This is a genomic window from Mycobacterium sp. IS-1590, from assembly GCF_001500025.1.
Lineage (GTDB): Bacteria > Actinomycetota > Actinomycetes > Mycobacteriales > Mycobacteriaceae > Mycobacterium.
Genome location: NZ_LQIW01000023.1, coordinates 114,564 through 171,182 on the forward strand (window position 1 = coordinate 114,564; position 56,619 = coordinate 171,182).

Consider the following 56,619-nt stretch of genomic DNA (forward strand, 5'->3'; position numbering starts at 1 on the left):
GTGGCCAACGCTTCGCTCCCGACGAACGGCCACGGCAGGTCGGTCATGCTCGTACGGTGCATGCGGGGACCGACGGATCACGGCTGGGGTCGCGAGTCATCCACAGGGTCGCCACCGTTTGTGAACCTGACGACGCTCAGAGCGTCCAAACCGTCGTCAGATGCACAACCCAGCGACACAGTGGTGGCCCGTCGAGCCGTCACACCACGCCGGTAGCCTGCTGACCGTGGCGCTCTACCGCAAGTACCGGCCCGCGACCTTCGCCGAAGTCGTCGGCCAGGAACATGTCACCGAGCCCCTGTCGACGGCGCTGACGTCGGGCCGGATCAACCACGCGTACCTGTTCTCCGGTCCGCGCGGATGCGGCAAGACCTCATCGGCACGCATCCTGGCGCGGTCGCTGAACTGTGAACAGGGTCCGACGGCCACCCCGTGCGGAACGTGCGATTCGTGTGTGGCGCTCGCCCCGAACGGGCCGGGCAGCGTCGACGTCGTCGAACTCGACGCCGCGAGCCACGGCGGTGTGGACGACACCCGTGAGTTGCGTGACCGCGCGTTCTACGCCCCTGCGCAGTCGCGGTACCGGATCTTCATCGTCGACGAAGCGCACATGGTCACCACGGCGGGCTTCAACGCGCTGCTCAAAATCGTCGAGGAACCGCCCGAACACCTCATCTTCGTGTTCGCGACCACCGAGCCGGAGAAGGTGCTGCCGACCATCCGCTCGCGCACACACCACTATCCGTTCCGGCTGCTCGCGCCGCGGACCATGCGCACGCTGTTGGAGGGCATCTGCCAGCAGGAGAACGTCACCGTCGACGATGCGGTGTACCCGCTGGTGATCCGCGCGGGCGGTGGGTCGCCCCGCGACACCCTGTCCGTGCTCGACCAATTGCTCGCCGGCGCCGAGGGCAACCACGTCAACTACACGCGGGCGCTGGCGCTGCTGGGCGCGACGGACGTGGCGCTCATCGACGACGCGATCGACGCGCTGGCCGCCGGCGACGGCGCGGCACTGTTCGGGGTCGTCGAGGCGGTGATCGACGCCGGCCACGACCCGCGCCGGTTCGCGACCGACCTGTTGGAGAGGTTCCGCGACCTGATCATCCTGCAGTCGGTACCCGACGCCGCGGCGCGCGGAGTCGTCGACGGACCCGAGGACGTGCTCGACCGGATGCGTGAGCAGGCGACCCGCATCGGCATCGCGACGCTGACCCGCTACGCCGAAGTGGTGCACGCCGGCCTCGGCGAGATGCGTGGCGCCACGGCGCCCCGGCTGCTGCTGGAGGTGGTGTGCGCGCGGCTGCTGCTCCCGTCGGCCAGTGACACGGAATCGGCTCTGCTGCAACGTATCGAGCGCATCGAGACCCGACTGGAGATGTCGATCCCGGCGGGCGAGGCCCCGTCGGCTCAGGCGGGTGGGCCGCCGCGGCAGTACGCCCGCAGGAGTAAGGCCGAACCGCAGGCGACCGAGTCGTCGCCGCAGCCGCGCAGCCAGCCCCAGGCCCCACCCAAGCCCGAACCGAAGCCAGAGCCCCGGCCTGAACCGGCGCCTGAACCCAAGCCCGACCCGGCACCGCCCGCGGCCGAGACCAAACCGCCGTCGCCGCCGCCGGTGCGGCCGCCATCCGATCCGGTGGTGGAAGCGCCGCCCCCAGCCGCGGTGACCGGTGAGCCGAACGCCGCGGCCGTGCGCAGCATGTGGTCGACGGTGCGGGACAAGGTGCGCGAGCGCAGCCGCACCACCGAGGTGATGTTGTCGGGCGCGATCGTCCGGGCGGTCGAGGGCGACACGCTGGTGCTCAGCCATGACTCGGCACCGCTGGCCAAGCGGTTGACCGAACAACGCAACGCCGACGTCATCCGCGAAGCGTTGAAGGACGCCCTCGGGGTGAACTGGAAGATCCGCTGCGAGGCCGGTCCGGCGAACGCCGCGCCGCCGACGGAACCGGCTCCGGCCGGCCCCCCGCCGCCTCGCAACGACGATGACGACGAGGAAGCCATGCTGGCCGAAGCGGGCAGCGATACCTCGGACACGCCGCGCCGCGATCCCGAGGAAGCGGCGCTCGAGCTACTGCAGAACGAGTTGGGCGCCCGGCGTATCGACGGCTGAGGCTGGGGCGTCCGCTAGGGCGTCCACCACGGCCGCAGCGGGAGCCCGCCGTCGTAGCCGTCGCCATCCAGCTTGACTGCCAGAACCTGGTGCAGCTGAACAACATTCGTCTCGAAGCCCAGGCGCGAGCCGGCCATGTAGAGGCCCCACACCTTGGCCGTCGCGAGGCCGACCTCGGCGACTGCCTCGTCCCAGTGCTCCACCAGGTTGCGGCACCAGTCACGCAGCGTCAGCGCGTAGTGATGGCGCAGGTTCTCTTCGTGGACCACCTCCAGGCCGACATCCTGCGCCTCGGTGATGATGCGACCGGAACCGGTGAGTTCCCCGTCGGGGAAGACGTAGCGGTCGATGAAGCCGCCCGCGGTGGAGCCGGTTCTGTTGTCCGGCCGGGTGATGCAGTGGTTGAGCAGCAGTGCGCCGTGACGCATCTTCGACTGGAGGAAACCGAAGTAGGCGGGGTAGTTGTGCACGCCGATGTGCTCGGTCAGCCCGATCGAGGACACCGCGTCGAAATCGGACTCGCGCACATCGCGGTAGTCGCCGTGGCGTACCTCGGCGAGGTCTTCGAGCCCGTCGCGCGCGATGGCCTCTCGCGCCCAGGACGCCTGCTCCTTCGACAGCGTGACCCCGAGCGCCTTGACCCCGTGCCGCGCGGCGTAGCGCACCATGCCGCCCCAGCCGCAACCCACATCGAGCAGGCGGTCGCCGGGCTTGAGACGCAGTTTCTCGAACACCAGCCGGTACTTGTTGTCCTGCGCCTCCTCCAGCGTCGACCCGCTGTGCGGATAGCACGCGCACGTGTAGGTCATCGACGGGCCGAGCACCCATTCGTAGAACCTGTTGGAGACGTCGTAGTGGTGGTGGATCGCCTCGGCATCACGAGTCTTGCTGTGGCGCAGTCCTTCCGCGATCCGACGCCACCGCGGCAGCGCCTCCTGCGGGGGCGGCGCGATCGGCTTGAGGTGCTCCACGCCGATGGAACGCACGATCTGTGCGAGCACCCGCGCGGGCGGACGTTTGAAGTCCATCTTGTCGGCGAGCGCTTTGAGCAACTCGTAGGGATCGCCGGGATGCACGCCGTGCGTCTCCAGATCGCCCGACACGTAGGCACGCGCCAGCCCAAGATCCCCCGGCGCCGTGGCCAGATACGTCGTACCTCGCGGTGTGAGCAGCTCCAGGCCGATCGGGGCGTCCTCGGGTCCGGCCGTGCTCCCGTCGTAGGCGCTGAAGCGCAGCGGCAGGTTTCCGCCCGCGAGGATCTCCAGAATCTCGGCCAGCGTGAGCTTCCCCGTCTGCGCCTGTGGCGTGTGTTCCTTGAAAGTCGTCATCGTCTCTGCACCGCCTTCGCATAGAGATCGAGCAGCCGTGAGTCTGGATCGTATGCCTTTTTCACTATCTTGTACGTTTCGCCTCCGTACAGATCGTCGAACTCTTCACGGCTGTAATACGAATCCGAGTACAACGACTTGTGTCCGGCGAGTTCGCTGACCTTGCGTTCGATCAACCTGTTGGTGTGCCCTTCGCTGGGGCCGACCGGCACCGACGACCAGAACCCGACGTTGACGTAGGTGTGGTTCGGCCGAAGCGGGTACAGCGGCCACGCGCCGTCTGTCCCGCCGTCGTCGCGAAGTCGTAACGGGCACAGCCAGATCGGCTCGATCGGTACGGCCTCGAGGAACCAGTGCAGGAACTCCGCGACTCGTCCGATCGGCACCTCGACGTCCTGCACCACGCGTTCGCGCGGTGGTCGCTTGTTGTGCTGCTCGATCCTGTCGGCGATGTCGAACCGCCGGTCGAGCGCGACCAGCTTCCAGTAGAAACTGCTGCGCCGGCACCGACGGGGCCACCACCGGCGGATCCGCGGATTCTGGACGCCGAACGCCCGTGAGCACCAGAACCAGTCGGTGTCCCACCGCCACAGGTAGTCGTGGACCGTCAGCCGGTCGTGCTTCTCGGCGCCGTTGCCCCCCGGGTGCTGAATCGAGCGGTAGTAGATGTGCTGACCCGTGTAGTCGCTGACGGGTCCGGGTGCGGTGGTCTTGAATCCGAGTGTCAGGTAGGCCTCGTCGGCGGAGAACACCACACCGTCGAGATAGTCGACCGGTTTCCCGTCGTAGGTGCGAGTTTCGACGACGCGGTCCATCGCGGTGACGAGGTCCTCGATGGTGTTGAACCGCAGATGGCGCAGCGTGACGAAGGGCGCAACGGCTTCCAGCTCGATCCTCAGCCGAACCGAATAGCCCAGCGTGCCATACGAATTCGGGAAGGCGCGGAACAGGTCGGTGTTCTGGTCCGACGACGCGGTGACGACATCGCCGGTGCCGGTGAGGATGTCCATCTCCAACACCGACTCGTGGGGTAGGCCGTTGCGGAACGACGTGGACTCGATACCGAGCCCGGTGACCGCTCCGCCGAGCGTGATCGTCTTGAGCTGCGGTACCACCAACGGCGCCAAACCGTAAGGCAGCGTCGCGGCGACAAGATCTTCGTACGTGCACATGCCGGCCACGTCGGCGGTACGCGCCTCGGGGTCCACGGCGATGACCCCGGTCAACCCCGAGACGTCCAGGCCCTTCGCGGTGGTTTTGGCCCGCGCGCGGAACAGGTTCGACGTGGGCTTGGCCAGGCGAACGGTGGCATCGGGCGGAATCGCACGATAGCTGCTCAGTAGCCGCTGCACGCCCGCGGCATGACGAGCACGTGCGTCGGTTCGGGCAACAGACACGGATATACGCTAGTCCGCGGTCGCAGGCGATGCGACCGCATGGAATTTCTATCGAGGAGCATGCACCGATGGGACAGGTCAGCGCATCGAGCACCGTCTTGATCGACGCTGCGCCGGAGACGGTGTTGTCGGCCATCGCGGACTACGCGAACGTGCGACCGAAGATCCTGTCGCCGCACTACAGCGACTACCGGGTGCTCGAGGGCGGACAGGGCGCGGGCACGGTGGCCACCTGGAAGCTGCAGGCGACCAAGTCACGGGTGCGCGACGTCAAGGCCGAGATCGACGTCGCGGGTCACACGGTCATCGAGAAGGACGCCAACTCCTCGATGATCACCAACTGGACCGTCGCGCCGGCGGGTTCGGGGTCCTCGGTGACCGTCAAGACGTCCTGGCAGGGCGCAGGCGGGATCGGCGGGTTCTTCGAGAAGACGTTCGCGCCGCTTGGACTTCGCAAAATCCAGTCCGAGGTGCTGGAGAACCTGAAGAAGCACCTCGAGGGATGACCTCGCTAAGCGGCTGATCGCAAGCACCTGGTGCGTGCGATCAACCCGTTAAGCGGCTCGAGGCTAGGTCGACCCCAGGAAGCCCGCGATACCGCGTACGACGGCATCGGCGTACTTCTGCCGCCCCTCCGGTGTCTTCATCAACGCCGAGTCGACCGGGTTCTTCATGTTGCCCAGCTCCACCAGGATCGACGGGTACTGGGCGAGGTTCAGGCCCGCGATGTCCGACCGCGGGTTGAGGCCGCCCGAGCCGATGTAGGTCGACGGCACGAAGCCGGAGGCCTGCAACTGGTCGCGCATGATCCCCGCGAACCGGGGAGACGGCCCCGCCTGCGCGTCGTTGAGCGGCGGGGACGAGTACAGGACGTGGAATCCGCGCCCGGTCGGCGGGCCGCCGTCGGCGTGGATGCTCACGATCGCGTTGGGCTTGATCGAATTGGCCAGGGCGGCGCGCTCGTCGACGCACGGACCCAACCCGGTGTCGTCGCCGCGCGACATGGCGGTACGCACGCCCAGCGCGTGCAGGGCCTGGCGGACCCGCAGCGTGGTTTCCCAGGCGAACGTGTGCTCGGCGTAACCGTCGTCGGTGGAAGTGCCGCTGGCCTGGCAGTCCTTGGTCCCGCCGCGGCCGGTGGGCACCTGCCTGCTGATCGAGGCGTCGTTGGCGCCGTTGTGGCCAGGGTCGAGGAACACGATCTTGCCCGCGATGTTGGCGGGCGCGGCTTCGGCTTCGAAGGCGGGGCTGACGAGCGTCGATGCGGCGACGAGTAGTCCGGTCGCCACCGCGGCACAGCCGCGCAATGCTCCGGTGGCGCCGACACGCAGGCGGGCAGGCACGGCCGTCACCGTAACCGCAACGACGACTACGCTGAAAGCTCAAACGGCCGCGAGCCGAGGACAGAAACCAAGTCGAGACCGGACCGCAACCAAGACGCAAGGGGACCACTCATGCAACCGCAAGGCCAACCGGATATGTCCGCGCTGCTCGCGCAGGCCCAGCAGGTTCAGCAGCAGCTGATGGAGGCGCAGGAGGCGCTGGCCAACGCCCAGGTGCACGGTCAGGCCGGCGGCGGCCTGGTGCAGGTCACGATGAGGGGCAGCGGCGAGGTGGTGGCCGTGTCGATCGATCCGAAGGTCGTGGACCCCGAGGACATCGAAACCCTGCAGGATCTCGTGGTCGGCGCCATCTCCGACGCCTCCAAGCAGGTCACCATCCTCGCCCACGACCGGCTCGGGCCGCTCGCGGGCGGGATGGGCAACCTCGGTATACCGGGAATGTAATTGTTCGAGGGACCCGTTCAGGATCTGATCGACGAGCTCGGCAAGCTGCCCGGCATCGGGCCCAAGAGCGCGCAGCGGATCGCGTTTCATCTGCTGTCGGTGGAGCCGCCCGACATCGACCGGTTGACCGCCGTGCTCAACAAGGTGCGCGACGGTGTGAAGTTCTGCGCGGTGTGCGGCAATGTCTCCGACGACGACCGCTGCCGCATCTGCAGCGATCCCCGGCGCGACGCCTCTCTGGTGTGCGTGGTCGAGGAGCCGAAGGACGTGCAGGCCGTCGAGCGCACGCGCGAGTTCCGCGGGCGCTACCACGTGCTGGGCGGCGCGCTCGATCCGCTGTCGGGGGTGGGTCCCGAACAACTGCGAATCCGCGAGCTGCTCAACAGGATCGGCGAGCGGGTGGACGGGGTGGACGTCACCGAGGTGATCATCGCGACCGACCCCAACACCGAGGGTGAGGCCACGGCGACCTACCTGGTGCGCATGCTGCGCGACATCCCGGGGCTGACCGTGACACGGATCGCGTCCGGTCTGCCGATGGGCGGCGACCTGGAGTTCGCCGATGAGCTGACGCTGGGCCGCGCGCTGGCCGGCCGACGCGCGATGGCATAGCCGAGAAAGGAAGTTCATGCCGGACGAGTTCAAGGTCGAGGTGGAACTCGGCAGCGCCGAGCACCAGCTCTCGTTCTGGGACAGATTGCGAACCCTGGATCTGGACGACAACGCGCGCCAGCGGCTGGGATCGCGGGTGACGGTGACCCGCGACGGCGAACGCATCCAGCTCTACACCGCGACCTTGGCCGACGCGCAGGAGGCCGAGCGCACGATGCGCACGTTGGTGGCCGATGACGGCGTCGACGCGCAGTACACGGTCAGCCGTTGGGACGCCGCGAGCCAGGAATGGGTGGATCCCGTCAGCGGGCAGGAGGTGCCCGACGACGCGCCGGAGGTGCCACCCCCGGATCCTGGCTACGTGATCCTCGAGGCGTACAAGCCCGAGTTCCTGCGCGACCTCGGCCTGTAACCGCGCGACTCGTCGGAGCCCGCGGGCCGCGGCGGCCAAGCTAGACCCGTCGGGGCGCGGCCAGGCGTTCGCGTCGCAACTGCTCCACTTCGTCGAGGTGCAGCGGCGCCAGCTCACCGACCACCCGACGCAGTAGATGGTCGGCCAGCTCCGGATTGCGGGCCAGGCACGGCCCGTGCAGATAGGTGGCGATGACGCCGCCCTGCACCGCCCCGTCGAAACCGTCACCGTCGCGATTCCCCGCACCCTTGATCACCTTGGCCAGGGGTTGCGCGGCCGCGCCGAGAACCGTTCCACCGCGGTGGTTTTCGAACCCCGTCAGCCGCTGAGTCAGGCCGTCCAGCAGCGGCTGGGACACCACCTCGCCGATCGTGCGCTTGTCCTGCGGTGAGGTCGTGACATCGAGCAGGCCGACGCCCTCGACGCGTTCCCCTGACGAGGTCTCGTACCAGTGCCCGAGCACCTGGATGGCCGCGCAGATGGCCAGCACCGGTGCGCCCCTCGCCGCCGCCTGCTGCAGGCCCGGATACCGCAGCAGGTGCTTGGTGGCCAGGCGCTGGGCATAGTCCTCGGCGCCGCCGAGCGTGTACAGGTCCAACTCCGAAGGCACCGGATCGTCCAAAGTGATCTCCACGATCTCGGCGTCGAACCCCCGCAGCCGCAGGCGTTGTCGCAGCACCACGGAGTTGCCGCCGTCGCCGTAGGTTCCCATCACGTCGGGCAGCACCAACCCGATGCGCACCGCCGACTCACGCATCGGGCAGCCGCCTGTTCAGTTGGAGAAAAGCGGTGTAGTTGGCGATCACCTCGACGTGTCCGGGCGGGCACGACGCGATCGCCGCGAGGGTGTCGTGCACCAGCGTGTGCTCCACACCCGCGTAGCCCAGTCGCACCGCGAGGTCGGTACCCCGCTCGCCGGCGGCCACCACGTGGGTGTCCTCGAAGTGCTCGAAGCGGACGTCCCACAGCCACGACAGGTCTTCGCCGTCGGGTACCTGGCCGTTGACCGAGATCACCACGCCCGCACCGTGTTTGTCGACCATCGACAACGCTTCCTGCCAGCCCGCCGGGTTCTTCGCCAGCAGCACCCGCGCGGTGTGCTCGCCGAGGCGCACGGTGCGGTAGCGCCCGGCGACCTCGTCGACACCCGACACCGCGGCCACCGCCGCCGCCGGGTCGGCGCCCATCGCGACCGCCGCCGCCACCGCCTGGGTGGCGTTGCCGCGGTTGACGGCGCCGGGCAGCGACAGCGTCATCGGTAGTGAAAATCCCTCCGGCCCATAAATGTTGGTGTCGTCGAACCACCAGTTCGGGCTCGGACGCTTGAAATCGGTTCCGGTGGAACGCCAATCGCGGCTCTTGCCGCCGTCGCGCAGGATGATCTCACCGGAGCGGGGGCAGCTGACCGAATCGTTGGCCCAGCTTCCGCCCGCGGCGACCCACATCACGTTCGGGCTGTCGTACGCCGCCGAGGTCATCAGCACGTCGTCACAGTTGGCGACCACGACGGCCGACGGGTGACGGGCCAGCCCGGCGCGCAGGGTGCGCTCGATGTGATTGATCTCGCCGACGCGGTCCAGCTGATCACGCGACAGGTTAAGCAGCACGATCACCTCCGGGTCGACCGCCTCGGCCACATGCGGGACGTGCATCTCGTCGACCTCGAGGGCGGCCAGCGGCGCCTGCCGCGCACCGGCCAGCGCGGCCACCAGCCCGGCGTCCATGTTCGCGCCGGTGTCGTTGGTGGCGACGTCGGCGATCGTGCGCAGCGCGGCGGCGATCATCCGGGTGGTCGTCGATTTGCCGTTGGTTCCGGTGACGACCACGGTGCGACGGCCCGCGCCGAGCTGTCGCAGCAGCGACTTGTCGAGCGCCAGCGCGACCAGCCCGCCGATCATCGCGCCCGCACCGCGCCCGGTGACCCGCGACGCCCAGCGAGCGCCAGAGCCGGCCGCCAGGGCGAGCCTTCCGCGTGTCGTGACCATCCCCGGCAGTTTAGGTAGCCGACACGCTGGCGGGCGATTCGGCGAGGTCCCGTCTTTGTCACAGCACCATGCGATCCTGACGAAGTGGGCCCAACGGACGCCGGAACTCGCCGGCCGAGCGGCTCTGACGCCGAGAATCGGCCGGGCTGGGGCCGGCCGGCGGAACACGCCGGATCGGGCTGGGCCGTCGTCGACGTGGAGACCTCAGGCTTCCGGCCGGGCCAGGCCCGCATCGTCAGCATCGCCGCGCTGGCCCTCGGCGACGACGGCAACGTCGAACAGAGCCTGTACAGCCTGCTCAACCCCGGTGTGGATCCGGGTCCCACGCACGTGCACGGCCTGACGGCAGAGATGCTGGAGGGCCAGCCCACCTTCGGCGACATCGTCGACCCCCTCACCGAGTTGCTCGACGGCCGCACCCTGGTCGCCCACAATGTCGGCTTCGACTATTCGTTCCTGGCCGCCGAGGCCGAGCTGGTCAACCGCGAGCTGCCCACCGACACCGTGATGTGCACGGTCGAACTGGCCCGCAGGCTCGACCTGGGCACCCAGAACCTGCGGCTCGAGACGCTCGCCGCGCACTGGGGGATCAGCCAGATCCGTCCGCACGACGCCCTCGACGACGCCATGGTGCTCGCCCAGATCCTCAAGCCGGTGCTGGTGCGCGCCCGCGAACGCAGGGTCTGGCTACCGGTGCACCCGGTCTCTCGTCGGCGCTGGCCCAACGGCGTCGTCACCCACGACGAGCTGCGCCCGCTCAAAGCCGTCGCGTCCCGCCGTCCGTGCCCCTACGTCAATCCCGGCCGGTACGTCGCCGGGCGACCGCTGGTGCAGGGCATGCGGATCGCGCTGTCCGCCGAGGTCGAACGCACTCACGAAGAGCTGATCGAACGGATCCTGCACGCCGGCCTGGCCTACACCGACACCGTCGACGCCGAAACCTCGGTGGTGGTCTGCAACGACGCCCATCCGGTCCAGGGCAAGGGTTACCACGCCGGGGAGCTGGGGGTCCCGCTGGTCTCCGACGCCGCATTCATGCGCGCGATCGACGGCGTCGTCGGCGGCACCGGCATCGAGGAATTCACCGACACCACCCTGGCCGGCGACCAGTTCGCACTGTTCTGAATGTCGGACCATCGCATCGTCCTGGTGGACGTCGCCACCGCGTCGGCCCTCGCGCAGGTGCTGCCGGTGCTGCTGCTCACGCTCACCGTCGAGCTCAGGCGGACCCAGCTGCACCGAACTCAGCCCCGACTGCTGCTCGGGGGCCTGTTCGTGATCTTCGGCGTCGTCGAGACGGTTCTGGTGATCTCGATCGACGGTTCGCTGATCCCGTTCCAGTGGTTCGATCTGGTGTCCGCGTTGGCGATCCTGGGTCTTCTCGCGGTGATCTTCTGGATGTCGCTCGTCGACTCAGCTCGACGCGAGTGAGTGCCCCGGGTGCGGGTCAGCGCGATGCCCGGTTGACCGCCGAGACCACCGCCCGCAGTGATGCGGTGGTGATCGACGGCGCGATGCCGACACCCCACACGGTGTTGCCGTTGATCGAGGCCTCGACGTAGGCCGCGGCTTGCGCCTCCTCGCCGGCCGACAGCGCGTGCTCGGAGTAGTCGAGCACCGACACGTCGATCCCTATGGCGCCCAACGCATCGACGAACGCGGCCAGCGGACCGTTGCCGGCGCCGACGATCTCGCGCTCGACACCGTCGACCATCACCACCGCCTCGATGGTGTCGGTGCCCCCGTCCACCTCCGCAGCAGTCACCTTCTGGCGGATGCGTTCGAGCGGACGGATCGGCGCCAGATACTCCTCGGCGAAGACGTCCCACATCTCCTTCGGGGACACTTCGCCGCCCTCGCCGTCGGTGATCTTCTGGATCGCCTGGCTGAACTCGATCTGCAGCCGTCGTGGAAGCGCCAGACCGTGATCGGCCTTCATGATGTAGGCGACGCCGCCCTTGCCGGACTGCGAGTTCACCCGGATGACGGCCTCGTAGGTGCGACCGACGTCCTTCGGGTCGATCGGCAGATACGGCACCTGCCAGAGGATGTCGTCGACGTCTTGGTCGGCAGCATCGGCATCCAGCTTCATCTGGTCCAGGCCCTTGTTGATGGCGTCCTGATGGCTGCCCGAGAACGCGGTGTACACCAGATCGCCGCCGTAGGGGTGGCGTTCGTGCACCGGCAGCTGATTGCAGTATTCGACGGTGCGCCGGATCTCGTCGATGTTGGAGAAGTCGATCTGCGGGTCGACGCCGCGCGAGAACATGTTCAACCCCAGTGTCACCAGGCATACGTTCCCGGTGCGCTCACCGTTGCCGAACAGGCAGCCCTCGATCCGGTCGGCGCCGGCCTGATAGCCCAATTCGGCTGCGGCGACGGCGGTTCCGCGATCGTTGTGCGGGTGCAGGCTCAAGATGATGCTGTCACGAGGACTCAGGTGGCGGTGCATCCACTCGATCGAGTCGGCATACACGTTGGGAGTGGCCATCTCGACCGTCGCGGGCAGGTTGACGATCAGCGGAGCATCGGGCGTGGGCTCGATGATCTCGGCGACGGCGTTGCACACCTCGACCGCGTACTCCAGTTCGGTGCCCGTGTAGGACTCCGGCGAGTACTCGAACCGCCATTGGGTGTCCGGATACTTCTTGGCCTCCTCGACGCACATCCGCGCGCCGTCGGTGGCGATCGCCTTGACCGCGTCGCGTTCGGCGCGGAACACCACCCGCCGCTGCAGGATCGACGTCGAGTTGTAGAAGTGCACGATCGCGCGGGGTGCGCCCTCACACGCCTCGAACGTCCGCTCGATCAGTTCCGGGCGGCACTGCGTCAGCACCTGGATCGTGACGTCGTCGGGGATCGCACCCTCGGTGATGATCTCGCGGACGAAGTCGAAGTCGGTCTGGCTGGCCGACGGGAAGCCGACCTCGATCTCCTTGTAGCCCATGCGCACCAACAGGTCGAACATGCGGCGCTTGCGCTGCGGACTCATCGGGTCGATCAGCGCCTGGTTGCCGTCACGCAGATCGACCGCGCACCACATCGGCGCGGAGTCGATGACCTTGTCCGGCCAGGTACGGTCGGACAACCTGATGTCCTCGACCTCATCGGCGAATTTGCGGTAGCGGTTGACCGGCATCGCCGAACCGCGCTGGGTGTTCCACGCCGGCTGGCCGGCATTGGGCGGACCCGACGGCTTGGTGATCTGACGGACCGACGAGAACGCGTCGGGGGAATCGGGTGATGGTTTCGAGAACGTGGTCACGGTGTTGCTCCGGGAGTTTGAAGGGGGACTCGACCGGCGCATCGCGAACACCCGCGACGGGAAGCCGGTCTGATCAGACCCCGTCGCGGCTGCCGAGAAGGAGCACCCGCTGCACGTGGGCCACTGTACTCTCGGCCCGGGCACCTCACAAAATGCAGCTCGCGGACTCTAGACCTGCGAGTCCGGGAACGCGATGACCGACAGGAACCGGATCGGCAGCTCGACCAGATCCACCGGGCCGTGCGCGCCCTCCCCGTCGAACTGCAACGAGTCGCCGGGATGCAGCCGGTACACCGACCGGCTGTGGCTGTAGTCCATGACCCCTTCGAGGACGTAGATGAACTCGGTGCCGGGGTGCTGGAACAGGGGATAGGTCTGGCTCTTCTCCGACAGCGTGACCTGCAGGCATTCCAGTCGCTTGTGTTCGCCGCGCAGCGAGCCGAGCAGCTGGTACTCGTGACCCTCGCGGGTGCCCTCGCGCACGATGCGCGCTCCGGAGCCCGCCTTGACGAAGGCGGCGGGCCGCTCGACGTCGGCGCCGCGGAACAGGCTGGTGACCGGGACGTCGAAGCCGGTCGCCAGCAGCGCGAGCGTGCTCAGGCTGCACGACGTCTGCGCGTTCTCTATCTTGCTCATCATCGCCTTGGAGATGCCGACCCGCGCGGCCATCTCGGCGACCGTCAAACCCTGCTGCAGGCGGAGCCGCCGGACGTTGCGCCCGATGGCCGCCTCGATCTCGAGCTCGGAGACAGGCGCCTGCGGATCGCGGTCGCGGGCGGTGCCGGATCTGTTGCGGAGCAGCGGTACGTCAGACATGTCTACTGACAGGAATCATCGCATCTGGCCGGCGCCGACATACGGATGTGGGCTCGCCAGCAGGTCGCCGTCGGCAAAGCGCGACAGCCGGAAGTCGGTCTCGGGGATTCGCGGGTCGCTGCTGTGTCCGTCGACCACCAGGTCGGCGATCAGCCGGCCGACTGCGGGCGCGATCTTGAAGCCGTGTCCGCTGAAGCCGGCCGCCACCAGCAAGCCGTCGATTTCGGTGGCGCTGATCACCGGGTTCCAATCCGGGGTGGCGTCATAGCAGCCCGCGTAGCTGCCCGTGATCGCCGCATCGGCGAACACGGGGAACCGGGTGCCGACGCGTTCGACGGTCAGGTCGACGAACGACTCGGTGGCGCGGTTGGAGTACGCGTCGGGGTCGGCGTGCTCGGGCTCGGACAGGTCGCTGTTGCCGAACAGGATCTCGCCGCCTAGTTCCGGGCGCACATACTGCAGCGAGACCAGATCGGAGAACACGGGCACCGGTCCGACATCCACGCCGGGAGAGATCAGCACGATCTGTTCGCGCACCACCTTGATGGGTACGTCGATGCCGTACGGCGAGAGGAACGGTTGCGTCCACACACCGGTGGCGACGACGACGGTGTGCGCCGAGACCTTGTCGCCGTCGGCGGTGCGCACACCGGTGACACGGTCGCCGTCGAGCACGAGTTCGGTTGCGGCCGTGCCCTGCCGGATCCGCACACCGGCGGCCCGCGCCGAGGCAGCGAACGCCTGTGCGGTCTGGTACGCGTCGCCGTAGCCGCCGCGGGACTCCCACCCGAAAGCGGCGAAGGGTGACAGGTCCGCCCACGGCCACATCCGCGCGACCTCGTCGGCGTCGATCTCCTCGGTCTGCACACCGACGGACCGTTGTGCGACCAGGCTTCTGCGCAGCGCCTCGACGTCGCGCGGGCCGACTCCGACGACGTAGCCGGTCTGCCGGAAGCCGATGTCGCGCGCCTGATCCCCCAGGAACTGCTGAGGCTTCTCGAACACCTCCAGCCCGACGGTGGCCATCGCCGCCAGCGAGCTGACCCCGTAATGGCAGCGGACGATGCCGCTCGACTTGCCGGTCATCCCGGAGCCGACGGTATTGCGTTCCAGCACAACGACGTCGGTGACTCCGCGTTGACTCAACGCCCACGCCGCGGCGGCGCCCTCGATGCCGCCGCCGATGATCACGACATCCGCTGTGGTCACGAGCCGGGGATCCAGTTCGTGCCGGCGAGCGGGACGCGCGCCATCGCGGCCGCCTCGATCGTGACCGCGGCCAGGTCTTCGGGCTCGAGATGGCACACGTGGGATTTACCGCAGGCCCGGGCGATGGTCTGGGCCTCCATCGTCAGCACCCGCAGGTAATTGGCCAATCGGCGGCCACCTTCGACCGGATCGAATCGCGCCGCCAACTCCGGGTCCTGCGTGCTGATGCCCGCGGGATCGGTGCCGTCCTGGAAGTCGTCGAAGAAACCCGCTGCGCTGCCGAGCTTCTCGTACTCGGCGGCGTACCGAGGGTGGTTGTCGCCCAACGCGATCAGCGCCGCCGTGCCGATGGCGACGGCGTCGGCGCCCAGCGCCAGGGCCTTGGCGACGTCGGCGCCCGTGCGGATGCCACCCGAGACGATCAGTTGCACTCGCCGGTGCACGCCGAGTTCCTGCAGCGCCCGCACCGCCTCAGGTACGGCGGCCAGCGTCGGGATGCCGACGTGTTCGATGAACACCTCCTGGGTGGCCGCGGTGCCGCCCTGCATACCGTCGACGACGACCACGTCGGCGCCGGCGTGCACCGCGAGTTTCACGTCGTAGTAGGTGCGAGTGGCGCCGATCTTGACGTAGATCGGCTTCTCCCAGTCGGTGATCTCACGCAACTCGTTGATCTTGATGGTCAGGTCGTCCGGGCCGGTCCAGTCCGGGTGCCTGCACGCCGATCGCTGGTCGATACCCTCGGGCAGCGTGCGCATCGCCGCGACACGCGGTGAGATCTTCTGCCCCAACAACATTCCGCCCCCGCCGGGTTTTGCGCCCTGGCCGAGCACCACCTCGATCGCGTCGGCCTTGCGCAGGTCGTCGGGGTTCATCCCGTATCGCGACGGCAGGTACTGATAGACCAGGTACTTGCTCTGGCCGCGTTCCTCGGGGGTCATGCCGCCGTCGCCGGTGGTGGTCGAGGTGCCGACCTCGCTGGCGCCGCGACCGAGGGCCTCCTTGGCTGGTCCGCTCAACGCGCCGAACGACATACCGGCGATCGTGACCGGAATATCCAGGTGCAACGGATGTTTGGCGTGCCGGTCACCGAGCACCACGTCGGTGTCGCACCTCTCGCGGTATCCCTCCAGTGGATAACGCGACATCGACGCCCCGAGGAAGAGGAGGTCGTCGAAGTGTGGCAGCGGCCGTTTTGCGCCCCAGCCGCGGATGTCGTAGATGCCGGTTTCGGCCGCGCGCTGGATGCCGGCGATGGTGGTGCGGTCGAAGGTCGCGGATTCGCGAAGGGCCCAGGTGTTCATCAGTAGCTCGACGCGTTGTCGACGTGGAAGTGGTAGAGGGATCGCGCCGACCCGTAGCGGGTGTACGCGTGCGTGTCGTCGCCGAATCCGGCGGCGGCCAACAGCTCGCGCAGCTCCCGGTGGTGTTCGGGCTGCATCGGTTTGGCGACGCAGTCGGCGCCCAGCGATGCGACCTCGCCGCGGACGTAGATGCGGGCCTCGTAGATCGAGTCGCCGAGCGCGTCGCCGGCGTTTCCGCGCACGACGAGGCGACCCGCCTGCGCCATGAACGCGCTCATGTGCCCGATGTCACCGCCCACGACGATGTCCACTCCTTTCATCGAGATGCCGCACCGTGCGGCGGCGTTGCCGTCGATGACCAGCAGGCCGCCGTGGGCCGTCGCACCCGCCGACTGGGATGCGTTGCCCTTGACGCGGACGACGCCGCTCATCATGTTCTCGGCGACGCCCGTGCCCGCATTGCCGTTGATGGTCACCTCGGCCCGCTGGTTCATGCCCGCGGCGTAGTAGCCGACGTGACCGTCGATCGTCACCCGTACCGGCGCGTCGAGTCCGACCGCGACGTTGTGTGCGCCTGCGGGATTGGCGATCGTGACGTCACCGGACAACCCCGGCGCGTGCAGGGCCGCGTTGACCTCGCGCAGGGCGGTGGTGGCCAGGTCGTATCCCACTAGCGTGTCCATGCGTAGACCACCTCCGGTTCGGGTTCGAAGATCTTGGCCGCACCGACGCCGGGAAGGCCGGCCAGCGCGCGGTATTCGCTGGCCATCGCCACCCAGTCGGCGGTCTCGGCGACGACGGCGGGTTTGCACGCGATCGCGTCGCGCACCACGGCGAACGAATCGCGGTTGGACACCAGCAGCGTGTAGAAGCCGTCGAACTTCGCGCACAGTTCCTTCAGCGCGGTCTGCACGTCACAGCCCGCAGCGAGCCGGTGCGCGACGAACCGGGCTCCGACCTCGGTGTCGTTCTCGCTGTCGAATCGCACTCCGGCGGCGCGCAGTTCGCGGCGGATGGTGGCGTAGTTGGCGAACGACCCGTTGTGCACCAGGCACTGCTCGGGTCCGACCGCGTACGGATGGCATCCCGCGGGTGTCACCGCCGATTCGGTCGCCATCCGGGTGTGGCCGACGCCCTGCCAGCCCTGGGCCTTGGTCAGGTTCCAGTTCTCGGTCAGCGTTCGTGGGTGACCCACCCCCTTGAGCACCGCGAGGTCGGCGCCGAACCCGGAGACCAACGCATCGGGGTAGGCGGTCCGCACGGCGTCGTGCAGCGTCTCGGTCGACACCTTCGCAGTCACCAGGTACGTCGCGTCATACCGCGTCACCGTGACATCGAAACCGATGGCCCCCGCGGTCGGTTCGGTCTCCAGAACCGAGACACAACTCGTGCCGGGCGGCGTCAACGTCGGATCGCCGTAGACCGCGATTCCCGCGGAATCCGAACCGCGGTCGCCCATTTCGCAGAGCATGTCGGTGAGCAGTTCACCCAGCCGGGGATACAGGTCGGGGTTGCGCAGATGCAGGCCCACGATTCCGCACATCGTCAGGCTCCTCCTCAGAACGCGGTCAGGTAGTTGTCGATCTCCCATGTGGTGACCGCGCTGTGGTAGGCGAAGAACTCGTCGCGCTTGAGGTTCGCGAAGTAGGCGGCCACCCCGTCACCGGTGGCGTCCAGCACACCCGCGATGACGGGGTCGCTTTCGAGTTCGTCGACCGCGTGCAGCAGCGTGGCGGGCAGCGGCGAACGATGCTGAGCGCCAACGGGTCCGGGATCGGTGCTGCGCTTGATCCCGTCCAGGCCGGCGCCCAGCGCGGCCGCGACCGCCAGGTACGGGTTGGCCGAGCCGTCGCTGCCGCGCAACTCGATGCGATGGGCGTCGGGCACCCGGATGTAGTGCGTGCGGTCGTTGCCGCCGTAGCTCGGCGTGTTCGGTGACCAGGAGGCGCCCGATGCCGTCGTGGTGGCCCTGGTTCGCTTGTAGGAGTTGACGGTTGGCGCGACGACCGCCTGTAGCGCGCACGCGTGCTCGAGGATCCCGCCAAGGAACGCGTAGGCCGTGTCGGATAATCCGAGGCCGTGCTGATCGGGTTCGTCGGGTCCAGCCGGAAACACCGGCCTGCCCGCACTGGTCAGCGACAGGTGCAGGTGCAGGCCGCTGCCCGTGCGGTCGGCGAAGGGTTTGGGCATGAAGGTGGCCACCATGCCGCGCTCGGCGGCGATGGTCGAGAGCAGATAGCGCAGCGTCACGACCCGGTCGGCGGTGGTGAGCGCGTCGGCGAACTCGAAGTTCTGCTCGAACTGACCGTTGCCGTCCTCGTGATCATTGGCGTAGTTGGACCAGCCCAGCTGGTTCATCGCCCGCGAGATGGTGGTGAGGTGGTCGTACATCCGGGTGACGCCACGCGCGTCGTAACAGGGCTGGGCGGCCGTGTCGGCGGCGTCGGCGGTGCACAGCCCACCGTCGGCGGTGCGGCGCAACAGGAAGTACTCGACCTCCGCGCCCACCCACGGCTCGAAGCCGGCGTCGGCGGCCTGCTCGATCAGCGCCTTGAGGATGACGCGCGGCGCGTACGGCCACGGCGCCCCCTCGACGTGCGGGTCGCAGTGCACGATCGCCAGCCCGTCCTTGATGAACGGGATCGGGGTGAACGACTCGACGTCCGGGATCGCCATCATGTCAGGGTCTTTGGGCTCCTGGCCCATCGCTCCGACGGCGTATCCAGCGAACCCGACGCCGTCGGTCGCGAGCAGCTCGACCGCCTCGACGGGGACCAACTTGGCGCACGGCTTGCCGCGCAGGTCGACGAACAGGGCGAGGATGAACGTTGTCCCCGACTCCTCGGCCAGGGTGGCCAGATCTTTGGACATTGCTTTCGAACCTGTCTTCTGTAATGAATCTCTGTGTCGTGGAAGGAAACCCGAAAGGGCCGAAATAGCCGGCGCGGCAACGTACGCCGCGCCGGCCGGGTCCGGGTCAGGCGGGTTGCAGTGCGTACGCCGAGTCGCGGTGGAACTTGGCGTCGATGCCGGTCGCTTCCTCATCGGGCGAGATGCGGATGCCCATCGTCTTCTTGATCGCGAAGGCGATGATGAACGCCACGACGAACGAGTACGCCATGACCGCACCCGCGGCAACCGCCTGCTTCCACAACTGCTCGATGCCGCCGCCGTAGAACAGGCCATTGGTGGCGCCCGGCATCGCCTCGCTGGCGAAGAAGCCGATCAGCAGCGTTCCGATCAGGCCACCGACGAGGTGCACCCCGACGACGTCGAGGCTGTCGTCGTAGCCGAAGCGGTCCTTGAGGCCGACGGCGTACACGCAGATCGCGCCCGCGATCGCGCCGACGCAGATGGCGCCGACCGGCGTCACCGAACCGCAGGCGGGGGTGATCGCGACGAGCCCGGTGATCGCGCCCGAGGCCGCGCCGACACCGGTGACGTGGCCGGTCTTGATCTTCTCGAACGTCAGCCAGGCCAGCGTCGCCGCGCACGTCGCGACGAACGTGGTCACCATGACGATGGCCGCCGACGTGCCCGCGGACAGGGCCGAACCGCCGTTGAAGGCATACCAGCCCGCCCAGAGCAGGCCCGCGCCGAGCAGGGTCAGCGGCACGTTGTGGGGTTTGCGGCTGCCGAAGAGCGCCGAACGGCCGAGCACTATCGCGATGGCCAGCGCCGCAGCGCCGGCGTTGATGTGCACCGCGGTGCCACCGGCGAAGTCCAGCGCGCCGAGCTTGTTGGCGATCCAGCCGCCCACCGAACCCTCGGTCACCACGCCGTCGAACGCGAACACCCAGTGCGCGGCGGGAAAGTACACCAGCACGGCCCACAGGCCGGCGAAGACCATCCAGGCGCTGAACTTCATCCGATCGGCGGCCGCCCCGGAGATGAGCGCGACGGTGATCGCGGCGAACAGAGCCTGGAACAACGCGAACAGGCTGATCGGCAGGCCGTCGACGGTCGTCATCGCCTCGGTCAGGTCGGTCAGCCCGTCGAATTCGGTGAAGCTGCCGATGAATCCGCCGTAGGACGTGCCGAACACCATCGAGAAGCCGAACAGTACCCAGAGGACGCCGACGAGCGCCGCGGCGCCGAAGGTCATCATCATCATGTTGGTCGAGCTCTTCACCGACACCATGCCGCCGTAGAAAAGCGCGAGACCCGGGATCATCAGCGTGAGCGCGATGATGCAACACAGCATGAACGCCGTGGTTCCTGTATCCATTAACCATCTCCTGAAGTGATGCGGCCCGATTCGGAGCCGTTCACTGTCAGTAATCAACGTTTCTGTTACGTGGATCGGCTCGCGATGTTGCGCGTGCGTTACGAATCCGGCGCTGGCTAGAGTTGCGGCGGTGATGAGACTTGACCGGCGATGGTGGGTGGCGATCATCGTCGTGGTGATCGCGATCGTGGCGCTGGTCTACAGCCAACTGCAGCAACCGCCCCAAGAGTGCCGCCCGGTCCTCGACTTCCTCGACTACAACACGCAGCAAAACGAGTTGATCAGCGCGAAGAGCGAGGGCGCCGAGGGGCCGCCCACCGCGGCCGAGGAGATCGCGTACCGGGAGTGGGCCGACGGCCTCTCCGAGCGCGCACGCAAGATCGACACCCCCGAGCTGCGGTTCACCGCGGTCGAGGTCGCCGACCTCGCCGGGCTGTTCGTCCAGAAGTTGCCCCAGGCGCGCGCGGAGACGCAGAATAGGGCTCCGGGCGCCCCGGCGCCGGAGGTCTACTACGAGATGTCCGCGCTGGACAACCAACTTCGTCGCAAACTCGCCGAGCTGTCCGAGGCCTGCGCGACCTGAACACCCCCTACGATGCGTGCCGTGTGCACCCGCGTCGTCTACCTCGGAACCGACAACCGCAACATCACCGGCCGCTCCATGGACTGGAAGTCGGAGATCCAGACGAATCTGTGGGCGCTGCCGCGCGGCGTTCACCGAACCGGTCAGGCCGGCACCGGCTCGGCGGAGTGGACGTCGACGTACGGCAGCGTGGTCGCGACCGGCTATGACATCAGCACGACCGACGGCGTCAACGAGGCCGGCCTCGTGGTCAACCTGCTGTGGTTGGCCGAATCGGTCTACCCCGCCCAGACCGCCGGGGGTCCCGCGGTCTCGTTGGCGCTGTGGGGCCAGTACGTGCTCGACAACTTCGCGACCGTGGCCGAGGCCGTCGCCGCACTGACCGCGACCCCGCTGCGGGTGGCCACCGCCCAGGTCCCCGGCGAGGAGCGGATGGCGACGCTGCACCTGGCGATGTCCGATGCCCGCGGCGACAGCGCGATCGTCGAGTACATCGACGGTGAACAGGTCATTCACCACGGCAGCGAGTACCGGGTGATGACGAACTCGCCGACCTTCGACAAGCAGCTGGCGATCAGCGAGTACTGGAAGCAGATCGGTGGCACCGTGATGCTGCCGGGAACCAACCGCGCCGCGGACCGGTTCGTGCGGGCGTCGTTCTACATCGACGCGGTCCCCAAGACCGACGATCCGCTGCTGGCCGCCGCGACGGTGTTCAGCGTCGTGCGCAACGCGTCGGTGCCGTACGGGATCTCCACGCCCGACGAGCCGAACATCTCGACCACCCGCTGGCGCACGGTCGTCGACCACAAGGCGTTGCGCTACTTCTTCGAGTCGGCGCTCTCGCCGAACACGTTCTGGGTCGAGTTGGGCAACCTCGACCTCTCAGCGGGCGCCCCGACGCTGCGGCTGCCGCTCGGCGAGGGCGAGAAGACGATCTACGCCGGTGACGCCAGCGCGCGGTTCGAGGAAGCCGACCCGTTCCCGTTCCTCGGAGTTGCCTGATCGTCGCTGGTTCCCGCCGCCCCACCACGGGGGAAAGAAATCGGATGCGCGCAGCCCTTATCCTTGTTGGGATCCTTCCCAGCACTTGAAAGGCTTGATCAGTGGCGCTCGTCGTGCAGAAGTACGGCGGATCCTCGGTTGCCGACGCCGAGCGGATCCGACGCGTGGCCGAGCGAATCGTCGAGACGCGCAAGCAGGGCAACGACGTGGTCGTGGTCGTCTCGGCGATGGGCGACACCACCGACGAACTCCTCGACCTGGCCAACCAGGTGTGCCCGGCGCCGCCGCCGCGCGAGATGGACATGCTGCTGACAGCCGGTGAGCGGATCTCCAACGCGCTGGTCGCGATGGCCATCCACTCGCTCGGCGCGCAGGCGCGCTCGTTCACCGGTTCGCAGGCCGGCGTGATCACCACCGGCATCCACGGCAACGCCAAGATCATCGACGTCACTCCCGGCCGGCTGCGGGACGCACTCGACGAGGGCGTCATCGTCCTCGTCGCCGGTTTCCAGGGGGTCAGCCAGGACAGCAAGGACGTCACCACGCTGGGGCGTGGCGGCTCGGACACCACGGCCGTGGCGTTGGCCGCGGCGCTGAAAGCCGACGTCTGCGAGATCTACACCGACGTCGACGGCATCTTCACCGCGGACCCGAGGATCGTGCCCAACGCGCACCACCTCGATCAGGTCAGCTTCGAGGAGATGCTGGAGATGGCCGCGTGCGGCGCCAAGGTGCTGATGCTGCGCTGCGTGGAGTACGCCCGGCGCTACAACGTGCCGATACGCGTCCGCTCGTCATACTCGGACAACCCCGGCACCCTGGTGACCGGATCGATGGAGGACATTCCCGTGGAAGACGCCATTCTGACCGGAGTCGCACACGACCGCAGTGAGGCCAAGGTCACCGTGGTCGGCATCCCGGACGTGCCCGGCTACGCCGCCAAGGTGTTCCGCGCCGTCGCCGACGCCGACATCAACATCGACATGGTGTTGCAGAACATCTCCAAGGTCGAGGACGGCAAGACCGACATCACGTTCACCTGTCCGCGGGACAACGGCCCGGCCGCGGTGCAGAAGTTGACCTCGCTGCAGGGTGAGATCGGTTTCACCGGCGTGCTGTACGACGACCACATCGGCAAGGTGTCGCTGGTGGGCGCCGGCATGAAGAGCCACCCCGGGGTGACCGCCAAGTTCTGTGAGACGTTGGCCTCGGTCGGGGTGAACATCGACCTGATCTCCACCTCGGAGATCCGGATCTCGGTTCTGGTCAAAGACACCGACCTGGACAAGGCGGTCGCCGCGCTGCACGAGGCGTTCGGCCTCGGCGGCGACCAGGACGCCATCGTCTACGCGGGGACGGGCCGTTAGATGGTCAACATCGGTGTGGTCGGGGCGACCGGTCAGGTCGGCCAGGTGATGCGAACGCTGCTGGAGGAGCGCGACTTTCCGGCTACGAGTGTGCGGTTCTTCGCCTCAGCGCGGTCGCAGGGCAAAAAGCTTGCGTTCCGCGGGCAGGAGATCGAGGTCGAGGATGCCGCGACCGCCGACCCGTCGGGTCTGGACATCGCGCTGTTCTCGGCGGGCGCGACGATGTCGCGTGTGCAGGCACCCCGGTTCGCCGAGGCCGGCGCGGTGGTCGTCGACAACTCGTCGGCGTGGCGCAAGGACCCCGACGTGCCGCTGGTGGTCAGCGAGGTGAACTTCGACCGCGACGTGCGGGGGGTGACCCTGAAGAAGGGCATCATCGCCAACCCCAACTGCACGACGATGGCCGCGATGCCGGTGCTCAAGCCGCTGCACGACGAGGCGGGCCTGGTGCGGATGATCGCCTCGACGTATCAGGCGGTGTCGGGCAGCGGCATCGCCGGGGTGGAGGAGCTGTTCGACCAGGCCAGCGCCGTCGTGAACAGCAGCCGAGATTTGGTCGCCAACGGGTCCGCGGTCGATTTCCCGCCGCCCTCGAAGTATGTGGCGCCGATCGCGTTCAACGTCGTTCCACTGGCCGGGTCGTATGTCGACGACGACTCGGGTGAAACCGACGAGGATCAGAAGCTGCGCAACGAGACCCGCAAGATCCTGGACATCCCGGAGTTGGCGGTGAGCGGCACCTGTGTGCGGGTCCCGGTGTACACGGGCCATTCGCTGTCACTGAACGTCGAGTTCTCACAACCACTTTCGGTGCAGCGGGCGACCGAGTTGCTGGGCGCGGCGCCGGGCGTGACGCTGGTCGACGTACCGACACCGTTGGCCGCGGCGGGGGCGGACGACTCGCTGGTCGGCCGGATCCGGCAGGATCCCGGCGTGCCCGACGGTCGCGGGCTTGCACTGTTCGTGTCCGGGGACAACCTCCGCAAGGGCGCGGCACTCAACACGATTCAGATCGCCGAACTGCTGGCCCGGGGTTGATTTGCGTCGGGACCGACGTTTTGGTGGGAAATCGCGACTGCTTTCAGCCATTTCGTCGGTCTCGGCATTGAGTTTCGTCGCGGCACCGTTGGCCGCCGCCCAGCCCGCCCCGATTCCCGATCCCGTGCTGCCGCCGCTGGCGCCCGGACAGGTGATCAGGATCGGGCCGACGGCCGGAACCGGAACCCCGACACGCGATTACGGTATCGGGGCCACGGACCTGTGCGAATTCATGGAGTTTCCCAGCGGCATCCTGCAGGTGTGCGGCGACAGTTTCGCCGGCCAGGGCGTCGGCTACGGCGGATGGTTCTCGCCGATCGCGTTGCACGTCGAGACGGAGTCGATCGGAGACCCGGGCGGTGTGCGCTACGACGGCGTGAGCGGAACCGACCGCCCGCTGCTGGCCGACCCGACGCCACCGGGCATGTCGCAACTGCCCGCGGGCGTCGTCCAGATCAACCGGCAGAACTACCTCATGGTCACCACCGTGCGGGACCTGGTTCCGCAGACCTCGCGACTGGTGAAAGCCGACCCGGCACAGGGTAATTGGCCCACGCTGCCGGACTCCGAGCGCGCCGCCTCCTATGCCGAGGGCAGGCAGTCGCAGATCAGCGGCTACTACGACCCGATCCCCCGCTCGGACTCCGAGACCGGGTGGGTGTACATCGTGGCCAACAACTTCGACCGCAGTGCGCCGCTGGTGCTGTACCGGGCCACGCCGCAGGAGTTCGAGGATCGGTCGAGTTGGCAGGGCTGGTCGGCTGATTCCGGTTGGGGTAACCCGCCGACACCGCTGTGGCCGGACGCGGTCGGCGAGATGAGCATCCGCCAGATCGACGGTAAAACCGTGCTGTCGTATTTCAACGCCACCACCGGAAACATGGAGATGCGGGTGGCCAACGACCCCACCGGGCTGGGCGCCGCGCCGGTGACGACCGTCGTCGTGGCCTCCGAATGGCCCGACCCGGCAGACCATCTCGGGCCTCCGGAGAGCAACCGCCTGGCCCAACCGTACGGCGGCTACATCTCGCCGGGATCGACGCTCGACGAGGTGCGGGTGTTCGTCAGCCAGTGGAACACCGGACCGCGCGGCGGGTCGCCGTACCGGGTGATCCAGTTCGCGGTCAACCCGTTCAAGCCGTAGTCAGAGCACCGGGTCAGGCGACGGTGCTGACGTGCTGGGCCGACTCGCCGATGGTGGCACCGGCATCACCGATGATCGTGCGCATCAACACCCGGTGCTCGCGGTCGCCGCGGGCGGTCGCCCTGGCGATGCCGCCGGGCAGCGCGACCGCGGCCACGCTGCGGGTCAGGTTCACCGGTAGGCGCAGCACCGGATACCAGGGCACGTGGGGGCGCAGGCCCAGTGCGCGCATGGTGCGTGGCCCCAGGAAGCCGCTGGTGACCGAAAGATGTTGTGCCCGTGCGATACGACGCCGGATCGCGGGCATGGTGTCGTAGTGCCAGATCATCGGGTCGTCGGCCATCGGGACCGCGAGCTGCCTCGATGACTCGTCGGGTTCGGCGAGCGCGCCCAGGGTGTGGTAGAGCACCCGGATGCTGTCGCGGAACCCGCGCGGCAGCCATTCGTCTTCGACGCCCATCAACCATCCGACGTAGCGGGTCAAGTGTGCGACGGCGTCATAGTCTTTCGGCCGCAACACGATTCCCATCCCTACGACACCGACGGCGGGTGCGACGAGCGCGCCGATCAGCGTGGCCGCCATATCGGTCTGGTTGATCGGGACACCCCAGTCGTCGGCGCGCCAGTCGGGCATCGCCGACACATGCCTGCGCACCAGTCCGTGGATCAGCCGGACCCGAAGGGTGGACCGGTAGCCGGCGCCCAGGTGCTCGAGGCCACCATCGGAGATGACGTCCATCGCCCACTGCATCGTCTCGGCGAAGCGCTTGTTCGAGCCTTTCTCGAGGGCGCCGGTGCGCAGCAGCGTCTTGTTGAAACCCGAGAACTGGTAGCCACCGAGAAGCGACACGTCGCGTGCGACGTACATGCCGTCGGCGCCGCCACGACGCAGTGCCTGTGCCCCGCGGCGCAGCTTCACCGGGTCGACCCAGTCGGGCAGCTGCTCCACATCGGTGAAGAACTCGCGCAAGGGTTCCGGGGCGTCGGGCACCGCATCGATGCCGTAGGTCAGCGCACGGTCGAACAACGGCCGTGTCTTCTGCACGCCGACGCCGGACATCCACTCCACGAGGCGGTCCATCGGTTCGTCCCCGACGGTCAGCCGCTCACCCAGCCTGCGCCACTGCGCCGGCGTCGGCTCGCCGATGGCCAGCGCCGTGGCGATGACGCGGATGCCGGCCGGGACGGTGCGAGGCCGATCCGGGTGACGCGTCGGGATCGGGCGCTGCATGGGTTCGCTTCCCTTCCGGACGACTGACAACGCGTGTAGTCGAAACTATTCGGCGGCCTGGGCGGTGTCAATCGACAGGGACCGTTGGCCGCTTTCACAGCCAGCTCATAGGTGCCACATGACGGGCTCATCGAAACGGCTCGCATGATGGCAGCCATGACTGAAACACCATCTGAACCCGCCACCACTCCCGTGGTCGCGACACCTGGTCATGACCACATCGGCCCGCGACGCTCCAGGCTCGGCGCCGCTGCCGCCTGGGTCGGCATCGTCGCCGGTGTCGTGTTCATCGTCGCGGTGATCTTCTTCTCCGGCTTCGTCCTCGGTGCGCACTCGGGGGGCCACCACCGCGGCGGCCATTACGGCGGCCACGATCGCGACACCGCGATCTTCCATCGCGGGCCGCCGCCGGGAGGCCCGATGATGCCGGGCGGACCGGGTCAGCGACCGCCGTTTGGGCCGGGCGCCGACGGGCCGCGGTTCCAGCCGCCGCAGCCGCCCGAGGCTCCGACCACGACGGCGCCGTCGCGTCCGTAAAGCCATTCCCCCTCTGGTGTGCACTCAGATCGACAATGGGCCGTGAATCGGCCGAACCGGCGATCTGAGTGCACACCAGCGCCGATACCCGGTGCGGGACGGGCGTCTTGCCGTCTACGCGTGGGCTGGCATGATCGAGCCCATGAGCATTGAGGTCAAGTACACCGCAGAGTCCACCGCGTCCGGAGGCGGCCGCGACGGCCACGTCCGTTCCTCCGACGGCAAGATCGATCTCGACACCCGCCCGCCCAAGGAGCTCGGCGGCAGCGGCGAGGGTGTCAACCCCGAGCTGCTGTTCTCGTCGGGTTACGCGGCGTGTTTCCTCGGCGCGCTGCGGCTGCAGGCCCGCAACAACAAGATCGACATCGACGAAGCCACCTCCATCACCGCGCAGGTCGGCTTCGGGCCGGACTCCGAGGGCGGCTTCGGGCTCACGGCCCACCTGATCGGCTACCTGCCGGGCCTCGAGCAGAGCGTGGCCGACGACCTGATGGCCAAGGCACACGACTTCTGCCCCTACTCGAAGGCCACTCGCGGCAACATCGAAGTCAAGTTATCCGCGAAGGTCTGATCGATGCGGGCGGTCGCCGCGGCGGGCGTCGGCGTGGTCATCGGCTTGTCGATGGTGGCGCCCGCCGGCCTGGCCTCAGCGCGCCCTTCGGATCCGGGCGTGGTCAACTACGCGGTGCTCCCGAAGGGCTCGGTGGGCAACATCGTCGGCGCCACAATGCGATTCGAGTCGTTGTTCACCGAACCGGTGCAGACCTTCTCGGTCGATATTCCGGCGTGCAACAACTGGGCCGACGTCGGTCTGCCCGACGTCTACGCCGATCCGGACCTCGCGTCGTTCAACGGCGCGGTGACCCAGGAGTCGCCCACCGACGCGACGCATCTGGTCAAACAGGCGGTCGGCGTGTTCGCGACCACCGACGCCGCCGACCGCGCGTTCCGTCGGGTGGTCGACCGTACGGTCGGATGCAACGGTCAGACCACCGCGATGCACCTGGACAACTTCACGACCCAGGTGTGGACCTTCACCGGCGGGCCCACCACGGCCACCGATGCCGACTGGGTCAAACAGGAGGCGGGCACCGACCGGCGCTGCTTCACCACGACGCGCAAGCGTGAGAACGTTCTGCTGCAAGCGAAGGTCTGCCAGTCCGGCAACGGTGGCCCGGCGGTGAATGCGCTGGCCGGGGCGATGCAGAACACCCTCGGCCAGTAGCCCGGGCGGCCTGGCGCTCCTCGTAACGAACGCGTCATCGGAAAAACGCTGGATTTGTCGGTCCCGTCTGGAAGATGGTTGAAAGGCGAGCGGTCCACTCCCGGAAGGGGATGGTTGGAATGACCTTCACCATCACGTCCGAGGTGGACGACGCGCACCCGCCGCCCAGCCCCTGTGCCGAGTTGACCAGCGCCGACGCCGCAGCTCGCCAGGTCCGTGCCGGGTGTCTGCGTGACGGCCCGGTCGGTCTGGTGGGGCTGGAGATCGAGGCGCACTGCTTCGATCTGACCGATCCCATGCGCAGGCCCGGCTGGGATGAGCTCACCACCACCATCGCCGGCCTGCCAGCACTACCGGGCGGCAGCAGGGTCACCGTCGAACCCGGCGGCGCCGTGGAACTGTCCGGTCCGCCGCTCACGGGGCCGCTCGCCGCCATCGATGCGATGGTTGCCGACCGCACCGTGCTGCGCGCTGCGTTCGCGAGCGCCGGGTTCGGGTTGGTGTTGTTGGGTGCCGATCCGCTACGGCCGCCGCAGCGCGTCAACCCGGGCGCGCGCTACCAGGCGATGGAAGCCTTCTTCGCCGCGTCCGGCACCCCCGACGCGGGTGCGGCGATGATGACCTCGACGGCTTCGGTGCAGGTCAACCTCGATGCGGGCCCACGTGACGGCTGGGCGGACCGGGTCCGGCTCGCGCATGCGCTCGGGCCCACAATGATCGCGATCACCGCCAATTCACCGCTGCTGAGCGGGCAGACCTCCGGCTGGCGGTCGGCGCGGCAACGCGTGTGGAGCCAACTGGATTCGGCCCGCTGCGGCCCGGTCCTCGGTGAGAGCGGCGAGGACCCGGCCAGCGACTGGGCCCGGTACGCGCTGAACGCTCCGGTGATGCTCGTCAACCACGCCGACGCCGAGGCCGAACCGGTCCGCGACTGGGTGCCGTTCGCCGACTGGGCGGACGGGCGCGTCGCGCTCGGCGGCCGCCGTCCCACCGCTGCCGACCTCGACTATCACCTGACCACGCTGTTTCCTCCGGTTCGGCCGCGCCGGTGGCTCGAGATCCGCTATCTCGACAGCGTGCCGGACGCCGTCTGGCCGGCGGTCGCGTTCACCCTGGTCACCCTGCTCGACGACCCGACGGCCGCCGAGGTCGCCACCGAGGCCACCGCACCCGTCGCCACCGCCTGGGACCGGGCCGCCCACATCGGCCTGGCCGATCGTCGGTTGCGGGCCGCCGCGCAGCGGTGTGTGCGGGCGGCCGCCGAACGCGCGCCTGCCGAGCTCGCGGAATCGATGCACCGGTTGGTGCGTTCGGTCGAACAGGGGCGCTGTCCGGCTGACGACTTCCGCGACCGCGCCGCTCGACACGGGATCGCGCCCGCGGTCACGCAACTGGCACGAGGGGAACTGTGACACCTCGCGAAACCATCGCGCGCGAACTCACCCGGGCCCGCAGGCGCACGCTGCGCCTCGTCGACTTCGACGACGCGGAGCTGGGCCGCCAGTACAGCCCGCTGATGAGCCCGCTGGTGTGGGACCTCGCGCACATCGGACAGCAGGAGGAGCTGTGGCTGCTGCGCGACGGAAACCCGGACCGGCCCGGGATGCTGCGCCCCGACGTCGAGCGGCTCTACGACGCGTTCGTCAACTCCCGCGCCAGCCGGGTGAACCTGCCGCTGCTCCCGCCGCCGGACGCCAAGGCGTATTGCGCGACGGTGCGCGACAAGGTGCTCGACACGCTGGACGCCCTGCCCGATGACGAGCCCGGTTTCACCTTCGGCCTGGTGATCAGCCACGAGAACCAGCACGACGAAACCATGCTGCAGGCACTGAACCTGCGAAGCGGGCCACCGCTGCTCGACACCGGAACGGCGCTTCCCGAAGGCCGCCCGAACGTCGCGGGCACATCGGTGTTGGTGCCCGGCGGCGAGTTCGTCCTCGGTGTCGACGCGACCACCGAACCGTACTCGTTGGACAACGAACGCCCCGCACACGTCGTCGACGTACCGGCCTTCCGCATCGGACGGGTCCCGGTCACCAACGGCGAATGGCGCCAGTTCATCGACGACGGCGGATACGACGAACCCCGGTGGTGGTCGGAGCGCGGCTGGAAGCACCGAACCGAAGCGGGGCTGACGGCGCCGCAGTTCTGGAATCCGGACGCAACCCGCACCCGGTTCGGCCACGTCGAGGACATCCCTGACACCGAACCGGTTCAGCACGTCACGTTCTTCGAAGCCGAGGCCTACGCGGCGTGGGCGGGCGCCCGACTGCCCACCGAGGTGGAATGGGAGAAGGCCTGTGCGTGGGACCCGGCGGTCGGCGCACGTCGCCGTTATCCCTGGGGCGCAACCGAACCCACCGCCGCCCTGGCCAACCTCGGTGGCGACGCGCTGCGCCCCGCGCCCGTCGGCGCCTACCCGGCCGGGGCCTCGGCGTACGGTGCCGAACAGATGATGGGTGACGTGTGGGAGTGGACGTCCTCCCCGCTGCGCCCGTGGCCGGGCTTCACGCCGATGATCTACGAGCGCTATTCGCAGCCGTTCTTCGACGGTGTCGGGGCCGGCGACTACAAAGTCCTGCGCGGCGGATCGTGGGCTGTCGCATCGGCCATCCTGCGGCCCAGTTTCCGCAACTGGGACCATCGGGTGCGGCGTCAGATCTTCTCCGGCGTGCGGCTGGCCTGGGACGTCGGCGATGAGCCGCTTGCGCGAAGAGAGAACCGTTGATGTGCAGGCACCTGGGGTGGCTCGGTGAACCGGCCTCGGTGGCGTCGCTGATCCTCGAGCCCGCCAACGGCCTTCTCGTGCAGTCGTATTCGCCCCGCAGGCAGAAGCACGGGTTGATGAACGCCGACGGGTGGGGCGTCGGCTTCTTCGACGGCCGGACGCCGCGACGCTGGCGCAGCGCGACACCGATGTGGGGAGACGCCTCGCTCGCCTCCGTGGCGCCGGCGCTGCGCAGCGGTTGTGTCGTCGCCGCGGTGCGGTCCGCGAGCATCGGCATGCCGATCGAGGCGACCGCGGTGGCGCCGTTCACCGACGGGCACTGGTTGCTCTCGCACAACGGCCTGGTGGACCGCGGGGCGCTCCCGCTGTCGGCGGCCGCCGAGTCGACCAACGACAGCGCCCTGCTCGCCGCGCTCATCTTCGACCGGGGGCTGGACTCGCTGGGCGAGACCATCGTCGACGTCGCCGCGGCAGACCCGAACGCACGGCTGAACATACTGGCAGGCAACGGATCCCGGCTGATTGCCACGACATGGGGAGACACGCTGTCCGTGCTGCGACGTCGCGACGGCGTCGTCTTGGCCAGCGAACCCTACGACGACGACCCCGCGTGGCAGGAAATCCCGGACCGCCACCTCGTCGAGGCCACGTCGTCGGGCGTGCAACTGGTCGCACTGAAAGGAGCCTGATGGCACGCGGATCCGATCACGCGGACACGCTGTCGTTGTCGAACCACTTGTCGGCCGACTCGGCAGCCAACGAGCTGCGCCGGGACGTGCTCGAGGGTTTGACATCGAACCCGAAATCGTTGCCGCCCAAGTGGTTCTACGATGCGTTCGGTAGCGACCTGTTCGATCAGATCACGCGGCTTCCCGAGTATTACCCGACTCGCGCGGAGGCCGAGATCCTCAGGAACCGATCGGCCGACATCGCCGCGGCTTCCGGCGCGGACACTCTGGTCGAACTGGGCAGCGGCACATCGGAGAAGACCCGCATGCTGCTCGACGCGCTACGTGACCGCGGTTCGTTGCGCCGGTTCATCCCGTTCGACGTCGACGCGAGTGTACTGGCCACCGCGAGCACGGCGCTTGCGGCCGAGTATCCCGGCCTCGAAATCGCGGCCGTCTGCGGGGATTTCGAGAAGCACCTGAACGAGATCCCCCGCGTCGGGCGCCGCCTGGTCGCGTTCCTCGGCTCGACGATCGGCAACCTCACCGCAGGCCCGCGCGCCGAATTCCTCCGCACGCTGGCCGACACCCTGCAACCCGGTGACAGCCTGCTGCTGGGTACCGATCTGGTGAAGGACGCCGACCGTCTGGTGCGCGCGTACGATGACAGCGCGGGCGTGACCGCGCGCTTCAACCGCAACGTCCTCGCCGTCGTCAACCGTGAACTGGATGCCGATTTCGATCTCGAGAAGTTCGACCACGTCGCGGTGTGGAACGCCGCCGATGAACGCATCGAGATGTGGCTGCGCGCCACCGAGGCGCAGCGGGTGCACGTGCGCGATCTCGGACTGACGGTCGAGTTCGCCGCCGGTGAGGCGATGCTGACCGAGGTGTCGTGCAAGTTCCGGAGAGCGGGTGTGGAAGCCGAACTCGCCGCAGCCGGGCTCCGGATGACCCACTGGTGGACCGATGCCGCCGGTGACTTCGGCCTGTCGCTGGCGACGAGATGAGCCTTGCGGATCGGTGGCGGGCGGCCCGGCCGGCGGTCGCCGGGATCCACCTGGACAGCGGGGCCTGTTCGCGTCAGAGCGTCGCGGCGATCGAAGCGGCCGTCCAGCACGCGCGCCACGAAGCCGAAGTCGGAGGGTACGTCGCGGCCGAGGCCGCCGCACCGGTGCTCGACGCCGGGCGCGCCGCGCTCGCCGCGCTGACCGGCTTGGTGAGCACCGACTTCGTGTTCACCACCGGCGCGAACAACGCCTTGGACCTGCTGCTGGGCGCCTGGCCCGGACAGCGCACCGTGGCGTGTCTGCCCGGCGAGTACGGGCCGAACCTGGCCATCATGGCCGCCAACGGTTTCGCCGTCCGTGCGCTGCCCACCGACGGCGACGGGCGGCTCGATGTCCAGGCGGCCGCGCGCCGGCTGGACGCCGACCCACCCGCCCTGGTGCACCTGACGGCGGTGGCCAGCCACCGCGGGCTGGCGCAGCCGCTGTCGGCGCTGGCCGCCACGTGCCGAGAACTCGGAGTCCCGCTGGTTGTCGACGCCGCCCAGGCGCTGGGGCACCTGGACTGTGCGGTGACGCCTGCGGCGATCTACGGTTCGTCACGCAAGTGGATCGCCGGGCCGCGCGGCGTGGGATTTCTCGGGATTCATCGAGAGCTGGCCCAGCGGCTCCAACCGCGGCTACCACCGCCGGAGTGGAACCTGCCCCTGTCGGTCCTGCAGCGTCTGGAGCACGGAGAGGCGAATGTCGCTGCCCGCGTCGGCTTCTCGGTGGCGCTCGGAGAGCATCTGGCCGACGGGCCCGCGGCGATGCGCACCCGGCTGGCGGAGGTGGGCGCCATGACCCGCGACGCCGTGGCCGGCCTGGACCGATGGCGGGTCGTCGAGTCACGCGATGAACCGACCGCGATCACCACGTTGATCCCCACCGACGGCGCCGATCCGCAGAAGGTCCGCGACTGGCTGATCGTCGAACACCGCATCGTCACCACGTTCGCCGATGTGCAGCGTGCCCCGTTCGAGATGACGGCGCCGGTCCTGCGGGCATCCCCGCACGTCGACGTCACCGAAGCGGAACTCGCGCGGTTCGCCGCGGCCCTGGCCGCCGCCGGGTGAGGCGTCAACCGGTCCGGTGCACCAGCAGCGTCACCCGGTAATCCGACAGCGCCGGGACGTCGTCGGGTGTGCGGGGATACGGGTCGAGCGCCTGTACCGCGATCTCGTAGTCGCCGGTCTGCACGGTCTGCCGGTTCTGCCCGGGCGCGGGGTTGGTGTTGAACTCGACGGTCTGCTCGCCGGATCGCCCGTCGTCGACCACGACGACGATGCGCGCCTGCCCGGTCCAGAAGCACTCGACCTCGGTCGGGCACCGTGAATCCTCCGGTACCTCGGTGAACCGCAGTCGCAGTTGCTCACCGGTGATCTCGGCTTGCTGTCCGCCGGAGAGCACGAAGGGGCGGTCCAGCCCGGCGTAGACGGTGTCGGCGCGCGCGTGCTGACCGCCGTGGCAACCGGCCACCAACGCCACCAGCACCAGTAGTGGCAGCCAGAAGCCCCGAGCGGTCATTCTCACTCGTCGAATCCCTCGTCCCAGGTGTGGACGGGTTCGTTGCTGTGCATCCGCTCGCAGTACCGGCGCAGCATCTCGGCGAGCGCGGCAGGCCGCGCCATCCCGCGCTCCTGTAGCGCGCGCACCGTCGCGACCTGCCAGGTGGCGCCGTTGCGGCCGGTCTTGGCGCGTCCCTCGATGACCCCGAGGTACCGGTCGCGCACCTCGGCCGCGACCTCCCAGCGGCGCAGGCCCTCGTCGGCCAAGGGCAGCAGCTCGCGCAGTACCAACTCGTCGGCGGTCACCTCGCCGAAGCCGGGCCAGTACAGCCGCGAATCCATCCCGTGCCGGGCGGCCTCGACGAAATTGTGTTGTGCGGCAGCGAAACTCATCTTCGTCCACAGCGGCCGGTCCTCCTCGGACAGCGTTCGCAGCGTGCCGTAGTAGAAGGCGGCGTTGGCCATCATGTCGACGACGGTCGGGCCTGCGGGTAGCACGCGGTTCTCCACGCGCAGATGCGGACGGCCGTTCACGACGTCGTACACCGGCCGGTTCCAGCGGTAGATGGTGCCGTTGTGCAGCCGCAGCTCCGACAGTTTCGGGGTGCGCCCCTCGGCGAGCTCGCGGACCGGATCCTCCTCGGACAACTCGGGCAGCAGCGACGGGAAGTAGCGCACGTTCTCCTCGAACAGGTCGAAGATCGATGTGATCCAGCGTTCGCCGAACCACACCCGCGGGCGGACGCCTTGAGCCTTGAGTTCGTCGGGCCGGGTGTCGGTGGCCTGGGCGAACAGCTCGATGCGGGTCTCGGCCCACAGTTCGTGGCCGAAGAAGTACGGGGAGTTGGCGCCCAGCGCCACCTGCGGACCCGCCAGCACCTGGGCGGCGTTCCAGTTCTGCGCGAAGTCGGCCGGCGACACCTGAAGGTGCAGTTGCATGCTCGTACACGCCGACTCCGGCGCGATCGTGGCGGTCTGCAGGCTCAGCCGCTCCGGCCCGACGATGTCGATCAGGATGTCCTCGCCGCGGGCGGTGAAGATCGAGTCGTTGAGCGCCTGATAACGCGTCGACTCGCTCATCCAGCGTCCCGCGAGGTGCTCGGGCAGCAACGTCGGCAGGATCCCGATCATCACGATGTGCGTGTCGTGACGGTTGGCCTTCGTCTCGGCAGCATTGAGGCTCGCCCGGACGTCGGTCTCCAGGTCCAGTGCGGCACGCCCCGGTAGCCGCCGCGGCGGCACGTTGAATTCGATGTTGTAGGCGCCCAGTTCGGTCTGATACGCCGGATCGGCGATCGCCTGCAGGACCTCGGCGTTGCTCATCGCGGGCTGGTAGGCCGAGTCGACGAGGTTGCACTCGATCTCCATCCCGGTCAACGGCCGCTCGAAATCGAAGCTCGACTGGGCGAGCATGGTCTCGAAGACATCGAGGCACTGCTGCACCTTGCGGCGGTACTCCCGGCGGTGCGCGCCGGTGTAGCCGGTGCCCTTCACTTCCTCGCCCACTCCGCCATTGTCCATCGTCGGCGAGCGTCCGTGGTTGCACTCGGACACGCCGCGATTCGCGGGCATCGTGCGGTCGCTCGCCGGAGATGAGCGCGCATAATCACGGTCTCGACGGGTAGCCATAGGCGATGGACGTCACCGTCACCTTCATCGGCAACGCCACCACGCTGATCTCCGGCGGCGGCATAACCCTGTTGACCGACCCGAATTTCCTGCACCGGGGCCAGCACGCGTACCTCGGCTATGGGTTGGTGTCCCGGCGACGCAAAGCCCCGGCACTCGACGTCGACCAATTGCCCGCGCTCGACGCGGTGGTGCTGTCGCATATGCACGGTGACCACTGGGACCGGGTCGCCCAGAGCCGCCTCGACCACGGGCTACCGATCCTCACCACACCGCACGCCGCCAAACGACTGGCGCATCGCGGTTTCGGGCGGGCGCTGGCGATCGACACCTGGAAGGACCACACAATCACCAAGGGCGCAGTGAGCGTCACCGTCACCTCGTTGCCCGGCCGCCACGCGCCCACCCCGGTCGACCGCTTCCTGCCGCCGGTGATGGGCAGCATGATCGAGTTCTCCGACGGCGCCGCCCGCCGCCGTCTCTACGTCTCCGGTGACACGCTGTTCGTCGACGAACTACGGGAAATACCAGTGCGATTCGAATCGATCGACCTCGGCATGCTGCATCTGGGCGGGACGCGGCTGCCGTTCGGCAGGCACCTGCCGTTCGGGCTGACCGTGACGATGGACGGCCAACAGGGCGCCGACGTCGTCGAACTCCTGCACCTTCCCAAGATGATCCCGGTGCATTTCGACGACTACGGGGTGTTCGCATCCCCGCTGTCTGACTTCGTCGACGAGATGAAACGACGCGGTCTGTCCGACCGGATCATCGAATTGGAGCGGGGTTCTTCGGTCACGGTTTGACTCCGACACCGGGGCGCCTGACCGGCATACTGGCCGGGTGAGCTCGTCACCGAGCGACCTCGACCAGGGCGGCCTGGAACAGGTCTCGAAGGTTGACCGCGTCGCGTCGCTCACCGGCATCCGAGCCGTGGCCGCTTTGCTCGTCATGGCCACCCACGCCGCCTACGGCACCGGCGCGTACAACCGTGGATACATCGGGTTGGTGTTCGCCCGCATGGAGATCGGCGTCGCGATCTTCTTCGTGCTGTCGGGGTTTCTGCTGTTCAACGGATGGGTGCGAGCCGCCGCGACCGGCGCCGCTCCGCCCCGGACACGTCGGTACGCGCGAAATCGTCTGCGTCGCATCATGCCGGCGTACGTGATCACGGTGTTGCTGGCGTTCGCGCTGTACGAATTCCGTCCCATCGAACCCAATCCCGGCCACACCTGGCACGGTCTGGTCCGCAACCTCACGCTCACCCAGATCTACAGCCCCAACTACATCACCGCCTACATGCATCAGGGATTGACCCAGATGTGGAGTCTCGCCGTCGAAGTAGCGTTCTACGCCGCGCTGCCGGTGCTGGCATACCTGTTGCTGGTCGTCGTGTGCCGGCGCCGGTGGCGACCCGGGCTGCTGTTGGCCGGCCTTGCGGTGCTGGGTGCGTTGAGCCCGCTGTGGCTCATCGTCATCCACACCACCGACTGGCTGCCCAACGGTGCGGGACTGTGGCTGCCGCACTATCTGGTGTGGTTCGTCGGGGGGATGGCCCTCACCGTGCTGGCGCGCACGGGTTTCCGGTGTTACGCACTGATCGCGCTGCCGCTCGCGGTGGCGGCGTATCTGGTGGTGTCCACACCGATCGCCGGGCGTATCGACGCGCCCGCGCTCGACCTGGGACAGGACATCGTCAAGGTGATGTTCTACGCGGCGATCGCGACACTGGTGGTCGCACCGTTGGCCCTCGGCGACACAGGCTGGTACGCAGGGTTTCTCAGCAGCAGACCGATGGTGTGGCTGGGCGAGATCTCCTACGAGATCTTCCTGCTGCACGTCATCGTGATGGAGATCGCGATGGTGTCGGTACTGCAATGGCGGGTGTACACCGGTTCGGTGGCAGTGCTGTTCGTCGTGACCCTGGCCTTGACGATTCCGGTTGCGTGGCTTCTCCATCGGCTCACCCGTCCGCGGACCTGACCTGCAACGACCGACGTTTGACGGATGAAAACCGGGGTATCACCCTCCGCGTGAGGATGATTGGGTCTCTGTTGGTGCGACATCCGGGTCTGTACGACGTGCTCGACGCCTTCATCGAGCTCGGCTATCAGCGTTGGCCGTTCGGTCGCAACGGATCCGGGGCGCCGCGTTGAGCCACCACGACCTGCGGGCTCAACAAGCCGCCGCGTAGCTCGACCTCGATCGCGGGGTCGGCATACGCGGCCAGTGCGCGCAGCGCCGACGGACTGTAAGAGCGCAGCGAGCTGATGACGCCGTCGTGTACGAACGGCAGCAACGGAACCAACGGCAGCATGGTCGCCAGGCGCACGAGATGCAGCGGCGACGGCGGTCGCGGCAGATCGATGACGACCAGCTTGCCGGCCACCCGGGTGCCTTCCGCGATGGCCCGCGCGGCCGCGACCGGCGGCAGGTGGTGAAACGACAGCGCGAAGACCGCGAGGTCGAACGAGGCGTCGGGGGCGTCGATCGCCGTGGCGTTCATTTCGCGAACGGTCGCGCGGGGGTTGTCCCCGAGGTCGCCCGCGGCCATCGCCGCCACATTCGCCGCGTCCACGTCGGTGACGGTCAAGCGGGCCGAGGGATGCCAGTCGAGCAGCGTGCCCGACAGCGCTGCGTGGCCCGCTCCGAGCTCGAGGATTTTCGGGTCGGCGACGTCTTCGACCTCGGCGAGCGCGATCTCGGCGAACCGCTCGGTGTTGCCGAAGCATGCACCGGTCCATTCGAGCGCGCGGATCACGTTGCGCTTGCGCGCGGCGTCTCCCGGCGCATCGGAGTCGCGGTCCAGATACTCGAGCCGATCGGTCTGCAACAGGCGGTCCAGGCATGACGCGTCGGGCCCCCCGCGCGGCATGCGGTCGATCGTGAATGCGCTCGGTGTTCGGGCTTCAATCCCGGCGGGCTTTTCGGCCATGTAGTCCATGATGGACGACGGAGCGCAGCAAGAGGGGAGTGCCAGTTGGCCGGAAATGCCGAGTTCATCGCCGCGATAGATCAGGGCACGACGAGCACCCGGTGCATGATCTTCGACCACGGCGGCGCCGAGATCGGCCGCCATCAGCTCGAGCACGAGCAGATCCTGCCGAAGGCCGGGTGGGTGGAGCACAACCCCGTCGAGATCTGGGAGCGGACGGCGGCGGTGATCATGTCGGCGCTCAACAAGACGAACCTGTCGGCAGCCGACCTCGGCGGGCTCGGCATCACGAACCAGCGCGAGACGGCCCTGGTGTGGAACAAACGGACCGGCAGACCGTATTACAACGCGATCGTGTGGCAGGACACCCGCACCGACCGCATCGCTTCGGCGCTGGACCGCGACGGTCGCGGCGACGTGATCCGCCGCAAGGCCGGCCTGCCACCGGCGACCTACTTCTCCGCGGGCAAGGTGCAATGGATCCTGGAGAACGTCGACGGCGTACGCCGCGACGCAGAGAACGGCGACGCGCTGTTCGGCACTGCGGACTCCTGGGTGTTGTGGAACCTGACCGGCGGGACCCGGGCGGGGTGCATGTCACCGACGTCACGAACGCCAGCCGCACCATGCTGATGAACCTGGAGACGCTGGACTGGGACGACGAGTTGTTGTCGTTCTTCGACATACCGCGACAGATGCTGCCCGAGATCAAGCCGTCCTCATGTCCGGAGTCCTACGGGATCACCCGCGACGACGGACCCGTCGCCGGCCAGGTGCCGCTGACCGGTGCGCTCGGTGACCAGCAGGCGGCGATGGTCGGGCAGGTGTGTCTGAGCGCGGGGGAGGCCAAGAACACCTATGGCACAGGCAATTTCCTGCTACTGAACACCGGCGAGAAGATCGTCCGGTCCGAGAACGGGCTGTTGACCACGGTCTGTTACCAGTTCGGTGACGCGAAACCCGTTTACGCCCTGGAGGGTTCGATCGCGGTCACCGGTTCGGCCGTGCAGTGGCTGCGTGATCAGCTCGGCATCATCAGCGGCGCGTCGCAGAGCGAGGCTCTGGCACGCCAGGTCGACGACAACGGCGGCGTCTATTTCGTGCCCGCGTTCTCCGGACTCTTTGCGCCGTACTGGCGTTCGGACGCCCGCGGCGCGATCGTCGGGCTGTCGCGGTACAACACGAACGCGCACCTGGCCCGCGCGACACTCGAGGCGATCTGCTACCAGAGCCGCGACGTCGTCGATGCGATGGAGGCGGATTCCGGTGTGCACATGGAGGTGCTCAAGGTCGACGGCGGTATCACCGCCAATGACCTGTGCATGCAGATCCAGGCCGACGTGCTCGGCGTCGACGTGGTCAAGCCGGTCGTCGCCGAGACCACCGCCCTGGGGGCGGCCTACGCCGCCGGACTGGCGGTCGGGTTCTGGGAGAATGCCGACGACCTGCGCGCCAACTGGCAGGAAGGCAAGCGCTGGACGCCGTCGTGGAGCGATGAGCAGCGCGAATCCGGTTACGCCGGTTGGCAGAAGGCGGTGCAGCGCACGCTGGACTGGGTCGACGTCGAGTAGCGATCTGTGCACCGTCGAGCGCGTCGAGCGCAACACACGGTGCGCGAATCGCTCAGGCGGCGGCGTCGAGGGCGCGTTTGGTCTCGTCGTCGAGAACGATGTCGGCGACCGCGGTGTTCTCCTCGAGGTGCGCCACCGACGACGTGCCGGGGATCAGCAGCACGTTCGGTGCGACGTTCAACGTCCACGCGAGCACGATCTGCGCCCGGGTGTGGCCGAGCTTGTCGGCCGCCCGCTTGACGGCCGGATGCCCGAGCACCGGGTTGTCCGGTGAGAAGGCCGAGCCCAGCGGGAAGAACGGCACGAACGCGACACCGTGCTCGTTGCAGGCGTCGAGCACGGGCTGCGAACTGCGGTCGACGAGGTTGTAGGCGTTTTGCACGCAGACGATCTCGGTGCGGTCCAGCGCGACCCGCAGATGCTCGGCACTGACGCTGCTCAGCCCGATGCCACCGATCAGCCCCTCGTCGCGGGCCGCGATCATCGCCGTGAGCTGACGGTCGAACAGTTCCCGGTTCTCGACACGAGTGGGCGTGCCGATGCCGTCGTCGGCGAAGACGCGCAGGTTGACCGCGGCCAGACGGTCGCTGTCGAGCGTGGCGAGATTCTCCTCGAGTTGCCTGCGCAGGTCGTCGGGGTCCTGGGCGGGCAGCCACTCACCACTGCATCCGCGTACGCCGCCGACCTTGCTCACCAGCGCCAAGTTCGCGGGGTAAGGATGCAGCGCTTCGCGAATCAGTTCGTTGGCGACATTGGGACCGTAGATCTGCGCGGTGTCGATGTGGTTGATGCCGAGTTCGACCACCCGCCGAAGCACGGCCAGCGCCTGCTCACGGTCGCGCGGAGGACCGAAGACACCCGGACCTGGCAGTTGCATCGCGCCGAAGCCGACGCGTCCGACATCGAATGAGCCCAGCGGGAACGTTTGCATACTCAATCCGTACACCCTCAGCCCGGTGGTGCGAAGCCGCCGGGATCCGATGGCGTCGAACGCTGCTGCGACGGTGCGGGATATCCGCTCGCGGCCGGTGGGGGACCAGACCATGGCGGCGGCACCGGCGCCACCTGCAGGCGGGCCAGTTCGCGGCGGTGGCGCTCGGCCAGCACCGCTGCGAGCACCAGGTGCGGCGGCGTCCCGGGAGGTGGTGGCGGCGAGATCTGCGCGACGACATCGGCGGTGATGCGATACGCCATCTGGTCTCGCACCGCCGGATTCAATTGCGCTGCGCGACCGAGGAATTGGCGTGCCAGCTCGGCTTGCTCCGGCCGCAGCCCGGAAAGCTGCAACGACGACGCCCACCAAGCCAGCTGCGGCGGCATCGGCGGTGGCGGCGACATCCGCGGTGTCCGCTCGCTGATCACGACGGTGCCCGCGAAGATGTCCCCGAGCCGCTTTCCTTTGGCCGACAACAGGCTGCTGATCACCGCCGGACCACCGGCCAGCATCCAGATTTCGACCACACCGGCCAACGCCCGGAAGAACGCCTGCCGGAACCGTTCTGGGCCACCGTCTTCGGACACCACCCGAAGGCCCATCGCCATCTTGCCCAGCGAACGCCCGCGGGTCGCGGTCTCGAACACGAGCGGATAACCCAGCAGGGCCAGCACGGTGAAGATGATCAGCACGGCCGCCGACAACGCCGGGTCCAACTGGGTCAGCGTCAGGCTGAAGAGCAGGATGCCGATCAGGTAGAGCAGGAAAACCACCGTGATGTCGATCAGAGCGGCGACGGCGCGCACCGGTAGCTGGGCGATCTGCACGTCGAGGACCACCGCGTCGCCGGTGACGACGGGTTCCTGCTGCCAGACCATAAGCGTCAACGCTACTAGGATTCACGGGGTGGATGTCGACGCGTTCGTGCTCGCGCACCGTCCGACGTGGGACCGGCTGGAGCACCTGATCAGACGGCGTCGAGAGCTCACCGGCCCCGAAGTCGACGAGCTGGTCGATCTCTACCAGCGGGTGTCGACGCATCTGTCGATCGTGCGCACCGCGAACGCCGATCCGGTGATCGTCGGCCGGCTTTCGGGGATGGTCGCGCAGGCGCGGGCCGCGGTGACGGGCGCCCACGCCCCGCTGTGGCGCGAATTCGTGCGGTTCTGGACCGTGTCGTTCCCCGTCGTCGCCTACCGGTCGCGGTGGTGGTGGCTCGGTACGGCCTTCGCGTTCTTCGTGGTCGCCGCCCTGATCGCGGTGTGGGTTTCGGGCAGTCCGGAAGTGCGGGCGATGATCGGAACGGCCGACGAGATCGACCAGATGGTCAACAACGACTTCGCGGCGTACTACAGCGAGCACCCGGCGGGCTCGTTCGCGCTGCAGGTTTGGGTGAACAACGCGTGGATTGCGTTGCAGTGCCTCGGTTTTGCGATCCTGCTCGGGATTCCGATCCCTTACGTGATCCTGCAGAACGCCGCCAACCTCGGGGTGGCGGCGGGTCTGATGTTCGGTGCGGGCAAAGGTGACATCTTCCTCGGTCTGATCACCCCGCACGGACTGCTCGAACTGACGGCGGTGTTCCTGGCGGCCGGGGCCGGCATGCGGCTGGGCTGGAATGTGATCTCACCGGGTGACCGGCCGCGCGGACAGGTGCTCGCCGAGCAGGGCCGTGCGATCGGCGCGGTGGCAGGTGGGCTGGTGGCGGTCCTGTTGGTCTCGGGTCTCATCGAGGCGCTCGTGACGCCGTCACCGTTACCGACCGCGGCGCGCATCGCCATCGGCGTCGCAGCCGAGATCGCGTTCCTGGGCTACATCTTCTTTTTCGGACGCAAGGCCGAGCGGGCCGGGGAGACCGGAGACATCGAGGACGCCCCCGACGTCGTACCGGTCGGCTAGAGCCGGCCGGTGGCCTTCAGCGCCAGGTAGTGGTCGGCCAGAGCGGGCGCCAACTCCTCGGGTGCGGCGTCGACCACATCGACACCCCGGCGGCGCAGCCGTGACGCGATGGCACGCCGCTCATTGCGCGCCCGTTCGGCCGCTGCGGCGTCGTAGACCTGCGGGGCGTCGGCGCGGCCGGCGGCAAGCGCCTCGACCCGGGGGTCGGCCACGGCGGCGACCAGCACCGCATGCTTGGCCGTCAGCTGTCCAAGCACGGTCATCAGGCCCTCGTCGAGCGCAGACGCGTTGAGGTCGGTGAGCAGCACCACCAGCGCATGTCTGCGGACGCGGCGCAGCACCGCGGCGACCATCGCCGCCGCATCGGATTCGATCAGCGCCGGCTCGATCGGGGCCATCGCCGCGACCAGCTGCGCGAGCAGCTCGGTACGCGAGGCGTTGAACACCGCGGCCCTGGTGACCCGGTCGTGGGCCAGGAAGTCGACGTGGTCACCGGCCCGCGCGGCCAGCGCGGCCAGCAGCAGCGCGGCGTCCATCGACCAGTCCAGCCGCGGCCACCCCGACGGATCGTTGGAGGTGGGATCGAGGCCGACGCGACCCGCCGATGTGCGACCGGTGTCGAGCACGATCACCACTCGCTGGTCCCGTTCCGGACGCCACGTTCTGACCACCACGTCGGCGCGGCGGGCAGAGGCGCGCCAGTCGATCGACCTGACGTCGTCACCGATGACGTATTCGCGCAGCGAGTCGAATTCGGTGCCCTGCCCGCGAATGAGGACCGGTGTATTGCCTTCCAGTTCGCGGAGTTTGGCCAGCCGTGAGGGAAGGTGCCTGCGCGACAGGAACGGCGGCAGAATCCGGATCCGCCACGGCACCCGGTGCGAGCTCTGCCGTCCGGCCAGCCCCAGAGGGCCGATCGCGCGGACCGTGACCAACGACGACTGCTGGTCAACCCGCCGAACGGGACGCAACGACGTCTCGAGTCGAAGTCGTTGACCCGCAGCCAGATTCACCGGCCATAGCCGGGGCTGGGCGCGCCCGCTCGGCGGCCACGCGTCGCGCACGACACCCTTGATGCGGCGTCTGCCCCAGTTCTCGACCAGCAGAGCGGCCGTGACGTCCTGGCCCAGCCGGGCGGTGGTGTCTCCTGACCGGGTGAAGCGCACGCGGCGCGTGTCGCCTGCCAGCGCGACGTCGAGCGCGATCAGCACCACGAGCACACCGAGCAGCACGGCGAACGTGGATGCCGGGCGGGCGGAGACCGCGATCGGCAGGACGCAGACCAGTGCGACCAGCGCGGACCGGCCGGTGAGGATCACTAGCGCGGCACCGGTACTGCCGCGAGGGTCCCGTCGAGAACGCCGTCGGGAGTGACGCCCTCCAGCTCCGCTTCGGGCCGGAGTTGGATGCGGTGACGCAGGGTGGAACGGGCCATCGCCTTCACGTCGTCGGGGGTGACGTAGTTGCGCCCCGATAGCCAGGCCCACGACCTGGCCGTCGCCAACAGAGCGGTGGCCCCGCGCGGTGACACTCCCAACTGCAGTGACGGCGAATGCCTTGTCGCGGCGCAGATGTCGACGATGTAGCCGAGCACCTCGTCGGCCACCAGAACCTGGCGCACGGCGGCCCGCCCGGCGGCCAGCTCCGCTGCTCCCGCCACGGGTCGCACGGCGGACAGATCTCTGGGGTCGAAGCCGTGCGCGTGCCTGTTCAGGATCGCGACCTCCTGATCGCGTGTCGGCAGCGGCACGGTGAGCTTGAGCAGAAATCGGTCCAGCTGCGCCTCCGGCAGTTGATAGGTGCCCTCGTACTCGATCGGGTTCTGGGTGGCGGCGACGATGAACGGATCGGGCAGGGGGCGGGCTTCGCCCTCAACGCTGACCTGGCGCTCCTCCATGGCCTCCAGCAGCGCGGCCTGCGTCTTGGGTGGCGTCCGGTTGATCTCGTCGGCCAGCAGTAGATTCGTGAACACGGGCCCGGACCGGAACTCGAACTCCGCGGTGCGCGCGTCGTAGACCAGTGAGCCGGTGACATCACCGGGCATCAGGTCGGGCGTGAACTGAAGCCGTTTGAAATCCAGCTGCAGCGCCGAAGCCAGCGTGCGCACCAGCAGCGTCTTGGCGACGCCGGGCACCCCCTCGAGGAGAACGTGGCCGCGGCACAGCAGCGCGATCACCAGTCCGCTGACGACTGCGTCCTGTCCGACGACCGCTTTGGCTATCTCGGCGCGCAGCGCCAGCAATGCGGTTCGCGCGGAATCGTTTCCGCCTGCCTGAGTCACGAGCGTGCGACCTGCCTTTCGATGTTGTCGAGTTCGCGTGCGAGGTTGACCAGTTCGCTGTCGTCGCCGGGCGGCGGGCCGAACAAGGTGTGCGCGACCGCCTGGGGATGGACACCGCTGTGCGCGGCCACCGCCCCGATGACCGCGGCCGGATCGGGGTTGACGCCCAGGCCGAGGCGGGGCTGCATGCGCTGCAGCGCGGCGGTGCGCAACGCGTCTGCCGCACTGTCGCGGGCCCGCCGGGAGCGGTAGAGCCGGCCGCGTCCCTCCACCGTCTCGGAGGCCCGCACGACGACGGGCAGACGTTCGGCGACCAGTGGACCGACGCGGCGTCCCTTCCAGAGCGCCAGCAGCACCACCACCGCGACCAGTTGCCACAGGATCCAGCTCACGTGTTCGGGGGCAAGGTCGAACAGGCTTGCCGCGCCGTCGGATTCGCCCTCGGTGAATTGGGGCGCATACCAGATCATTCGCGGGTTCGTGCCCGCGAGGTTCATCGCGAGTGCTGCGTTACCCGCCTTGGGTAGCCCGCGGTTGGTCATGAACCCGGAATCGCCGACCAGCGTGATGACCCGGTCATCGGCGGTGTAGCGGACCAGTGCGCCCTCGTAGCAGCGCGTCAGGTCGATGTCGTCACCGGAGGTCTCGTAGGCGTCGCTCACGCTGAACTGCACGGCTCCGGCGCGGGTGGCCTCTCGAAGGTCGCAGTCCGGACGCTCGCCACCGCCGAACGTGGTGGCCCCGCTCAGCTTCACCTCGGGCGCCAGTGCCTCACGGGTGCGTGAATTCGGCTGCACCAGCAAGCGATCGCCCGGTAGCTCGGCGAGGCGCTGCAGTATGCCGTTGTCGACGAGATGATAGGTCTGCACCACGATCAGCAGGGTGTCGGGCCGGGTGGCCGCCTCCACCGCGGCCACGTCGGATGCTTCGACGACGTCGACGCCGTGTTCGGCCAGCAGCGTCATCAGGGCGCGCGCCCCCTCCGGCCCGGTGGAGTTCGGGTCCATTGGTCCCCCGGGGCGAGGCGCGGTCAGATAGGCGCTGAGAACGGCGAACCCGACGATGACGGCCAGCGCGAGGACGACCCAGCGCGCTGCGCGCCAGCGTGCACGCAGCGTCGGCTCCACGGCGGTGTCGGTGGTCATCGGATCTCGGCCCACCCGTCGGACGCGGCAGGCGCGACAGCGGTGGAAGCCGTCACCGGAGTGCGCGACCTGACGTGGTCGTCGAGATCGGCGACCAGTCGGTAGGCCTTCTCGGTGCCCGGCATCTCGCCGTACGTCACGTCGTTGAACGCCGTTGCGGCAGAGTACAGTTCATCGCTCAGATGTGGAAGCTCGCGGCCTGCCTCGCGGGCCAGCTCGGTGGCGGTGCGGCCGGGGACCGCGTCGAGCACACCGGTCTCCTCCAACTGTCGGGCAACGGCCCGGAGTCGGTGCCGGATCGCGGCCGCCCAGTCCGCTGCCGTTGCGCACTGTTCGGCGGCGGCACGATGCTGCGCCGCTGTCATACCGTGCTCGCCGAACAACGCATCGGTAGGAGCGCGGCGCGATCGCATGGCCCGGCGTCCGGTCCTTATCGCCAGAGCCACCCCGATGGCCGCCAGGATCAGCAGAACCGTGATCGTCACCCAGCCGCCCGGTATCGAAGCGCCCTCCGCGGCGAGCCGGTAGATCAGGTCGTCGATCCATTCGCCGACACGGTCGGTCAGGGAGGGCTTGGGGTAGATCGGTTTTGCGAGCTCGCGCTGCGCCGCCTCGTGCGCGGCATCGCTGTCGATGTCTATTGTCGGCACGTCAGTTCTGGCGGGTCAGCCACAGATGATCGGTGGAGTCGGACGGGGCGGTGGGACCGTAACCGGCGCCGGTCTGCAGCACCAGGTCGAAGGCCTCTCGGCGGATGCGGCCGTCGGTGTACTGCAGCGCGACCACACCCGCGCTGAAGGGTGCGGTGATGATCTGGCCGATCGCACCTCCGACGGACAACAGGACCAGGGCGAACAGTGCGGCTGCGGTCGTGGAGGCAGCCATCAGGATGATCTGGCCACCGAGACTGAACGGGAACGCGACGGCACCGGCGACGAGTTGCGCGACGATCACCGCGAGCAGACGAATGCCCAACACCCGCCAGAAGTCCCGTTTGACCAAGGCGAACGACCGCTTGACCGCATCGACGATGCCGAGCCGCTCCAAAACGATGATGACCGGAGCGAACGTGAGCATCGTGCCCAGGAACACCAGCGCCGCAATCAGCGCCAGCACCAGGGGGATACCGAGGATCACCGCGGCCGCCCCGTTCACTGCCGCCCCGACTCCGAGGATGGTGCCGACCACTGCGGCGATCAACAGCAGCGCGCCGAGGACTTCCAGGACGGAGAAGCCGATCAGCGCCCAGAGCCGACCCCGAAGCCGTTGCCACGCTTGCCCGATGGTGATCCCGGAGCCGAAGACGGCACGGCCGACGACGACGGTGAGCAGACCGCTCAGCAGGATCGCCGACAGTCCGGTGGCGACCGATCCGGCGAGGCTCGACAGCATGGTGCTCGCCAGGACGCCCGCCGACACCTCTTCTGAACCGCTGAGTGTCGGAACCAGTTCCCCGCCGACGGCGAGCGGGCCGACGGACAGGATCAGTGCGATCAGCTGGGTGGCGACCACCACGATGGTGGTCAACCCGAGCGTCGCTTTCGGATTCGCCCGGATGTAACCGACTGCACCGTTGAAGATGTCCGACAGCGTCAGTGGACGCAGGGGGATGACACCCGGCTTGAGAGCCGGCGGACCGTAACCCGGCGGTCCGTAACCGGGTGGCCCGTAACCGGGTGGTCCGTAACCGGGTGGTCCGTAACCGGGTGGTCCGTAACCCGGTGGGGGGCCGTACCCCGGAGGGGGCCCGTATACCGGAGGTGGCCCGTACCCCGGAGGCGCGTAACCGGACGGCGGATACCCCGTGGGCGGATAGCCGGGCGGGGGATATCCCGGAGGGGGATAGCCCGGCGGCGGCGGGCCTGCAAAACCGGACCCGCCGGCGTCGGTGCTCATGGCCACCATCCTGTCGATGACGGTGCGAATTGACAACGCTGTGGGTCGGTCGCGGCGGCCGGGCGCGGCGTAGTTTTGGCTCATGGGCGAACTGAAGCAACGGTTGCGAAACGACCTCACCGCGGCGATGAAATCGCAGGACAAGCTGCGCACCGCCACACTGCGGATGCTGCTCGCGGCGATCACCACAGAAGAGGTCGCAGGTAAGGAGTCTCGCGAACTGACCGACGCCGAGGTGCTCAAGGTGCTGGCCAGGGAGTCCAAGAAGCGCGGCGAGGCCGCCCAGATCTACACGCAGAACGGGCGCGGTGAGCTCGCCGCCAACGAGCACGCCGAAGCCCAGGTCATCGACGAGTACCTGCCGACCCCGCTGACTGAAGCCGAACTGGCCGACGTCGCCGACACGGCGATCGCCCAAGTCGCCGAGGAGATCGGTGAGCGGCCCGGCGCCAAGCAGATGGGGCTGGTGATGAAGGCCGCGACCGCCATCGCGGCCGGCAAGGCCGACGGTGCCCGGCTCTCGGCGGCGGTCAAGGCCAGGCTGTGACGGCCAGGCTGTAGCACCGGGGCAATCGTTTTCGCCGGCTGGGGCTCGGGTACCCCGGACCCATGACGCGGTTCGGATACACCCTGATGACAGAGCAGAGCGGGCCAAAAGAACTTGTCCGCTACGCGATTTCGGCGGAACAGGCCGGCTTCGACTTCGAGGTGTCCTCCGACCACTACTTCCCGTGGCTGTCGGCACAGGGACATGCGCCGTACGCGTGGTCGGTGCTGGGCGCGGTCGCCCACGCCACCGAGCGTGTCGAGTTGTTCACCTACGTCACCTGCCCGACGATGCGCTACCACCCGGCGGTCGTCGCACAGAAGGCCGCGACGCTGCAGATCCTCGCCGACGGCCGTTTCACGCTGGGGCTGGGCAGCGGTGAGAACCTCAACGAGCACGTCGTCGGCAAGCGTTGGCCGACGGTGGCGCGGCGCCAGGACATGCTGCGCGAAGCGATCCAGATCATCCGCGAGTTGTTCACCGGCGACCTCGTCGACTGGAAGGGCGAGTACTTCGAGGTCGACTCCGCCCGACTGTGGGACATTCCCGACACGCCAGTGCCGATTGCCACCGCGGTATCGGGTGAGCGGTCGGTCGAGACGTTCGCGCCGCTGTCCGACCACCTGATCGCGGTCGAACCGAACAAGGATCTCGTCGATGCGTGGCACGATGCCAGGCGGGCCACCGGCCTGCCCGGTGACGTGCGCGTCGTCGGCCAGATCCCGGTCTGCTGGGACACCGACAAGGACGACGCGGTGCGCCGGGCGCACGACCAGTTCAGGTGGTTCAGCGGCGGCTGGGCCGTCAACTCCGACCTTCCGACGACCGCCGGCTTCGACGGCGCGACACAATATGTGCGCCCCGAGGACGTGGCCGAGTCGATTCCCTGCGGGCCCGATCTCGATGCGATCGTCGAAGCGGTCAGCAAGTACTGGGAAGCCGGCTTCACCGACATCGCGCTCGTGCAGATCGGCGACGAGGGCCAAGAGCAGTTCCTCAAGGAAGCGGCAGCGCCGCTGTTGGACAAACTGCGCACCGCAGCGAATTAGAAGGGATCGATATGCCGACCGGAAAAGGCATCTACGACGACGACGACGCCGACGAGCGGGACAAGCGCAAAGCGCAACGCACGGGGCCCAAGGACGAGGGCAACGAGGGTGGCATGGCCACCCGCGAGAACGCCCCGGACGTCGCCGAGTCCGGCGGGGAACCTACGGCCTGATCACTCGGCGTCGCGGCCCTGCCTGCTGCGCTTGTAGGCCGAGCGCCGGAAGTCACCGAGCCAGCGCGGGACCAACTCGACCTCGGGGTCGCTGTGCAGGGCCGGGTCGAACGCGATGTCGTCACAACTCGGGTCGACGTGGCGAAGGGTCAGCCCGGCCAGCGGGCGGAACCCGCCCCGGAACGGCGCCTGGTCGATGTTGAATGTCAGCCCGGTCGCGTCGATCTGCTTTGCGACGGCGTCGAGCGACAGCCCCGGCGCGTCGACCCGGGTGGCCAGCCGGGCCCGCACCCACCACAGGGCGTCGTGATACCGCAGCGGCATCAGGCTGGAGAAGGTCGCACCGGACCACGACAGCACGGGAGCCAGCCCGACGCGCGTCCCCGAGAGCGTCGACGCCAACAGCACGTCCCACGGGCTGCAGGCCCGAAGATCCGGCGGCGGCGGGATCCGAAAAGCCAGACCGGCGACGTCGGGGGTGGCGCCGGGCAGGCCGACACCCTTGGAGACGCGTGCGATGACGTCGCAGGAGTTCATCGGCAGCCCCTCGCCATCGGGCGCGATGCGTTCGAGGACGCCCTCGGCCATCACCCCTGAGGGATGAAACAGCCGCCGATCCCGGAGGGCGGCGCCGAAGCGGATGGGGAGCGAGGCGATATCGGAGGCTTGCACGGTACAGGTGTGCCCGAACGGCATCGCAGCAAAACGAGCGCCCACGTTTTAACACCCCCGATACCGGGCATTAATTTCGGGCAATGCTGCATTGCGCAGCAGAGGAACCTGTCGAAAGGCCGTTGTGACAACCGCATACACCGACGTCCGTGGCCCCCTGATCGCGGATGAGGGCGTCTACGCGCCGCAGGAAGATTCGCAACTGCTCATCGAGGTCATGGACCGAATGGCGCTGGCGCGCGGCCGGCACGTGGTCGACTTGTGCACCGGAAGCGGTGTCGTCGCGATCGGGGCCGCCGAACAGGGCGCCGCATCGGTGACCGCGTTCGACATCTGTCAGCGCGCGGTGCGCTGTGCGCGGGCAAACGCGTTGGCATCCGGGGTCGATGTCGATGTGCACCTCGGATCATGGGCGCGGGCAGTCGAATTCGGCCCGTTCGATCTGATCGTCTGCAATCCGCCCTATGTGCCGCACGATCCGAGCGCCGAATGTGACCCGCTGCCGACGTACGTGGGCCCGCCTCGGGCGTGGGATGCCGGATGCGACGGCAGGCTCGTGCTCGACCCGCTGTGTGCCGCGGCGCCCGACCTTCTCGACCACGGAGGCAGCCTGCTGCTGGTGCAGTCGGAGTTCGCCGGTCCGCGACAGACGCTCGGTGCGCTCGCCAGCGCTGGTCTTGACGCGGAAATCGTTGCACGGCAATGGATCCCCTTCGGGCCGGTGCTGTCGTCGAGGGCTTCGTGGCTCGAGGAGTGCGGTCGGCTCGAACCGGGCCGTCGCGAAGAGGAACTGCTGGTGATCCGGGCGGACAAGCCGTGAGTGACGGCGAACCCCGCACCGTGCGAGTGGTGCCGAACGGCCCGCTGATGGTGCAGGGGCCGGTGCGTATCGAGATGCCCGACGGGCGGGTCGTGGAATCGGACCGCTTCATGGTTGCGGTGTGCACCTGCCGGCGCAGCAAGGACTATCCGATGTGCGACACCAGTCACCGGTGCCGCAAGCGCGTCGACTCCTCGGTCAAGCGTGACGCGCCTGCGGACAAGGCGGCGTCAGCTCAGCGGCCGGCGTAGCGACGAACGGTTCTCGGTCCAGCAGTTCATCAGGTGCGCGGCCAGGCGTCCCTCGACCACGTCCAGCGCCCGCATCCCGAACACGACGTCGCGGTCCAGCTGCGGCTCCCGAGCGACCAGGTCGCCGACGACGTCGGTCCGGACCACCTGCTCGTGCACGGCATCGGCCACCACATGCTCGTGGTAGAACGCGACGCAGGCGTCGGGAGCGCCCATGCGGCGCAACGCTTCCACCAGCCGCCGCGAGCCGGGCGATGACGTGATCTCCGTCGACGCGAAATGTCCGATCGACGCGCCGCGCAGCTCGCGGTGCAACCCGAACAGTGACATCAGGTTCACCGACGCCAGCGCGTCGGCGCAAACGCTGTCGAGGTAGCCGAGATAGGACGAGTCGAGGCCCGCCGCATCCATCAACTCCGCGTAGAGGTGCTGGTGCACGTGTTCGCCACGGCCGCCGCCGAACTCGTCGAACTCGACCGCGACGAACGCGGCCTTGGAGTGTCCGGAGAGCCGAGGGATGGTCCACGCGTGCGGGTCGCCCTCTTTGAGGTGGTACACCGAGCGGTGCACGAGGTATTCGAGCATCTGCTCCCAGGTGCCCTTGTCGCGCAGGAAGTATGACGGACCCTCACCGTCGACCGGTTCGATCGACAGCTTGTCCATTTCGGCCTCGGCGGTCTCACCTTCGGCGATCTCCCCGACGTCCTGGCGTACGGCGTCGAGAAACGCCTCCTCGAACCGCCCGCGCAGGTGCAGCAGGGCCGGGTTCCACTCCCAGCGGGGGCTCACGCCGGCGAAGCCGCGGTAGTGCAACTCGTAGCAGATGTAGAGCGCGAGCTGAAGGTCGAGGCCGTACGGGTCGGCGTCGAACATCGGCACATCGACCGGACGCAGAGGCAACGACGGACGGCCGCGTTGCAGGAGCTCGATGACGGCTGCAGACAGCGGTCCGACGGCCTTCGGCAGGGCAGGTTCGACTAGCGTCGACGGTAAAGTCACGCCCTTCTCAATACCCTCAAATGCACCGGTCAAACGCATGTTCGGGTGAGTCATTCGGCTCACAGCGACTCTGAACCGATGCCTCTCACTGTCGGGGTGGCGGGATTCGAACCCACGACCTCTTCGTCCCGAACCACGACACCAGCGCGTTTGAGTGAGCTGGCACTGTTGAATCAGTGAAATTTCCGCACGTCAGAGTGTTGGCACCGTTGGTTGTCACAGGGAGGTGCTGAACTTTCTGCGGACTGACTGCGGACTGCGGTCAGAGACAAGGAAACAATCCAATGCCGCGGGCCTCGAACGCTTCGTGATCTACAAGGTCCGAACAGCCAGTACTACTTCGTCCTCAGGAGGGGACCCTCATCTCCGGCTGTAGTCTGGCCGGCCGGTTTCGTACCGGTCTTCGCCGCACGGGCCGTTGAACTGTGAGTCGTCATCGCTCGAGGTGAGCATCCAGTAGCCGGGCACGTGAGCAGCCAGGATCCCAGGGTCGACTTTCGATGGATAGTGGTTCGCGGTCGGATCGATGATCACCTCACCGAGGACGCTGCCGCCGTCTGTACCACGAAGCTTGCGATCGACGGCCTCCACAACCCACAGGTTCCTGGGCCACGGTGCTAGCCGATACTGCCGCGCGACCTCCAAATCGAATCCGGACCTTGAGCACAAGGCAAACTTGAATTCGCTGGAATCTATTCCGTACGTTCGGACAGTGAAATCACCATCGTCGTGCGCCTTGCGAAGCGGATTGGTCGGATCCGCCGCCGCGATCCATTCGCTATACCACCAGCGACCAATTGCTTCTGCTCGCTCGGCAGTCATATAGATCTTCGGCGGCAGCGGCAATATCACTTGATTCCAAGGGGTATGGTCCTGCTCTGGCTCATTCCAAGGGTCTTCGACGCGAATATATGGCCCTCTCGCGTCGTCATGGCGATACAACGTCAACTTTGAGTGAGCGGCCGATGGCTGGCGTGTATATGCGACTATCAACCAAATATGGTTGGCCGAATAGACCATGGGTGTGATGTTGCTATTTATGTACCGGCACAAAACATTGAACAGACCCAAGTCATTTCCCGCCGCCACGTTATCTGCAGGAGTCTTGGGCAAGGGAAGGGTCGCAGGTGATAGGCCCAACGTCGACATCCCGGCCATCATCTGAGAATGGGTCAGTCCCTCAGAGGGCACCTGGCGGTTCGCGACCACCCCGCCCATAGTGGCGTCATGCACCTCAGCCGGGAGCTTCCGACCTAGTTGATGGCGTAGGAACGCATGCCGAAATACCATCCACATATCAGCGTGCGCGCACCGCAGGTACTGCGCGTCTTGGCTGATGAATGGCATTCCGCGGACCATCATTGGCCAGCCCAGGACATCCACACGCTCGATGGCCTCACACCTTGTCCCGGTCGCAAGTTCGGGCGGCGGCTCGATCATGGTCCGGCCGACAGGGGATGACTTGAGCGGGCGTAGCACGGAGTAGCCCTTGTACGCATCTCCCAATCCGGAGAGATCGCTAAGGTCCGTAGGCAGTCGCTGCGTGAAAAAATGCGCTCGGTGAGCGACGGACGGGTACCTCACATACGTCGTCGAGTAAAACCTGGCGTGCTCGCTGCGCCAGTCAGCGTCGATATATCGCGTCTCCACCAGAATGGACTTCACTCCGTGTTGAATTGCGATTTCGACAATACGGAGCAGTGCTGAATTACCCGTTGGCCCAACGTAGCGAGCGAAGAATCGTTGCCAACCGCCCGGCGCCGTCACATCGTATGTGACTGTGAACTCAGGTGGATTCTCGGTCCACTGATGAAACGACACGAAAAGGCAGCTTACGCAGACGACCTAGCTTCAGAATCAGAAGACGCGTAGTGCAGAGGCGGCAACCTCTGCCGACCTCTCCGCATCGCTAATGCGGTCGAGCGCCTCTCCGAGGCGATCAAACGACGCCCGATCAAGCTCCAAGCCGTAACGGTGGACCTTTGTGTCGGGCAAAATATTGTCGGTTGTCCAGGTGTCGGAGGTGGGCATATCAGCCATCGTAGGCACTTGTCCTCATCTTCCAGTGGGCTTCGCCTGGATTGCGGCCGTAGAGAACGATAGCAACCCTGCGCAAATCGACGGCTAGGCGCGCCGCTGACCTGCATCTTTGTCCAGGTTACCCGGGAGCTCCGACAGCTAATCGACGGGATCCGTCGTCATCATCGGGAGTCCCGGCCGGTGGAGCCGGGTCAGTGGCGCGGTCATAATCCCCCGACCGGGTCTTTTCAACGCGCCCATGCCGCGCCCGACGCCACCTGAAGGCCAGGCAAGAGGAGTTCGCGGCGGTCAGTTAACCGACGCAATGGTGTAGTCCCGTCGTTGTCGAAGGAGTCCGACGACACATCAGAATCCGTCGTTTGACGAGATCGTTGTAGATGGCCGGTGAGAGCTGGCGCCGCCCGACGAGGTCCCCCGCTAGGTAGACGTGCACAGTGATCCCGTCGTCGTCGGAGGTGACCTCGAGTTCGACGCTTTCTTGCGCGAGGCATTAAGCCGATTGAACCGCTTGGTTGGCGGGTTCAGTGGCCTCCGCGGGCAGGAACTGTGAATACTTTTCCCGGAGGTACGCCAGGCCAGAATCGTGGGACGTCTCGTACTCCAGCGAGTTCTGCACGAACTTGAGTCGGTGCTCGGCGTCGGAGATCAGCTCGCTCCACTGCTTGACGACGATCCTGTACGGGCTCTCCTGCACGACACCGAACGGCAGATGCGGTTGCCGCCGCTGTTCGTCGACGGTGCGGGTCGTCTCATTGCCGACAAGCCAGAAATCCCACTTAACGTTGGGTTGCGCGAACGCCTCGTCGTTCACGATGGCGCTGGCGTAGGAACGCAGCTGGCTCACGTCGTCGTCATCGAGCTTGTGCTTGGGGCGTTTCAGTTCGACAACCAGATGCTCAAACGAGTCGGCGTTGGTCTGCAGCCGTCGCCCGAGTACCAGGTCCGGTATCGCATCGGAGCCGTCTTCTAACCGCACCTCCTTGAGGTCGGCCAGTTCGACGTCCGTTCCCAGCTTCTTGAGGAACTTCTTCAAAACCTTGGTGAGGCGTTCGTCGTCTCCGGTCAGACTCCATTCTTCCCCGAAGATCCAGGTTTCGTGCGCGAGAATGCGGTGTAGCTGTCGCCGCTCCAGCAGACGTCGCTTGATCTGGCGGTCGAAAAGGATCGTGTTGAGCCCGCTGAGGAATTCCATGCGGGTGCCGATGGCGCGGCCGGTCTGAATCAGCTGCGTGAGGGTGGTGT

Annotated in this window: 58 protein-coding genes and 1 pseudogene (2 of these 59 running past the window's edge); 29 read left to right on the forward strand and 30 right to left on the reverse strand. The window is 67.8% G+C overall.

Going from position 1 to position 56,619, the window contains the following annotated elements:
• A protein-coding gene (locus AU197_RS15260; protein WP_064403535.1) for a type IV toxin-antitoxin system AbiEi family antitoxin crosses the window boundary here: on the reverse strand, positions 1-47 show its 5' portion. It extends 823 nt beyond the left edge of the window; only the first 47 of its 870 coding nucleotides appear in the window; its start codon is at positions 45-47; the stop codon falls past the left edge of the window.
• Positions 48-226: 179 nt separating this feature from the next.
• On the opposite strand from AU197_RS15260, the gene AU197_RS15265 reads away from it, so the two are divergent.
• Positions 227-2,113: a DNA polymerase III subunits gamma/tau gene (locus AU197_RS15265; RefSeq protein WP_064403807.1), complete on the forward strand. Its 1,887-nt coding sequence runs from the start codon at positions 227-229 to the stop codon at positions 2,111-2,113.
• 14 nt (positions 2,114-2,127) lie between these two features.
• Here AU197_RS15265 and AU197_RS15270 read toward each other — a convergent pair whose 3' ends face one another.
• On the reverse strand, positions 2,128-3,441 hold the full coding sequence (locus AU197_RS15270; protein ID WP_064403536.1) for a class I SAM-dependent methyltransferase: 1,314 nt from the start codon (positions 3,439-3,441) through the stop codon (positions 2,128-2,130).
• Entirely contained in the window at positions 3,438-4,838 is a 1,401-nt protein-coding gene (locus tag AU197_RS15275) for an FAD-binding oxidoreductase (protein WP_064403537.1), read from the reverse strand. The genes AU197_RS15270 and AU197_RS15275 overlap by 4 nt, the downstream gene beginning before the upstream one ends.
• A gap of 68 nt (positions 4,839-4,906) precedes the next feature.
• Here AU197_RS15275 and AU197_RS15280 point away from each other — a divergent pair, with 68 nt between their 5' ends.
• The gene (locus tag AU197_RS15280; RefSeq protein ID WP_064403538.1) at positions 4,907-5,344 is read left to right on the forward strand and encodes an SRPBCC family protein; all 438 of its coding nucleotides are present in this window, start codon (positions 4,907-4,909) and stop codon (positions 5,342-5,344) included.
• Positions 5,345-5,407: 63 nt separating this feature from the next.
• Here the strand turns inward: AU197_RS15280 and AU197_RS15285 are convergent, their stop codons facing one another.
• Entirely contained in the window at positions 5,408-6,181 is a 774-nt protein-coding gene (locus AU197_RS15285) for an Rv3717 family N-acetylmuramoyl-L-alanine amidase (RefSeq protein ID WP_064403808.1), read from the reverse strand.
• A 111-nt stretch (positions 6,182-6,292) separates the two neighbouring features.
• On the opposite strand from AU197_RS15285, the gene AU197_RS15290 reads away from it, so the two are divergent.
• From AU197_RS15290 to AU197_RS15300, 3 genes are read left to right on the forward strand one after another with little or no spacing between them, the layout of a single operon-like run.
• The gene (locus AU197_RS15290; protein ID WP_064403539.1) at positions 6,293-6,625 is read left to right on the forward strand and encodes a YbaB/EbfC family nucleoid-associated protein; all 333 of its coding nucleotides are present in this window, start codon (positions 6,293-6,295) and stop codon (positions 6,623-6,625) included.
• Positions 6,626-7,237, forward strand: coding sequence for a recombination mediator RecR (gene recR / locus AU197_RS15295; RefSeq protein ID WP_059101787.1), 612 nt, complete (start codon positions 6,626-6,628; stop codon positions 7,235-7,237).
• A 16-nt stretch (positions 7,238-7,253) separates the two neighbouring features.
• Entirely contained in the window at positions 7,254-7,649 is a 396-nt protein-coding gene (locus tag AU197_RS15300; RefSeq protein ID WP_064403540.1) for a hypothetical protein, read from the forward strand.
• Between the two features lie 40 nt (positions 7,650-7,689).
• On the opposite strand, the gene AU197_RS15305 is transcribed toward AU197_RS15300, so the two are convergent.
• Positions 7,690-8,406, reverse strand: coding sequence for a type 1 glutamine amidotransferase (locus AU197_RS15305; protein ID WP_064403541.1), 717 nt, complete (start codon positions 8,404-8,406; stop codon positions 7,690-7,692).
• The gene (locus tag AU197_RS15310; RefSeq protein ID WP_064403542.1) at positions 8,399-9,634 is read right to left on the reverse strand and encodes a Mur ligase family protein; all 1,236 of its coding nucleotides are present in this window, start codon (positions 9,632-9,634) and stop codon (positions 8,399-8,401) included. The genes AU197_RS15305 and AU197_RS15310 overlap by 8 nt, the downstream gene beginning before the upstream one ends.
• 84 nt (positions 9,635-9,718) lie before the next feature.
• On the opposite strand from AU197_RS15310, the gene AU197_RS15315 reads away from it, so the two are divergent.
• Both AU197_RS15315 and AU197_RS15320 read left to right on the forward strand, forming a co-directional pair.
• Entirely contained in the window at positions 9,719-10,759 is a 1,041-nt protein-coding gene (locus AU197_RS15315) for a DEDDh family exonuclease (RefSeq protein WP_064403543.1), read from the forward strand.
• Positions 10,760-11,065, forward strand: a complete 306-nt coding sequence (locus tag AU197_RS15320) for a hypothetical protein (RefSeq protein ID WP_064403544.1) — start codon at positions 10,760-10,762, stop codon at positions 11,063-11,065.
• A 16-nt stretch (positions 11,066-11,081) separates the two neighbouring features.
• Here the strand turns inward: AU197_RS15320 and leuA are convergent, their stop codons facing one another.
• From leuA to AU197_RS15360, 8 genes are all read right to left on the reverse strand, one after another.
• The gene (gene leuA / locus AU197_RS15325; protein WP_231744940.1) at positions 11,082-12,941 is read right to left on the reverse strand and encodes a 2-isopropylmalate synthase; all 1,860 of its coding nucleotides are present in this window, start codon (positions 12,939-12,941) and stop codon (positions 11,082-11,084) included.
• 126 nt (positions 12,942-13,067) lie between these two features.
• On the reverse strand, positions 13,068-13,715 hold the full coding sequence (locus tag AU197_RS15330) for a helix-turn-helix domain-containing protein (protein WP_064403546.1): 648 nt from the start codon (positions 13,713-13,715) through the stop codon (positions 13,068-13,070).
• A gap of 15 nt (positions 13,716-13,730) precedes the next feature.
• Positions 13,731-14,924 (reverse strand): NAD(P)/FAD-dependent oxidoreductase, encoded by a 1,194-nt coding sequence (locus AU197_RS15335; protein ID WP_082696694.1) that lies wholly within the window; start codon positions 14,922-14,924, stop codon positions 13,731-13,733.
• Positions 14,921-16,228, reverse strand: a complete 1,308-nt coding sequence (locus AU197_RS15340) for an FMN-binding glutamate synthase family protein (protein ID WP_064403547.1) — start codon at positions 16,226-16,228, stop codon at positions 14,921-14,923. The genes AU197_RS15335 and AU197_RS15340 overlap by 4 nt, the downstream gene beginning before the upstream one ends.
• Positions 16,228-16,911 carry a GltB/FmdC/FwdC-like GXGXG domain-containing protein gene (locus tag AU197_RS15345; protein WP_064403548.1) on the reverse strand — a complete coding sequence of 228 codons (684 nt, stop codon included), beginning with the start codon at positions 16,909-16,911 and terminating at the stop codon, positions 16,228-16,230. The genes AU197_RS15340 and AU197_RS15345 overlap by 1 nt, the downstream gene beginning before the upstream one ends.
• The gene (locus AU197_RS15350; protein WP_064403549.1) at positions 16,899-17,771 is read right to left on the reverse strand and encodes a class II glutamine amidotransferase domain-containing protein; all 873 of its coding nucleotides are present in this window, start codon (positions 17,769-17,771) and stop codon (positions 16,899-16,901) included. The genes AU197_RS15345 and AU197_RS15350 overlap by 13 nt, the downstream gene beginning before the upstream one ends.
• Positions 17,772-17,785: 14 nt before the next feature.
• A complete protein-coding gene (gene glnT / locus AU197_RS15355; RefSeq protein WP_064403550.1) occupies positions 17,786-19,099 on the reverse strand; it encodes a type III glutamate--ammonia ligase in 1,314 nt (437 codons plus the stop codon).
• A gap of 106 nt (positions 19,100-19,205) precedes the next feature.
• Positions 19,206-20,456, reverse strand: coding sequence for an ammonium transporter (locus tag AU197_RS15360; protein ID WP_064403551.1), 1,251 nt, complete (start codon positions 20,454-20,456; stop codon positions 19,206-19,208).
• A 133-nt stretch (positions 20,457-20,589) separates the two neighbouring features.
• On the opposite strand from AU197_RS15360, the gene AU197_RS15365 reads away from it, so the two are divergent.
• The 5 genes from AU197_RS15365 to AU197_RS15385 all read left to right on the forward strand — a co-directional run bounded on the left by AU197_RS15365 (position 20,590) and on the right by AU197_RS15385 (position 25,593).
• The gene (locus tag AU197_RS15365; RefSeq protein WP_064403552.1) at positions 20,590-21,039 is read left to right on the forward strand and encodes a hypothetical protein; all 450 of its coding nucleotides are present in this window, start codon (positions 20,590-20,592) and stop codon (positions 21,037-21,039) included.
• A gap of 21 nt (positions 21,040-21,060) precedes the next feature.
• Positions 21,061-22,044 carry a linear amide C-N hydrolase gene (locus AU197_RS15370; RefSeq protein WP_064403810.1) on the forward strand — a complete coding sequence of 328 codons (984 nt, stop codon included), beginning with the start codon at positions 21,061-21,063 and terminating at the stop codon, positions 22,042-22,044.
• 101 nt (positions 22,045-22,145) lie between these two features.
• Entirely contained in the window at positions 22,146-23,411 is a 1,266-nt protein-coding gene (locus AU197_RS15375) for an aspartate kinase (RefSeq protein ID WP_064403553.1), read from the forward strand.
• On the forward strand, positions 23,412-24,449 hold the full coding sequence (locus AU197_RS15380) for an aspartate-semialdehyde dehydrogenase (RefSeq protein WP_064403554.1): 1,038 nt from the start codon (positions 23,412-23,414) through the stop codon (positions 24,447-24,449).
• A 67-nt stretch (positions 24,450-24,516) separates the two neighbouring features.
• A complete protein-coding gene (locus AU197_RS15385) occupies positions 24,517-25,593 on the forward strand; it encodes a DUF4185 domain-containing protein (protein ID WP_231744941.1) in 1,077 nt (358 codons plus the stop codon).
• Between the two features lie 13 nt (positions 25,594-25,606).
• Here the strand turns inward: AU197_RS15385 and AU197_RS15390 are convergent, their stop codons facing one another.
• Positions 25,607-26,824, reverse strand: a complete 1,218-nt coding sequence (locus tag AU197_RS15390; RefSeq protein WP_064403556.1) for an oxygenase MpaB family protein — start codon at positions 26,822-26,824, stop codon at positions 25,607-25,609.
• A gap of 156 nt (positions 26,825-26,980) precedes the next feature.
• On the opposite strand from AU197_RS15390, the gene AU197_RS15395 reads away from it, so the two are divergent.
• The 8 genes from AU197_RS15395 to egtE all read left to right on the forward strand — a co-directional run bounded on the left by AU197_RS15395 (position 26,981) and on the right by egtE (position 34,104).
• A complete protein-coding gene (locus AU197_RS15395) occupies positions 26,981-27,361 on the forward strand; it encodes a hypothetical protein (protein ID WP_082696696.1) in 381 nt (126 codons plus the stop codon).
• Positions 27,362-27,503: 142 nt separating this feature from the next.
• Entirely contained in the window at positions 27,504-27,932 is a 429-nt protein-coding gene (locus tag AU197_RS15400) for an organic hydroperoxide resistance protein (protein ID WP_174523802.1), read from the forward strand.
• Positions 27,933-27,935: 3 nt separating this feature from the next.
• Complete coding sequence (locus AU197_RS15405; RefSeq protein WP_064403558.1) at positions 27,936-28,586, forward strand: sensor domain-containing protein; 651 nt, start codon at positions 27,936-27,938, stop codon at positions 28,584-28,586.
• 119 nt (positions 28,587-28,705) lie between these two features.
• Entirely contained in the window at positions 28,706-29,998 is a 1,293-nt protein-coding gene (gene egtA / locus AU197_RS15410) for an ergothioneine biosynthesis glutamate--cysteine ligase EgtA (RefSeq protein WP_064403811.1), read from the forward strand.
• A complete protein-coding gene (gene egtB, locus AU197_RS15415) occupies positions 29,995-31,314 on the forward strand; it encodes an ergothioneine biosynthesis protein EgtB (RefSeq protein WP_064403559.1) in 1,320 nt (439 codons plus the stop codon). The genes egtA and egtB overlap by 4 nt, the downstream gene beginning before the upstream one ends.
• Positions 31,314-32,003 (forward strand): ergothioneine biosynthesis protein EgtC, encoded by a 690-nt coding sequence (gene egtC / locus AU197_RS15420; protein WP_064403560.1) that lies wholly within the window; start codon positions 31,314-31,316, stop codon positions 32,001-32,003. The genes egtB and egtC overlap by 1 nt, the downstream gene beginning before the upstream one ends.
• Positions 32,003-32,992, forward strand: coding sequence for an L-histidine N(alpha)-methyltransferase (gene egtD, locus AU197_RS15425; RefSeq protein WP_064403561.1), 990 nt, complete (start codon positions 32,003-32,005; stop codon positions 32,990-32,992). The genes egtC and egtD overlap by 1 nt, the downstream gene beginning before the upstream one ends.
• Entirely contained in the window at positions 32,989-34,104 is a 1,116-nt protein-coding gene (egtE, locus tag AU197_RS15430; RefSeq protein ID WP_064403562.1) for an ergothioneine biosynthesis PLP-dependent enzyme EgtE, read from the forward strand. The genes egtD and egtE overlap by 4 nt, the downstream gene beginning before the upstream one ends.
• A gap of 4 nt (positions 34,105-34,108) precedes the next feature.
• Here the strand turns inward: egtE and AU197_RS15435 are convergent, their stop codons facing one another.
• Positions 34,109-34,555 carry a hypothetical protein gene (locus AU197_RS15435; RefSeq protein WP_064403563.1) on the reverse strand — a complete coding sequence of 149 codons (447 nt, stop codon included), beginning with the start codon at positions 34,553-34,555 and terminating at the stop codon, positions 34,109-34,111.
• Positions 34,556-34,557: 2 nt separating this feature from the next.
• Positions 34,558-36,042 (reverse strand): glutamate-cysteine ligase family protein, encoded by a 1,485-nt coding sequence (locus tag AU197_RS15440; RefSeq protein ID WP_064403812.1) that lies wholly within the window; start codon positions 36,040-36,042, stop codon positions 34,558-34,560.
• Between the two features lie 128 nt (positions 36,043-36,170).
• Here AU197_RS15440 and AU197_RS15445 point away from each other — a divergent pair, with 128 nt between their 5' ends.
• Together AU197_RS15445 and AU197_RS15450 are read left to right on the forward strand one after the other, a co-directional pair.
• Positions 36,171-36,971, forward strand: coding sequence for an MBL fold metallo-hydrolase (locus AU197_RS15445; RefSeq protein ID WP_064403564.1), 801 nt, complete (start codon positions 36,171-36,173; stop codon positions 36,969-36,971).
• Between the two features lie 37 nt (positions 36,972-37,008).
• Positions 37,009-38,148 (forward strand): acyltransferase family protein, encoded by a 1,140-nt coding sequence (locus AU197_RS15450; RefSeq protein WP_064403565.1) that lies wholly within the window; start codon positions 37,009-37,011, stop codon positions 38,146-38,148.
• 127 nt (positions 38,149-38,275) lie between these two features.
• On the opposite strand, the gene AU197_RS15455 is transcribed toward AU197_RS15450, so the two are convergent.
• Positions 38,276-39,109 carry a class I SAM-dependent methyltransferase gene (locus AU197_RS15455; RefSeq protein ID WP_502687883.1) on the reverse strand — a complete coding sequence of 278 codons (834 nt, stop codon included), beginning with the start codon at positions 39,107-39,109 and terminating at the stop codon, positions 38,276-38,278.
• 96 nt (positions 39,110-39,205) lie between these two features.
• Here AU197_RS15455 and glpK point away from each other — a divergent pair.
• A pseudogene (gene glpK / locus AU197_RS15460) lies at positions 39,206-40,671 on the forward strand (glycerol kinase GlpK).
• 52 nt (positions 40,672-40,723) lie between these two features.
• On the opposite strand, the gene AU197_RS15465 reads toward glpK, so the two are convergent.
• Positions 40,724-41,602 carry an oxidoreductase gene (locus AU197_RS15465; protein WP_064403814.1) on the reverse strand — a complete coding sequence of 293 codons (879 nt, stop codon included), beginning with the start codon at positions 41,600-41,602 and terminating at the stop codon, positions 40,724-40,726.
• Between the two features lie 17 nt (positions 41,603-41,619).
• Positions 41,620-42,483, reverse strand: a complete 864-nt coding sequence (locus AU197_RS15470) for an RDD family protein (protein WP_064403566.1) — start codon at positions 42,481-42,483, stop codon at positions 41,620-41,622.
• Positions 42,484-42,511: 28 nt separating this feature from the next.
• On the opposite strand from AU197_RS15470, the gene AU197_RS15475 reads away from it, so the two are divergent.
• On the forward strand, positions 42,512-43,504 hold the full coding sequence (locus tag AU197_RS15475) for a stage II sporulation protein M (protein ID WP_064403567.1): 993 nt from the start codon (positions 42,512-42,514) through the stop codon (positions 43,502-43,504).
• On the opposite strand, the gene AU197_RS15480 is transcribed toward AU197_RS15475, so the two are convergent.
• From AU197_RS15480 to AU197_RS15500, 5 genes are read right to left on the reverse strand one after another with little or no spacing between them, the layout of a single operon-like run.
• Complete coding sequence (locus AU197_RS15480) at positions 43,501-44,823, reverse strand: DUF58 domain-containing protein (RefSeq protein ID WP_064403568.1); 1,323 nt, start codon at positions 44,821-44,823, stop codon at positions 43,501-43,503. The two genes, AU197_RS15475 and AU197_RS15480, sit on opposite strands and share 4 nt — an antisense overlap.
• Entirely contained in the window at positions 44,823-45,785 is a 963-nt protein-coding gene (locus tag AU197_RS15485; protein ID WP_064403569.1) for an AAA family ATPase, read from the reverse strand. Before AU197_RS15485 ends, AU197_RS15480 begins: the two co-directional genes overlap by 1 nt.
• Positions 45,782-46,930, reverse strand: a complete 1,149-nt coding sequence (locus AU197_RS15490) for a DUF4350 domain-containing protein (RefSeq protein WP_064403570.1) — start codon at positions 46,928-46,930, stop codon at positions 45,782-45,784. The genes AU197_RS15485 and AU197_RS15490 overlap by 4 nt, the downstream gene beginning before the upstream one ends.
• A complete protein-coding gene (locus AU197_RS15495; RefSeq protein WP_064403571.1) occupies positions 46,927-47,580 on the reverse strand; it encodes a DUF4129 domain-containing protein in 654 nt (217 codons plus the stop codon). The genes AU197_RS15490 and AU197_RS15495 overlap by 4 nt, the downstream gene beginning before the upstream one ends.
• A gap of 1 nt (position 47,581) precedes the next feature.
• Positions 47,582-48,826, reverse strand: a complete 1,245-nt coding sequence (locus AU197_RS15500; RefSeq protein WP_197415567.1) for a hypothetical protein — start codon at positions 48,824-48,826, stop codon at positions 47,582-47,584.
• 82 nt (positions 48,827-48,908) lie between these two features.
• On the opposite strand from AU197_RS15500, the gene AU197_RS15505 reads away from it, so the two are divergent.
• The 3 genes from AU197_RS15505 to AU197_RS26475 all read left to right on the forward strand — a co-directional run bounded on the left by AU197_RS15505 (position 48,909) and on the right by AU197_RS26475 (position 50,595).
• The gene (locus tag AU197_RS15505; RefSeq protein ID WP_064403572.1) at positions 48,909-49,373 is read left to right on the forward strand and encodes a GatB/YqeY domain-containing protein; all 465 of its coding nucleotides are present in this window, start codon (positions 48,909-48,911) and stop codon (positions 49,371-49,373) included.
• A gap of 62 nt (positions 49,374-49,435) precedes the next feature.
• Complete coding sequence (locus AU197_RS15510) at positions 49,436-50,422, forward strand: LLM class F420-dependent oxidoreductase (RefSeq protein ID WP_064403573.1); 987 nt, start codon at positions 49,436-49,438, stop codon at positions 50,420-50,422.
• 11 nt (positions 50,423-50,433) lie between these two features.
• On the forward strand, positions 50,434-50,595 hold the full coding sequence (locus AU197_RS26475) for a hypothetical protein (RefSeq protein WP_197415553.1): 162 nt from the start codon (positions 50,434-50,436) through the stop codon (positions 50,593-50,595).
• Here the strand turns inward: AU197_RS26475 and AU197_RS15515 are convergent, their stop codons facing one another.
• Complete coding sequence (locus tag AU197_RS15515; protein WP_156434450.1) at positions 50,596-51,291, reverse strand: phosphodiesterase; 696 nt, start codon at positions 51,289-51,291, stop codon at positions 50,596-50,598.
• Between the two features lie 100 nt (positions 51,292-51,391).
• On the opposite strand from AU197_RS15515, the gene AU197_RS15520 reads away from it, so the two are divergent.
• Together AU197_RS15520 and AU197_RS15525 are read left to right on the forward strand one after the other, a co-directional pair.
• Complete coding sequence (locus tag AU197_RS15520; protein WP_064403574.1) at positions 51,392-52,087, forward strand: HemK2/MTQ2 family protein methyltransferase; 696 nt, start codon at positions 51,392-51,394, stop codon at positions 52,085-52,087.
• 47 nt (positions 52,088-52,134) lie between these two features.
• The gene (locus tag AU197_RS15525) at positions 52,135-52,338 is read left to right on the forward strand and encodes a CDGSH iron-sulfur domain-containing protein (protein WP_064403817.1); all 204 of its coding nucleotides are present in this window, start codon (positions 52,135-52,137) and stop codon (positions 52,336-52,338) included.
• On the opposite strand, the gene AU197_RS15530 is transcribed toward AU197_RS15525, so the two are convergent.
• The 4 genes from AU197_RS15530 to AU197_RS15545 form a co-directional block, all read right to left on the reverse strand.
• Entirely contained in the window at positions 52,318-53,337 is a 1,020-nt protein-coding gene (locus AU197_RS15530) for an iron-containing redox enzyme family protein (RefSeq protein WP_197415554.1), read from the reverse strand. The genes AU197_RS15525 and AU197_RS15530 overlap by 21 nt on opposite strands.
• A gap of 360 nt (positions 53,338-53,697) precedes the next feature.
• On the reverse strand, positions 53,698-55,158 hold the full coding sequence (locus tag AU197_RS15535) for a hypothetical protein (protein WP_156434432.1): 1,461 nt from the start codon (positions 55,156-55,158) through the stop codon (positions 53,698-53,700).
• Positions 55,159-55,194: 36 nt separating this feature from the next.
• Positions 55,195-55,368: a hypothetical protein gene (locus AU197_RS15540; protein ID WP_156434433.1), complete on the reverse strand. Its 174-nt coding sequence runs from the start codon at positions 55,366-55,368 to the stop codon at positions 55,195-55,197.
• A gap of 499 nt (positions 55,369-55,867) precedes the next feature.
• Positions 55,868-56,619, reverse strand: partial view of an ATP-binding protein gene (locus tag AU197_RS15545; RefSeq protein ID WP_064403577.1) — the 3' end only. 1,228 nt of this gene lie beyond the right edge of the window; only the last 752 of its 1,980 coding nucleotides appear in the window; its start codon lies off the right edge, out of view; it ends in the stop codon at positions 55,868-55,870.

Coding starts and splice junctions, on each gene's coding strand:
- AU197_RS15270 (WP_064403536.1), bottom strand. CDS start 3,441: ATGACGACTTTCAAGGAACACACGCCACAGGCGCAGACGGGGAAGCTC.
- AU197_RS15280 (WP_064403538.1), top strand. CDS start 4,907: ATGGGACAGGTCAGCGCATCGAGCACCGTCTTGATCGACGCTGCGCCG.
- AU197_RS15290 (WP_064403539.1), top strand. CDS start 6,293: ATGCAACCGCAAGGCCAACCGGATATGTCCGCGCTGCTCGCGCAGGCC.
- AU197_RS15300 (WP_064403540.1), top strand. CDS start 7,254: ATGCCGGACGAGTTCAAGGTCGAGGTGGAACTCGGCAGCGCCGAGCAC.
- AU197_RS15305 (WP_064403541.1), bottom strand. CDS start 8,406: ATGCGTGAGTCGGCGGTGCGCATCGGGTTGGTGCTGCCCGACGTGATG.
- AU197_RS15310 (WP_064403542.1), bottom strand. CDS start 9,634: ATGGTCACGACACGCGGAAGGCTCGCCCTGGCGGCCGGCTCTGGCGCT.
- AU197_RS15320 (WP_064403544.1), top strand. CDS start 10,760: ATGTCGGACCATCGCATCGTCCTGGTGGACGTCGCCACCGCGTCGGCC.
- leuA (WP_231744940.1), bottom strand. CDS start 12,941: ATGCGCCGGTCGAGTCCCCCTTCAAACTCCCGGAGCAACACCGTGACC.
- AU197_RS15330 (WP_064403546.1), bottom strand. CDS start 13,715: ATGTCTGACGTACCGCTGCTCCGCAACAGATCCGGCACCGCCCGCGAC.
- AU197_RS15340 (WP_064403547.1), bottom strand. CDS start 16,228: ATGAACACCTGGGCCCTTCGCGAATCCGCGACCTTCGACCGCACCACC.
- AU197_RS15345 (WP_064403548.1), bottom strand. CDS start 16,911: ATGGACACGCTAGTGGGATACGACCTGGCCACCACCGCCCTGCGCGAG.
- AU197_RS15350 (WP_064403549.1), bottom strand. CDS start 17,771: ATGTGCGGAATCGTGGGCCTGCATCTGCGCAACCCCGACCTGTATCCC.
- glnT (WP_064403550.1), bottom strand. CDS start 19,099: ATGTCCAAAGATCTGGCCACCCTGGCCGAGGAGTCGGGGACAACGTTC.
- AU197_RS15360 (WP_064403551.1), bottom strand. CDS start 20,456: ATGGATACAGGAACCACGGCGTTCATGCTGTGTTGCATCATCGCGCTC.
- AU197_RS15365 (WP_064403552.1), top strand. CDS start 20,590: ATGAGACTTGACCGGCGATGGTGGGTGGCGATCATCGTCGTGGTGATC.
- AU197_RS15380 (WP_064403554.1), top strand. CDS start 23,412: ATGGTCAACATCGGTGTGGTCGGGGCGACCGGTCAGGTCGGCCAGGTG.
- AU197_RS15390 (WP_064403556.1), bottom strand. CDS start 26,824: ATGCAGCGCCCGATCCCGACGCGTCACCCGGATCGGCCTCGCACCGTC.
- AU197_RS15395 (WP_082696696.1), top strand. CDS start 26,981: ATGACTGAAACACCATCTGAACCCGCCACCACTCCCGTGGTCGCGACA.
- AU197_RS15400 (WP_174523802.1), top strand. CDS start 27,504: ATGAGCATTGAGGTCAAGTACACCGCAGAGTCCACCGCGTCCGGAGGC.
- AU197_RS15405 (WP_064403558.1), top strand. CDS start 27,936: ATGCGGGCGGTCGCCGCGGCGGGCGTCGGCGTGGTCATCGGCTTGTCG.
- egtA (WP_064403811.1), top strand. CDS start 28,706: ATGACCTTCACCATCACGTCCGAGGTGGACGACGCGCACCCGCCGCCC.
- egtC (WP_064403560.1), top strand. CDS start 31,314: ATGTGCAGGCACCTGGGGTGGCTCGGTGAACCGGCCTCGGTGGCGTCG.
- egtD (WP_064403561.1), top strand. CDS start 32,003: ATGGCACGCGGATCCGATCACGCGGACACGCTGTCGTTGTCGAACCAC.
- egtE (WP_064403562.1), top strand. CDS start 32,989: ATGAGCCTTGCGGATCGGTGGCGGGCGGCCCGGCCGGCGGTCGCCGGG.
- AU197_RS15435 (WP_064403563.1), bottom strand. CDS start 34,555: ATGACCGCTCGGGGCTTCTGGCTGCCACTACTGGTGCTGGTGGCGTTG.
- AU197_RS15445 (WP_064403564.1), top strand. CDS start 36,171: ATGGACGTCACCGTCACCTTCATCGGCAACGCCACCACGCTGATCTCC.
- AU197_RS15455 (WP_502687883.1), bottom strand. CDS start 39,109: ATGGACTACATGGCCGAAAAGCCCGCCGGGATTGAAGCCCGAACACCG.
- AU197_RS15465 (WP_064403814.1), bottom strand. CDS start 41,602: ATGCAAACGTTCCCGCTGGGCTCATTCGATGTCGGACGCGTCGGCTTC.
- AU197_RS15470 (WP_064403566.1), bottom strand. CDS start 42,483: ATGGTCTGGCAGCAGGAACCCGTCGTCACCGGCGACGCGGTGGTCCTC.
- AU197_RS15490 (WP_064403570.1), bottom strand. CDS start 46,930: ATGACCACCGACACCGCCGTGGAGCCGACGCTGCGTGCACGCTGGCGC.
- AU197_RS15500 (WP_197415567.1), bottom strand. CDS start 48,826: ATGAGCACCGACGCCGGCGGGTCCGGTTTTGCAGGCCCGCCGCCGCCG.
- AU197_RS15505 (WP_064403572.1), top strand. CDS start 48,909: ATGGGCGAACTGAAGCAACGGTTGCGAAACGACCTCACCGCGGCGATG.
- AU197_RS15510 (WP_064403573.1), top strand. CDS start 49,436: ATGACGCGGTTCGGATACACCCTGATGACAGAGCAGAGCGGGCCAAAA.
- AU197_RS26475 (WP_197415553.1), top strand. CDS start 50,434: ATGCCGACCGGAAAAGGCATCTACGACGACGACGACGCCGACGAGCGG.
- AU197_RS15515 (WP_156434450.1), bottom strand. CDS start 51,291: ATGCCGTTCGGGCACACCTGTACCGTGCAAGCCTCCGATATCGCCTCG.
- AU197_RS15525 (WP_064403817.1), top strand. CDS start 52,135: ATGGTGCAGGGGCCGGTGCGTATCGAGATGCCCGACGGGCGGGTCGTG.
- AU197_RS15540 (WP_156434433.1), bottom strand. CDS start 55,368: ATGCCCACCTCCGACACCTGGACAACCGACAATATTTTGCCCGACACA.